General features: G+C 61.8%; 44 protein-coding genes and 5 tRNA genes (1 of these 49 running past the window's edge). 25 read left to right on the top strand and 24 right to left on the bottom strand.

What is annotated here, in order from left to right; translation table 11 throughout:
- The 3 genes from L6D75_RS15645 to L6D75_RS15635 all read right to left on the bottom strand — a co-directional run.
- Window positions 1-1,598: the 5' portion of a TonB-dependent siderophore receptor gene (locus L6D75_RS15645; RefSeq protein ID WP_176512041.1), read on the bottom strand. 541 nt of this gene lie to the left of the window's left edge; the window shows 1,598 of its 2,139 coding nt (coding positions 1-1,598); its start codon is at window positions 1,596-1,598; its stop codon lies off the left edge, out of view.
- An 87-nt stretch (window positions 1,599-1,685) separates the two neighbouring features.
- Entirely contained in the window at window positions 1,686-2,066 is a 381-nt protein-coding gene (locus L6D75_RS15640; RefSeq protein WP_176512042.1) for a hypothetical protein, read from the bottom strand.
- Between the two features lie 96 nt (window positions 2,067-2,162).
- Window positions 2,163-3,356, bottom strand: a complete 1,194-nt coding sequence (locus L6D75_RS15635; protein WP_176512043.1) for an MFS transporter — start codon at window positions 3,354-3,356, stop codon at window positions 2,163-2,165.
- A gap of 107 nt (window positions 3,357-3,463) precedes the next feature.
- Between L6D75_RS15635 and L6D75_RS15630 the strand changes: the two genes are divergently transcribed.
- Window positions 3,464-4,342, top strand: a complete 879-nt coding sequence (locus L6D75_RS15630) for a LysR family transcriptional regulator (protein WP_176512044.1) — start codon at window positions 3,464-3,466, stop codon at window positions 4,340-4,342.
- 40 nt (window positions 4,343-4,382) lie between these two features.
- On the opposite strand, the gene L6D75_RS15625 is transcribed toward L6D75_RS15630, so the two are convergent.
- Window positions 4,383-5,132 (bottom strand): 3-oxoacyl-ACP reductase family protein, encoded by a 750-nt coding sequence (locus tag L6D75_RS15625; protein WP_176512045.1) that lies wholly within the window; start codon window positions 5,130-5,132, stop codon window positions 4,383-4,385.
- 117 nt (window positions 5,133-5,249) lie between these two features.
- Here L6D75_RS15625 and L6D75_RS15620 point away from each other — a divergent pair, with 117 nt between their 5' ends.
- Window positions 5,250-6,188, top strand: coding sequence for a LysR family transcriptional regulator (locus L6D75_RS15620; RefSeq protein ID WP_176512046.1), 939 nt, complete (start codon window positions 5,250-5,252; stop codon window positions 6,186-6,188).
- 107 nt (window positions 6,189-6,295) lie between these two features.
- Here L6D75_RS15620 and L6D75_RS15615 read toward each other — a convergent pair whose 3' ends face one another.
- A complete protein-coding gene (locus L6D75_RS15615) occupies window positions 6,296-6,766 on the bottom strand; it encodes a GreA/GreB family elongation factor (protein WP_176512047.1) in 471 nt (156 codons plus the stop codon).
- Between the two features lie 2 nt (window positions 6,767-6,768).
- Window positions 6,769-7,161: a hypothetical protein gene (locus L6D75_RS15610; RefSeq protein ID WP_176512048.1), complete on the bottom strand. Its 393-nt coding sequence runs from the start codon at window positions 7,159-7,161 to the stop codon at window positions 6,769-6,771.
- Window positions 7,162-7,294: 133 nt separating this feature from the next.
- Between L6D75_RS15610 and earP the strand changes: the two genes are divergently transcribed.
- Window positions 7,295-8,428 (top strand): elongation factor P maturation arginine rhamnosyltransferase EarP, encoded by a 1,134-nt coding sequence (gene earP, locus L6D75_RS15605; protein ID WP_176512049.1) that lies wholly within the window; start codon window positions 7,295-7,297, stop codon window positions 8,426-8,428.
- Between the two features lie 48 nt (window positions 8,429-8,476).
- The gene (gene efp, locus L6D75_RS15600; protein WP_011532839.1) at window positions 8,477-9,046 is read left to right on the top strand and encodes an elongation factor P; all 570 of its coding nucleotides are present in this window, start codon (window positions 8,477-8,479) and stop codon (window positions 9,044-9,046) included.
- Between the two features lie 59 nt (window positions 9,047-9,105).
- Here the strand turns inward: efp and L6D75_RS15595 are convergent, their stop codons facing one another.
- The 3 genes from L6D75_RS15595 to L6D75_RS15585 all read right to left on the bottom strand — a co-directional run bounded on the left by L6D75_RS15595 (window position 9,106) and on the right by L6D75_RS15585 (window position 11,143).
- Complete coding sequence (locus tag L6D75_RS15595; RefSeq protein ID WP_176512050.1) at window positions 9,106-9,534, bottom strand: organic hydroperoxide resistance protein; 429 nt, start codon at window positions 9,532-9,534, stop codon at window positions 9,106-9,108.
- Between the two features lie 141 nt (window positions 9,535-9,675).
- A complete protein-coding gene (locus L6D75_RS15590; protein ID WP_176512051.1) occupies window positions 9,676-10,131 on the bottom strand; it encodes a MarR family winged helix-turn-helix transcriptional regulator in 456 nt (151 codons plus the stop codon).
- A gap of 55 nt (window positions 10,132-10,186) precedes the next feature.
- Window positions 10,187-11,143 (bottom strand): LysR family transcriptional regulator, encoded by a 957-nt coding sequence (locus tag L6D75_RS15585; protein ID WP_176512052.1) that lies wholly within the window; start codon window positions 11,141-11,143, stop codon window positions 10,187-10,189.
- Between the two features lie 114 nt (window positions 11,144-11,257).
- Between L6D75_RS15585 and L6D75_RS15580 the strand changes: the two genes are divergently transcribed.
- A complete protein-coding gene (locus L6D75_RS15580; RefSeq protein WP_176512053.1) occupies window positions 11,258-12,007 on the top strand; it encodes a sulfite exporter TauE/SafE family protein in 750 nt (249 codons plus the stop codon).
- A 43-nt stretch (window positions 12,008-12,050) separates the two neighbouring features.
- On the opposite strand, the gene L6D75_RS15575 is transcribed toward L6D75_RS15580, so the two are convergent.
- Window positions 12,051-12,902: a LysR substrate-binding domain-containing protein gene (locus tag L6D75_RS15575; protein ID WP_176512054.1), complete on the bottom strand. Its 852-nt coding sequence runs from the start codon at window positions 12,900-12,902 to the stop codon at window positions 12,051-12,053.
- 96 nt (window positions 12,903-12,998) lie between these two features.
- Between L6D75_RS15575 and L6D75_RS15570 the strand changes: the two genes are divergently transcribed.
- Entirely contained in the window at window positions 12,999-13,217 is a 219-nt protein-coding gene (locus tag L6D75_RS15570) for a DUF1127 domain-containing protein (RefSeq protein WP_176512055.1), read from the top strand.
- Between the two features lie 145 nt (window positions 13,218-13,362).
- The gene (locus tag L6D75_RS15565; protein WP_176512056.1) at window positions 13,363-14,583 is read left to right on the top strand and encodes a winged helix-turn-helix domain-containing protein; all 1,221 of its coding nucleotides are present in this window, start codon (window positions 13,363-13,365) and stop codon (window positions 14,581-14,583) included.
- Here L6D75_RS15565 and L6D75_RS15560 read toward each other — a convergent pair.
- On the bottom strand, window positions 14,564-15,910 hold the full coding sequence (locus L6D75_RS15560; RefSeq protein ID WP_176512057.1) for a class II 3-deoxy-7-phosphoheptulonate synthase: 1,347 nt from the start codon (window positions 15,908-15,910) through the stop codon (window positions 14,564-14,566). The two genes, L6D75_RS15565 and L6D75_RS15560, sit on opposite strands and share 20 nt — an antisense overlap.
- Before the next feature lie 117 nt (window positions 15,911-16,027).
- Here L6D75_RS15560 and L6D75_RS15555 point away from each other — a divergent pair, with 117 nt between their 5' ends.
- Together L6D75_RS15555 and L6D75_RS15550 are read left to right on the top strand one after the other, a co-directional pair.
- Window positions 16,028-16,783 carry a spermidine synthase gene (locus L6D75_RS15555; RefSeq protein ID WP_176512058.1) on the top strand — a complete coding sequence of 252 codons (756 nt, stop codon included), beginning with the start codon at window positions 16,028-16,030 and terminating at the stop codon, window positions 16,781-16,783.
- A 460-nt stretch (window positions 16,784-17,243) separates the two neighbouring features.
- Entirely contained in the window at window positions 17,244-18,932 is a 1,689-nt protein-coding gene (locus L6D75_RS15550; protein WP_176512059.1) for a DEAD/DEAH box helicase, read from the top strand.
- Window positions 18,933-19,036: 104 nt separating this feature from the next.
- Here the strand turns inward: L6D75_RS15550 and L6D75_RS15545 are convergent, their stop codons facing one another.
- Window positions 19,037-19,804: a DODA-type extradiol aromatic ring-opening family dioxygenase gene (locus L6D75_RS15545; RefSeq protein WP_176512060.1), complete on the bottom strand. Its 768-nt coding sequence runs from the start codon at window positions 19,802-19,804 to the stop codon at window positions 19,037-19,039.
- 101 nt (window positions 19,805-19,905) lie between these two features.
- Between L6D75_RS15545 and L6D75_RS15540 the strand changes: the two genes are divergently transcribed.
- Window positions 19,906-20,553 carry a thiopurine S-methyltransferase gene (locus tag L6D75_RS15540; protein WP_176512061.1) on the top strand — a complete coding sequence of 216 codons (648 nt, stop codon included), beginning with the start codon at window positions 19,906-19,908 and terminating at the stop codon, window positions 20,551-20,553.
- Between the two features lie 142 nt (window positions 20,554-20,695).
- Here the strand turns inward: L6D75_RS15540 and htpX are convergent, their stop codons facing one another.
- Window positions 20,696-21,583 (bottom strand): protease HtpX, encoded by an 888-nt coding sequence (gene htpX, locus L6D75_RS15535; protein ID WP_176512062.1) that lies wholly within the window; start codon window positions 21,581-21,583, stop codon window positions 20,696-20,698.
- A gap of 274 nt (window positions 21,584-21,857) precedes the next feature.
- Entirely contained in the window at window positions 21,858-23,069 is a 1,212-nt protein-coding gene (locus L6D75_RS15530; protein ID WP_039603103.1) for a pyridoxal phosphate-dependent aminotransferase, read from the bottom strand.
- 168 nt (window positions 23,070-23,237) lie between these two features.
- Between L6D75_RS15530 and msrB the strand changes: the two genes are divergently transcribed.
- The gene (msrB, locus tag L6D75_RS15525) at window positions 23,238-23,639 is read left to right on the top strand and encodes a peptide-methionine (R)-S-oxide reductase MsrB (protein ID WP_176512063.1); all 402 of its coding nucleotides are present in this window, start codon (window positions 23,238-23,240) and stop codon (window positions 23,637-23,639) included.
- A gap of 2 nt (window positions 23,640-23,641) precedes the next feature.
- Entirely contained in the window at window positions 23,642-24,130 is a 489-nt protein-coding gene (locus tag L6D75_RS15520) for a glutathione peroxidase (RefSeq protein WP_176512064.1), read from the top strand.
- On the opposite strand, the gene L6D75_RS15515 is transcribed toward L6D75_RS15520, so the two are convergent.
- Entirely contained in the window at window positions 24,120-26,477 is a 2,358-nt protein-coding gene (locus L6D75_RS15515) for a hybrid sensor histidine kinase/response regulator (RefSeq protein ID WP_176512065.1), read from the bottom strand. The genes L6D75_RS15520 and L6D75_RS15515 overlap by 11 nt on opposite strands.
- 175 nt (window positions 26,478-26,652) lie before the next feature.
- Between L6D75_RS15515 and L6D75_RS15510 the strand changes: the two genes are divergently transcribed.
- Together L6D75_RS15510 and L6D75_RS15505 are read left to right on the top strand one after the other, a co-directional pair.
- Entirely contained in the window at window positions 26,653-27,540 is an 888-nt protein-coding gene (locus L6D75_RS15510) for an ATP-binding protein (RefSeq protein ID WP_176512066.1), read from the top strand.
- The gene (locus L6D75_RS15505; RefSeq protein ID WP_176512067.1) at window positions 27,541-28,023 is read left to right on the top strand and encodes a GAF domain-containing protein; all 483 of its coding nucleotides are present in this window, start codon (window positions 27,541-27,543) and stop codon (window positions 28,021-28,023) included.
- Window positions 28,024-28,112: 89 nt separating this feature from the next.
- Here L6D75_RS15505 and L6D75_RS15500 read toward each other — a convergent pair whose 3' ends face one another.
- On the bottom strand, window positions 28,113-28,880 hold the full coding sequence (locus L6D75_RS15500; protein WP_176512068.1) for a hypothetical protein: 768 nt from the start codon (window positions 28,878-28,880) through the stop codon (window positions 28,113-28,115).
- 318 nt (window positions 28,881-29,198) lie between these two features.
- Here L6D75_RS15500 and L6D75_RS15495 point away from each other — a divergent pair.
- The 5 genes from L6D75_RS15495 to L6D75_RS15475 all read left to right on the top strand — a co-directional run bounded on the left by L6D75_RS15495 (window position 29,199) and on the right by L6D75_RS15475 (window position 29,755).
- Window positions 29,199-29,274 (top strand) — tRNA-Glu (locus L6D75_RS15495).
- 2 nt (window positions 29,275-29,276) lie between these two features.
- Window positions 29,277-29,352 (top strand) — tRNA-Gly (locus L6D75_RS15490).
- 89 nt (window positions 29,353-29,441) lie between these two features.
- Window positions 29,442-29,517 (top strand) — tRNA-Glu (locus L6D75_RS15485).
- A gap of 3 nt (window positions 29,518-29,520) precedes the next feature.
- A tRNA-Gly gene (locus L6D75_RS15480) sits at window positions 29,521-29,596 on the top strand.
- Between the two features lie 83 nt (window positions 29,597-29,679).
- Window positions 29,680-29,755 (top strand) — tRNA-Gly (locus tag L6D75_RS15475).
- A 127-nt stretch (window positions 29,756-29,882) separates the two neighbouring features.
- Here the strand turns inward: L6D75_RS15475 and L6D75_RS15470 are convergent.
- The 4 genes from L6D75_RS15470 to L6D75_RS15455 all read right to left on the bottom strand — a co-directional run bounded on the left by L6D75_RS15470 (window position 29,883) and on the right by L6D75_RS15455 (window position 39,451).
- Window positions 29,883-30,965 (bottom strand): fimbrial protein, encoded by a 1,083-nt coding sequence (locus L6D75_RS15470; RefSeq protein WP_176512069.1) that lies wholly within the window; start codon window positions 30,963-30,965, stop codon window positions 29,883-29,885.
- A gap of 41 nt (window positions 30,966-31,006) precedes the next feature.
- Window positions 31,007-33,523 (bottom strand): fimbria/pilus outer membrane usher protein, encoded by a 2,517-nt coding sequence (locus L6D75_RS15465; protein ID WP_176512070.1) that lies wholly within the window; start codon window positions 33,521-33,523, stop codon window positions 31,007-31,009.
- A gap of 212 nt (window positions 33,524-33,735) precedes the next feature.
- Complete coding sequence (locus L6D75_RS15460; protein WP_178128739.1) at window positions 33,736-38,844, bottom strand: RHS repeat domain-containing protein; 5,109 nt, start codon at window positions 38,842-38,844, stop codon at window positions 33,736-33,738.
- Between the two features lies 1 nt (window position 38,845).
- Window positions 38,846-39,451 carry a hypothetical protein gene (locus L6D75_RS15455; protein ID WP_176512071.1) on the bottom strand — a complete coding sequence of 202 codons (606 nt, stop codon included), beginning with the start codon at window positions 39,449-39,451 and terminating at the stop codon, window positions 38,846-38,848.
- A gap of 219 nt (window positions 39,452-39,670) precedes the next feature.
- Here L6D75_RS15455 and L6D75_RS15450 point away from each other — a divergent pair, with 219 nt between their 5' ends.
- The 5 genes from L6D75_RS15450 (at window position 39,671) to L6D75_RS15430 (ending at window position 53,270) form a co-directional block, all read left to right on the top strand.
- Complete coding sequence (locus L6D75_RS15450) at window positions 39,671-41,500, top strand: hypothetical protein (protein ID WP_176512072.1); 1,830 nt, start codon at window positions 39,671-39,673, stop codon at window positions 41,498-41,500.
- A 47-nt stretch (window positions 41,501-41,547) separates the two neighbouring features.
- The gene (locus tag L6D75_RS15445; RefSeq protein ID WP_236193677.1) at window positions 41,548-43,974 is read left to right on the top strand and encodes a hypothetical protein; all 2,427 of its coding nucleotides are present in this window, start codon (window positions 41,548-41,550) and stop codon (window positions 43,972-43,974) included.
- Between the two features lie 172 nt (window positions 43,975-44,146).
- On the top strand, window positions 44,147-46,579 hold the full coding sequence (locus tag L6D75_RS15440; protein ID WP_236193676.1) for a hypothetical protein: 2,433 nt from the start codon (window positions 44,147-44,149) through the stop codon (window positions 46,577-46,579).
- 1 nt (window position 46,580) lies between these two features.
- Complete coding sequence (locus L6D75_RS15435; RefSeq protein ID WP_176518155.1) at window positions 46,581-49,385, top strand: hypothetical protein; 2,805 nt, start codon at window positions 46,581-46,583, stop codon at window positions 49,383-49,385.
- A gap of 57 nt (window positions 49,386-49,442) precedes the next feature.
- Complete coding sequence (locus L6D75_RS15430; RefSeq protein WP_176518161.1) at window positions 49,443-53,270, top strand: RHS repeat domain-containing protein; 3,828 nt, start codon at window positions 49,443-49,445, stop codon at window positions 53,268-53,270.
- Between the two features lie 224 nt (window positions 53,271-53,494).
- Here L6D75_RS15430 and L6D75_RS15425 read toward each other — a convergent pair whose 3' ends face one another.
- The 3 genes from L6D75_RS15425 to L6D75_RS15415 all read right to left on the bottom strand — a co-directional run bounded on the left by L6D75_RS15425 (window position 53,495) and on the right by L6D75_RS15415 (window position 55,447).
- Complete coding sequence (locus L6D75_RS15425; protein WP_176518156.1) at window positions 53,495-54,034, bottom strand: fimbrial protein; 540 nt, start codon at window positions 54,032-54,034, stop codon at window positions 53,495-53,497.
- A 74-nt stretch (window positions 54,035-54,108) separates the two neighbouring features.
- A complete protein-coding gene (locus tag L6D75_RS15420; RefSeq protein ID WP_176518157.1) occupies window positions 54,109-54,834 on the bottom strand; it encodes a fimbrial biogenesis chaperone in 726 nt (241 codons plus the stop codon).
- Between the two features lie 64 nt (window positions 54,835-54,898).
- Entirely contained in the window at window positions 54,899-55,447 is a 549-nt protein-coding gene (locus L6D75_RS15415) for a fimbrial protein (RefSeq protein WP_176518158.1), read from the bottom strand.
- Window positions 55,448-55,694: 247 nt separating this feature from the next.
- On the opposite strand from L6D75_RS15415, the gene L6D75_RS15410 reads away from it, so the two are divergent.
- Window positions 55,695-57,206, top strand: coding sequence for a hypothetical protein (locus L6D75_RS15410; protein WP_176518159.1), 1,512 nt, complete (start codon window positions 55,695-55,697; stop codon window positions 57,204-57,206).
- Between the two features lie 44 nt (window positions 57,207-57,250).
- On the opposite strand, the gene L6D75_RS15405 is transcribed toward L6D75_RS15410, so the two are convergent.
- Window positions 57,251-57,649 (bottom strand): PA2817 family protein, encoded by a 399-nt coding sequence (locus L6D75_RS15405; RefSeq protein WP_176518160.1) that lies wholly within the window; start codon window positions 57,647-57,649, stop codon window positions 57,251-57,253.
- Between the last annotated feature and the right edge of the window lie 22 nt (window positions 57,650-57,671).

The raw sequence follows: 57,671 nt of genomic DNA, 5'->3' as shown, positions 1-57,671 counted from the left end.
CTCAAGCTCATGCCCTGCCAATCGCGCTTGATGCCGAGCTCCAGCTGATGGGAGAGGGTAGGGGCGAGAATTTCTGCGGCGTTGCTGGCAAACCAGGGCGCCGTGCCGCCGGCCGACAAACCCTTGGCGTAGCTGGCATACAGCGTGGTATCGGGGCGCGGCTTGTAGATCAGCGCGGCGTTGGGCAGCAGTTGGTATTGCTGGGTGTGGCGCCCGGCTGCGCCATTTTCGTCCCAGGTCTTTTCGTCCAGGCGCACTTCGCGGGCGCCGAGCACGGTCTGCCAGTGTTGGTCGAAGGTGATGCGGTCACTGATGAACACCCCGTACTGGCGGCTGTCCAGGCGCCGCTCGCTGGCGCCTGTCGGTCTGTCCGACGGCGGCACCGCAGGCGCGCCGGTATAGATGTTGCCGCTGCCGACCAAGTCGTTGTAGTAGGGGCGCTGGTCGAGGGTGCGGCGTTGCGCGCTGCTGCCCAGGGTCAGCTCGTGGCCGACACCCAATGCATCGAAGCGGCCGTTTAGCAGGGCCTGGGCTTCATCGATGCGGCGGGTGTCGTCGGGGCTGCGAAAGTCATAGATGTCGTAGTCACCCTCGGGGCTGAAGTGCGACTGCATGCCGCCGCCGCTGCCCCAGGCAAAGGCGCTGTAGTCATCGATCACCACCTTGCTGCGCGAGGCGCTCAAGGTGCCGCTCCAGGCCTCGTTGAAACGGTATTCGAAGCGCCCGCCCAGGTTCAGCGCATCGTTTTGCACGGGTTTGGCCCAGTGCTGGTAGGCCAGGCGGTCATCCGGGTCGACGCCGTGGGGCAGGGCGCTGCCGCCGAGCAGTTGGTAGCCGGGCACCGAGCGCTGCTCGCGGTGCTGGAACTCGGCATCGAGTTGCAGCGTGGCATCCGGGTTGATCTGCCAGTCGAAGGCCAGCGAGGCGAAGTCGCGCTTGCCGTCGGCATGGTCGACGTAGGAGCGGATGTCCTCGTGGGCAAGGTTGGCGCGCAGGCCGAACTGGCGCTCGCTGCCGAACCAGCCGCCAAGGTCGGTGGCCAGGTAGCGCTCGGCCTGCTCGTTGGTCGAGACCGTCACGCTGCGCACGTCCGCGGCGCGCTTGGTCACGTAGTTGATCAGCCCGCCGGGCTCCGACACGCCGCTTTGCAACCCCGACAAGCCCTTGAGCAATTCGACCTGCTGCTTGTTTTCCAGCGCCACGTTCTGCTCGCCGGCAATGGTCTGGCCATTGATGCGGTAGCTGCTGGCCGCGTTGAGCTCGAAGCCGCGCACGTTGAAGTTTTCGTAATAGCCGATGGGCGCGTAGCTTTCGCCGACCGAGGCATCGCTCTGCAGCACCTGGCTGAGCAGGCGCACCTGGCGGTCTTCGATCAGTTGCTGGTTGAACACGCTGACCGCCGCCGGCGTGTCGAGCAACGGCGCGGCCTGGAACCCGCCCACCGAGGCTTCCCGCGCCTGGTAGCCGTCGTCGCCGTAGGTGTCGGAAACCTGCACCGGGGCCAGTACGACGCTGTCTTCGGCCGTGGCATGCGGGCAGTGCAAGGCCAGGCCCAGGCTGAGCAGGCTCAGGGGCAGGCGGGGGTGAGGCAGAGGCATTACCGGAGTCCTTAGCTGGCGTAGACCGCACGGCGCCCGGGTGCAGGCGCGGTGCGGTCAAAAAGCCGCCATGTTACCCGAAGACCCTCAGTCTGCGTTGGCGGGCCGCCGGTGCTGGCGCCAGCTGTCGTCGATCTTCGACCAGGTCTTGCCGTCGGTGACCGCCATCAGCTTGCGGCCATCCTTGAAGGTGGCCAGGAAGGTGGCTTCCTGCTCCTTGCCGCCGAGCCAGAGCCCGGCCAGCAAGCCCACCGGGCCTGCCACCAGGGCGCCGGCCACGCCCCAGCCGATGGCGGTACCGAGGCTGCGGTTGGATTCAAGGCTGGCAAGGCGCAGGTCGCTGATGCGTGCCAGGGAAATCCGCTCGCCAGGCGAAGGGCTGCGCGGGGTCTTGAGAGTGAGCGATCCATTGCGAAACTCGCCTTCACCTTGCAAGAAATCGCCGGATTGCACCGTGAGTCTTGTCATTGTGTCGTCCTGTCAGTGGAAGGGCTTTTGACCTGGGCTTTAATGAGCGCCGCGGCGCCAGGCAAGTCAACGATCAGGCGACAGAGGGTAGCGGCGCTATGTCGCGGGAGCCTGCATGGCCCGCTGGCGCTTGCGTTCGGCGCCAACCCAGACCAGCAATGCCAACGTCCCGATGGCCAACCCGGCGACCACGATGCCCATCCAGCCCTGATGCTGGAACAATTGCGTGCCCAGCAACGAGCCTAGCGCGCCGCCGATGAAATAACAGGTGATGTAGCCGGCATTGAGGCGCGTGCGTGCCTCAGGCCGCAGGGCGATCACCGCATTCTGGTTGCTCACGTGCACCAGCTGCACGGCCAGGTCCAGCACCAGCACGCCTACTAGCAACGCGGGCAGCGAGTGCTGGGCGAAGCCCAGCGGCACCCATGCCAGCAGCAAAGCGACCAGGCCGACAGTGGTGCCCAGCGAGCCCTTGCCGCGGTCTGCCAGGCGCCCGGCCCAGTTGGCCGACAGCGCACCCGCCGCACCGGCCAGGCCGAACAGGCCGATCACCGCGTCGGAATAATGGTAGGGCTCGTTGGCCAGCAGAAACGCCAGGGGCGTCCAGAACAAAGCGAACAGGCTGAACGCCAGCAGGCCCAGCAGCGAACGCAGGCGCAGCACCGGCTCCTCGACGAACAGGCGGAACACCGAGCCGATCAAGGCCGGGTATTTCAGCCCCGCATGGCTGTCGTGTTGCGGCAGGCTGCGGTACAGGGCGACGGCGGTGATGGCCATGAGCACGGCGGCCAGCACATAGATGCTGCGCCAGCCCCCCAGTTCGGCCATGAAGCCTGCCGCCGTGCGCGCCAGCAGGATGCCCAGCAGCAGGCCGCTCATCAACGTGCCCACCACCCGGCCGCGCTGCTCGGGTGCGCTCAAGGTTGCGCCCAGTGGCACGAGAATTTGCGCCACCACCGAGAACAGGCCCGTGAGCACGGTACCCAGCAGCAACCAGGGCAGGCTCGGGGCGCAGGCGCTGATGACCAGGCCCAGGGTGGCGATCGCGGTCATCACCACGATCAGCCGGCGCTGCTCGAACAGGTCACCCAGCGGCGCCAGCAGCAACAGCCCGGCGCCATAGCTGAGCTGGGCGGCGATGACGATGCTGCCGGCGCTGGCGGTGCTCAGGCCGAACTGCTCGGCGATGCTGTGCAACAGCGGTTGGGCGTAGTAGTTGCTGGCCACGGCCAGGCCGGTGGCGGTGGCCATCAGCAGGATCAGGGCACGGCTCAAGGTGGGGGCGTTCATGGCAATCTCGGTGCGGGCAGGGGTGAGTGGCAATTAGTATCTGGAGTTGTCTGGCATGACGCCAATGTATAGTTATCAGCTTATCCATCTCGAAAGCAGATAGATCGATGAACCTCAAGCAGCTTGAATATGCCTTGGCCGTGGCCGACACCGGCAGCTTCACCCGCGCCGCCGAGCGCTGCCATGTGGTGCAGTCGGCGCTCAGCCATCAGGTGGCGCGCCTGGAGGCGCAACTGGGCGTCAGCCTGTTCGAGCGTAGTTCGCGGCGGGTGCGCCTGACGCCTGCGGGCGAAGCCTTCGTGCTCAGCGCCCGCCCGGCCGTGGAGGCCGCCGGGCGGATCGCCGATGACGTGGCCGCAGCCTGTGGCCAGGTGCGTGGGCGGCTGTCGATTGGCGAGATCAGTTCGCTGACCGCGCTGGACCTGGTTGAACTGCTGGCGCAATTTCATGGCCGCTACCCGGATGTGGACGTGCGCTGGCTCACGGCCAAGAGCGAGTGGCTGATAGCGGACGTGTGCGAGCGGCGCCTGGATGTGGGGTTCATCGGCCTGTGGCAGGGCGAAGTGGTGCAGGGTGTCCAGCATCGTCTGCTGGCGCGTGAGGAACTGGTGGCCTTGTTGCCACCGGGCCATCGCCTGGCGGGCCGCCCCCAACTGACGCTCGCCGACCTGGCTGGCGAGGTGCTGGTGGATTTCCCTGAAGGTACCGGCGCGCGGCGCCAGACCGATGAAGCCTTCCAGGCGGCGGGGCTGGTGCGGCGGGTGCAGTTCGAGATCGGCCATATTCGTCTGGTGGAGAAATTCGTGCAGCGGGGCATGGCGGTCGGGCTGGTGCCCGAGCGCAGTGCCCAAGGTATCCCGGGCGTGGCGGTCGCGCGGCTGGCCGATGCGCCCGTGCGGCATTTGTATGCGGTGTGGTCGAACAGCCCCACGCCTGCAGCGCGGGCATTTCTGGGCCTGCTCGAACAGCATCTGATGCCGGGCTGAAAGCGGTTGCCGGTGCGCACGGGCACCGGCAAGCGTTCGATCAGGCTGCGAAGCCGCCGTCGGCGGTCAGGCTGGCCCCGGTGATGTAGCCGGCCTCCGGCCCCGCCAGGTAGGCGACGAAGCTGGCGATCTCGTCGGCCTGGCCGTAACGCCCGATCGCCATCAGCGGGATCAGGCTCTCGGCGAACTCGCCGCTGGCCGGGTTCATGTCGGTGTCCACCGGCCCCGGTTGCACGTTGTTCACGGTGATGCCCTGCGGCCCCAGGTCACGCGCCATGCCTTTGGTCAGGCCCACCAGCGCCGACTTGCTCATGGCATACGCTGCCCCGCCGGCGAACGGCATGCGCTCGGCGTTGGTGCTGCCGATGTTGATGATGCGCCCGCCCTGGCCCATGTAGCGGGCGGCGGCTTGGCTTGCGACGAACACGCTGCGCACGTTGACGGCCAGGGTACGGTCGAAGTCCGCCAGGTCGAAGTCGGCCAGTGGCGCAACCGCCAGCACGCCGGCGTTGTTGACCAGGATGTCGAGGCGGCCGAAGGCTTTCACGGTGTCGTCCACCGCCAGTTGCACGGCCGCGGCGTCGGCGCTGTCGGCGCGCAGGGCCAAGGCCTGGCCGCCGGCGGCCTGCACTTCTTCTACCAGGGCCTGGGCCGGGCCTTCGGAGCTGACATAGGTGAAGGCCACCTGGGCACCTTCGCGGGCCAGGCGGCGCACGATGGCGGCGCCAATGCCGCGCGAACCGCCCTGGACCAGGGCCACTTTGCCTTCGAGGTTAAATTGCTTGGACATGCTGATCTCCTGCTGGAAGCAAGGCCGAATGCCTTGGATGGGCGCAGTATCGACCGTGGATTACCTACTGATAAGATGGCAATCACTATCAGCAGAGTGAACCTTTGGTTGGCAATCATGGCCACGGAATCCTTTAGCGCCCTCGAATGTTTCATCCGCAGCGCCGAGGTCGGCAGTTTCGCCGAGGCAGCCAGGCGCCTGAGCCTGACCCCGGCGGCAGTGGGCAAGCACGTCGCCCAGCTGGAAGCGCGCCTTGGCGTGCGGCTGTTCCAGCGTAGTACGCGCAAGCTGACCCTGACCGAAGCGGGGCAGCGATTTCTCGGTGAGGTGAGCGACAGCTTTCGTACCATCCAGTACGCCGTGGCCAATCTGGCAAGCGCCGAAGGCCAGCCGGCGGGGCTGTTGCGGGTGAGCATGGGCACGGTGTTCGGCCGGCTCTATGTGTTGCCGCTGCTGGGCGAATTCTTGCGGCGCTACCCGGCGATCACCCCGGACTGGCATTTCGACAACCGCCAGGTCGACCTGATCGGCCAGGGCTTCGATGCTGCCATTGGCGGTGGCTTCGAGCTGCCGCCCGGGGTGGTGGCGCGCAAGCTGACGGTGGCGCATCGGGTGTTGGTGGCGTCACCCGGCTACCTGCAACAGCATGGGCCGATCGAACACCCCGAAGTGCTGCAGCGGCATGCTGGGATATTGATCCGCTCACCGCAAACCGGGCGTGTGCGCAGTTGGCCGCTGACCAGCCGCGCGCAGGAGCAGCAGCCTTTGCTGCTGCGCCAGGCGATGACCATGAGTGATTCCGATGCCGCTTGCGCGGTGGCCGTGCAGGGGTTGGGGATAGCCTTGGTGAGCCTGCCGTTTGCCGTGCCTTACCTGGACGCCGGGGCGCTGCAGCGGGTGTTGCCGGATTGGTATGTGGACGATGGGCATATCAGCCTGTACTACGCCGGGCACAAGCTGTTGCCGGGCAAGACCCGGGCGTTCATCGATTTTGTGGTGGAGCAGTTTGCCGAGCGGGGGTTGGCGGGGCGGTTCGATGCGTTGGCTCAAGGGTAAGACGGTGTTGGCCCTATCGCCGGCAAGCCGGCTCCCACAAGATCTTGCGCTGAACCTGAGAGCAGTGGAGCACCTGTGGGAGCCGGCTTGCCGGCGATAGAGCCCGCTCAGGCAACCGCGATAACGAAGAACACCTGCGCCCCCAGGCTCACCTCATCGTCGATCTTCCTGCCAACCAGCAACTGCCCCAGGGGCGAGCGCGGGGTAATCACGGTCACCAACCCATCCCCCTCGCCAATCTTCAGCCCCGCTGCCTCTGGCCCCAGAAACAGCAACCGCTGCCCGCCATCCTCATCCTCCAGCGTCACCAGGTTGCTCACCTGCACGCCCCGCGCCGGGTCGTAGTCACGCAGCAACAACTGCTGGTAGGTCAGCAACGCCTGGCGAATTTCGGCCGTGCGCCGGGCCTGGCCGGTGGCCAGATACGAAGCCTCCAGGCCCAGGGTGTCATACTTGTTCTCGGCGATGTTCTCTTCGGCGGTGGCGGTTTCGTAGGCGGTCTGCGCCGCGCGGCGCAGCACCTCCATGTCCGCTTCCAGGGCGGCGATGATGCCGCTGAGCAGGGTGGCCTTGTCCATGATCAGTAACAGAACTCCAGCACGTTGGCCTGGCTCTTGTCGGTTGGCGCAGTGCGGTTCTGCGACAGCCAGAACTGGCACTTGGGGCTGTTGAGGTTGCGCGGGTTGCCCTGGGCGGCCTCGGCGGCCTGCTGCAGCTCCTGCTTGTGCAGGATGGCCTTGTAGCGCTCGAACATCTCGCCTTGCGCGTCGGCAGGCGCTGCGGGCGCTGGCGCTTTGCGGGCAACGGCCGGGGCGAGCACCTGGGCCACCGGCTGCACCTGCTCTGGCCACAGCCGCAGGGCCAGCCACAGGCTCAGGGCGATGGCCACGGCGCCGAGCCACAGGCCAAAGGCCACGCAAACGATGAGCTGCAGGGGCTTGAGGGTGATCTTCAGTTCACGGGGGCGGGGCATGGCGGCCTCCTGGCAGGGCGAGTCGAGGCGCCATTGTCGCATGGCCTTGGGCGAAATTTCAGCGCCGGCGCTTTTGTCGGCGACAATTTAGCCGCAGAATTCTCGGTTTTTGCGCAGGGCGAGCGGAGGGCACATGAAGGTCACCTGGGACATTTTCTGCACCGTCGTCGACAACTATGGCGACATCGGCGTGACCTGGCGCCTGGCCCGGCAGCTGGTGGCCGAGCACGGCCTGGCGGTGCGCTTGTGGGTGGACGACCTGAACGCCTTCGTGCCCATGTGCCCGGGCGCTGATGCCAGTGCCGCGCAGCAATGGCAGCAGGGCGTGGAGGTGCGTGCCTGGCCCGCCCAGTGGCAGCCGGTGGAGCCGGCGGACGTGGTAATCGGTGCCTTTGCCTGCCAGCTGCCGGCGCCGTACATCGAGGCGATGCGAGCCCGCGCCACGCCGCCATTGTGGCTGAACCTCGACTACCTCAGCGCCGAAGACTGGGTCGAGGGTTGCCACGGCCTGCCGTCGCCGCAAGCCAATGGCCTGCGCAAGGTGTTCTTCTTCCCGGGGTTCACCGACAAGACCGGTGGGTTGCTGCGCGAGGCGCCATTGCTGGCGCAGCGTGATGCCTTGCAGCAGTCGCCCGAGGCGCGCACGGCGTTCTTGCAGGGGCTGGGTGTTCAGCTGGAGAAGGGTGCACAGCTGATTTCGCTGTTCGCCTACGAAAACCCACAACTGGGCGCCTGGCTCGATGCGCTGGCCGCAGACAGCTGCGCCACTCACCTGGTAGTGCCCAGTGGGCGCATTCTGGGGGACCTGGGCAACTGGCTGGGCGAACCCGCGCTTGCAGTGGGCGACCTGCACCAGCGCGGCGCGCTGACCGTGCAGGTGTTGCCGTTCGTCAGCCAGGACGACTACGACCGCCTGCTCTGGTGCTGCGACTTCAATGCCGTGCGCGGCGAGGATTCGTTCGTGCGCGCACAGTGGGCCGGGCGCCCCATGCTCTGGCACATCTACGTGCAGGAAGAAAACGCCCATTGGGAAAAGCTCGAAGCGTTCCTTGGGCATTATCGGCAAGGCTTGTCGGACGATGCCGCACAGGCGCTGATGGCATTATGGCGTGCCTGGAACATGGACCACGACATGCGCCAGGCCTGGCAAGCGGCCCGCAAACATTGGCCGCAACTGCAGCAGCATGCCCGCGATTGGGCGGCCCGGCAGGCCGCTCGGCCGGACCTTGCCAAGGCGCTAGTACAGTTTTACCGAAATTCGCTATGATACGCGGCCTCGATTTTTATAAATCCATCCAGATTCGGATACTTCGTAATGAAAACTGGTAAAGAACTGAAACCCGGTACCGTACTGCGGATCGACAACGACCCGTGGCTGGTACAGAAAGCCGAATTCACCAAGTCGGGTCGCAACAGCGCGATCATGAAGACCAAGCTGAAGAACCTGCTGACCGGCTACAAGACCGAAACCGTCTACGGTGCCGACGACAAGCTGGACGACGTGATCCTGGATCGCAAAGAAGCGACCCTGTCGTTCATCAGCGGTGACTCGTACACCTTCATGGACACCACCGACTACACCATGTACGAACTGAACGCCGAAGACATCGACGCCGTTCTGCCGTACATCGAAGAAGGCATGGAAGACATCTGCGAAGCCGTGTTCTTCGAAGGCCGTCTGGTATCGGTTGAACTGCCGACCACCATCAGCCGTCAGGTTACCTACACCGAGAACGCCGCCCGTGGCGACACCTCCGGCAAGGTCATGAAGCCTGCCAAGCTGAAGAACGGTACCGAGATTCAGGTTGCCGACTTCATCCAGATCGACGAGTGGATCGACATCGACACTCGCGACAACAGCTTCAAGGGCCGTTCCAAGAAGTAATTCTTCTTGTGATGAGCACGAAAAACCCGGCCTTGGCCGGGTTTTTTTGTGCCTGCGATTTACACCGTCACATGCAACCGCACATCGACATTGCCGCGGGTGGCGTTGGAGTACGGGCAGACCTTGTGCGCCTTTTCCACCAGCCCTTCAGCGTCGGCCTGGGCCAGGCCCGGCAGGTTGACATGCAGGTCGATATCCAGGCCGAAACCGCCTGGGATCTGGCCGATGCCGACCTTGGCAGTGATCGAGGCGTCGGCGGGCAGTTGTTTCTTCTCCTGGCCGGCGACGAACTTCAGCGCGCCAATGAAGCAGGCCGAGTAGCCGGCGGCGAACATCTGCTCGGGGTTGGTGCCGTCACCGCCCGCACCGCCCAGTTCCTTGGGGGTGCTCAGCTTGACTTGCAGCTTGCCGTCGCTGGAGCGGGATTGGCCGTCGCGACCGCCGGTGGAAGTGGCTTCTGCGATGTACAGGGGAGTGACCTTTTGCATGATGAGCCTCGCGAATGTGCTGTGCGCCCTGGTCAAGGCAGGTGCGCCGGGTGGGTACGGGATTTAAATTAGCGCGCAATTAGTTTGCGCGCAAGATAAATACTCACCGTCCATCGGAACGGGCATCACACAGCTTAGCCCTCAGAGGTGCTCTTGCAGGTTGTTGCGCAGGTCGAGCAAGTCCGCTTGCAGTTGCTTGAGGCGTTCCAGGCTGCGGCCGCTGGCCTTGAGGATACATGGCGGCACCGCCTTGGCTTGCTCTTGCAGGGCTCGCCCTTTGTCGGTCAGGTGCACCAGCACCACCCGTTCATCCTCGCGGCTGCGGTTGCGTTCGAGCAGGCCTTCGCTTTCCAGGCGCTTGAGCAGGGGCGTGAGCGAGCCGGGGTCGGTCAACAGGTGCTGGCTGATTTCGCCCACCGTGCGCCCGTCCTGCTCCCACAGCACGAGCATGGCCAGGTACTGCGGGTAGGTCAGGCCCAGTGCCTGGAGCAGAGGCTTGTAGACCTTGGTCATCAGCAACGAGGTGGAGTGCAGGGCGAAACAGACCTGGTTGTCCAGCAGCAGCTCGTCACAGGAGGCGTGGGTGTCGGCGTTCATGCAGGTCCTTGAATGTCATCGATAGAGAAATCTAGCACGCTGATGATTAGTGCGCTCATTGCCAGCGCAATTCGCTGCGCAGCGCCAGGTCCCACGGCGGGATCGGGCTGAAGCGGCTCTTGAGGAATTCGAGCAGCAAGCGACTGCGAGAGTTCGTTTCATGTTCCAGGCGCAACGCATAAATGCCGCTGGACTCCGCCGCCGGCAGGCCGCTGTGGCAGAACAGCGGCACCAGTTCGCCGCGCAGCAGGTAGTCGCTGATCAGCCAGGTCGGCAAATGGGCGATGCCAAGGCCGGCCAGGGCGCCGAACAGCAGGGTTTCGGCGTTGTTGGCGGTCATGCGCATGCGCGAGGGGCGGAACTGGCGCGCCTGGCCTTGCACCGTGAAGCGCCAGGCGAAGGGCGGTGCCAGGCTGTCCCAGTCCAGGCCGTCATGTTCGGGCAGCTGGCTGGGGCAATCGGGCAGGCCGCGGCTGGCAAGGTAGGCGGGGCTGGCGCAGGCGATGCGCACCATGTACGCCAGCGGCGTGGCCACCAGGCGCGTGTCGGCCAAGGGGCCTGCGCGCAGCACCAGGTCGACTTCGCCCAGGTGGCTGCCGTGCAGGTCGACGAAGCTGTCGATCAGCCGCAATTGCACGTCCAGGCCCGGGTATGCCACCAGGAAGTCGGCAATGGCCGGGGCCAGGTGGCGGCGGCCGAAGGCGGCGGGGGCATCGATGCGGATCAGGCCTTCCGGGGCATTGCTCAGCGACACCGCTTCGGCGCGGGCCAGGCGCAGTTCCTCGATGATGCGCCGGGCGCGTTCGGCAAAGGCCTTGCCGGCCGGGGTGGCGCGCACGGCGTGGGTGCTGCGGGTGAACAGGCGGCTGCCCACCGCGCTTTCCAGGTTGTCGATGCGCCGGGCCACGGCAGACGGGGTCAGCGGGTGGCGGCGCGCGGCGGCGGAAAAGCTCCCGGCCTCCAGCACATCGAGGAACAGGCTCAGTTGGTCGGTCAGGGTATCTGGGCTCATGGGCCACCTTGCTTATGCATGAAACGCACAGCCATTGTGCGTTGCTGTGCGTTTCCGTGCCAGAGCGCACTGGTTAGCATGCGGGTATAACTTACGCAGGCGGACGAGGCCCTGATGATCGAGTGGTTGTTGTATATCGCCCTGGGCGCGGCCCTGGGCACCATGGGCGGCTTGTTCGGCATTGGTGGAGGGCTGATTGCCATCCCGGCGCTTGGGGTGTTGTTCGGCCTGGACCAGCAGTTGGCGCAGGGCACGGCGCTGGTGATGGTGGTGCCCAACGTACTGCTGGCGCTGTGGCGTTACCACCAGCGCAACCGCATCGAGCTGCGCCATGCGCTGCCACTGTCGCTGTGCAGTTTCCTGTTTGCCTGGCTGGGCTCGATCTGGGCGGTGGGCATCGATGCGCATTCCATGCGCCTGGGGTTCGTCGGGTTTCTGGTGGCGCTGGCGGTGTGGAACGTGGCGCGGATGTTCCTCAAGGTGGCACCGGCCAGCAACGAGCTGCGTTATCCCTGGCCGTGGCTGGGCGTGCTGGGCAGTTTTGCCGGCACCATGGGCGGTTTGTTCGGGGTCGGCGGCGCGGTGGTGGCCACGCCCATTCTGACCAGCGTGTTCGGCACCACCCAGGTGGTGGCGCAGGGGCTTTCGCTGGCGCTGGCGGCGCCGAGTACCACGGTGACCTTGCTGACCTATGGCGTGCACCAGAGTGTCGACTGGAGCGTGGGCATTCCTTTGGCGGTGGGCGGGCTGCTGAGTATCAGCTGGGGCGTGCGCCTGGCCCATGCGCTGCCGGAGAAGGTGTTGCGCGGGATGTTCTGCGTGTTTCTGGTGGTGTGTGCGGTGATGCTCGGGTTCGAGCTTTAGGGGCTGCTACGCAGCCCAATCGCCGGCATGCACCTCCTGCCGTTCACTGGAACCCTTCGACGATGTAGTCGGCCATGCAATCGGTAATCGGTGACTGGGTCTGGGTATTGCGCAGCAGCATCACATTCGCCACCGGCAACTGCGGCAGCCCATCCTGCTCCCCGAGAATGCGGATGTTGCCGGCAATCAGGCTCTGCAGCTGCGCCGTCACCGCCAGCCCTGCGGTGACGATGGCAAAGATCGCCGCCAGGCTGGGGCTGGTGTAGGCGATGCGGTAGTCGATGCCCTGGGCCTCCAGGGCATTGCAGGTCCAGCCGCGGCAGAAGCAGTCGGTATTGAACAGGGCCAGTGGAATCGGCCGTTGCTCCTGTGGGCAAAAGCCTTCGGCAGCGGCCCACACCAGGCGTTCCTGGCGCAGCAGCTGGCCCACTTCATTGCCTGGCTCGCGGGTGACGATGGTCAGGTCCAGGTCCTGGCGCAGCATCAGTTGCTTGGACGAGTCGCAATGCACCTCCACCTGCACCAAGGGGTAGGCCTGGGCAAAGCTGGAAAGGATCGTCGGCAGAAAGCGCATGGCGTAATCATCCGGGGTGCCAATGCGCACCAGCCCGACCATGTGCGGCATGCGCAGGGTATTGAACACTTCGCCATGCAACTTGAGGATGCGCCGGGCATAGCCCAGCAGCACCTGGCCCTCGGCGGTCAGGCGTACCTGGCGGCCGTCGCGTTCGAAAAGCTGGCGCTGCAGGATGTCTTCCTCCAGGCGTTTCATCTGCATGCTCACGGCCGACTGGGTGCGGTTGACCACTTCCCCGGCGCGGGTGAAGCCGCCTTGCTCGGCGATGGCGACGAAGGTGCGCAGCACGTCGGCATCGAGGCTCTGGTACTGGGACATTGCATCAATCTCCGAGATGCATGGCATCAGAAACATTCGTTGGATTGATCTTATGCCTGGCCTGAGACTGGAGCCATCAACACGGAGGGCTTCACGATGAAAGGTCATGTCAGCACCATCCAGCAACCTGCCTTCTCCCTGAACCACCTGTGGCACGCGGCTGCCGACCGCCCGCTGCGCTGGTACGAGCTGTATTGCCAGCGCCGCGAGCTGGCCCGCCTCAGCGATGCCACCTTGCACGACCTGGGGTTGAGTAGGGCGGATATTCAGCAAGAGGCCGAGCGGCACTTTTGGGATGACCCGCTGCGCAAGTAGGCTAAGTTTGTCGGTGTATTTGCCGGCCTCTTCGCGGGGCAAGCCCGCTGCCACGGGTGCTTCACTGTTCTCAAGGCAGTGGGGTATCTGTGGCAGCGGGCTTGCCCCGCGAAGCAGTCGAGCAGTCACCCACAGGAGGCCTGAAGTGTTGCTCAAGCTGTCAATCAATCAGGCCCGGCGCCTGGCCTTGTCTGCCCAGGGCTTCGCCAAGCCGCCTCAAGCCTGCCCGACGCTGCCTGCGATCAAGCGCATGCTGCAGCGCCTGGGCGTCGTGCAGATCGATTCGGTCAATGCCCTGGTCCGCTCCCATTACCTGCCGTTGTTCTCCCGCCTGGGCGACTACGCCCCCGCGATGCTCGACCAGCTCGCCTGGGGCCGTGGCCGGCAGCGCCAGCTGTTCGAGTACTGGGGCCACGAGGCCTCGTTGCTGCCCTTGAGCCTTTACCCAATGCTGCGCTGGCGCATGGCCCATGCCGCTGACGGTCGCGGCATCTATCGCCAGCTGGCGCAGTTTGGCCGCGAGCGCCAGGACGTGATCGCCCGGGTGCTGCGAACCGTGCGCGAACAAGGCGCGCTGGGCGCCGGCAGCCTGTCCACGCGCCAGGAGCGCGCCGGCCCCTGGTGGGACTGGAGTGAAGAAAAGCACGCCCTGGAGTGGCTGTTCGCCGCCGGCGAGGTGACCGTGGCAGGAAGGCGCGGCTTCGAACGGCTCTACGATGTGCCGGACAAGGTACTGCCACGAGCGATCCTCGACCTGCCCCAGCCGCGCGAGGCTGAAGCCCACCAGGGCCTGATGCTGCACGCCGCGCAAGCCTTGGGCGTGGCGACCGAGCGTGACCTGCGCGACTACTTCCGCCTGGAGCCTGGGCAGGCAAAGGCGGCGCTGGCCGAACTGCTCGCCGATGGCCGCTTGCAAGCGGTGCAGGTGCAAGGCTGGAAGCAGCCTGCCTACTGCGCCGGTACGCCGCGCATTCCCCGGCAAGTCGCAACCAGCGCCTTGCTCTCGCCATTCGATTCACTGGTCTGGGAGCGCGAGCGTACCGAGCGGCTGTTCGATTTCCGTTACCGCCTGGAGATCTACACCCCGGCCCACAAGCGGGTCTACGGCTATTACGTGCTGCCCTTCCTGTTCGATGGACGCATCGCCGCGCGCGTGGACCTGCGCGCCGAGCGGGCGCAGGGGCAACTGGCGGTGCACGCCGTGCATGCCGAGGCAGCGGGCTTGGGCGAGGCGGGTTATCAGGCGCTGGCCGCGCAGCTGCTGCACCTGGCCCGGTGGCTGGGCCTTGAGCGGGTGCGACTGAACTGCCCGCGCGAGGAGGGCAGCCAGTTGCGTCGGGCGCTGCTCAGCGGCGCACTTGCTTGAGGGTTTCGGCGATCAGGAAGGCCAGCTCCAGCGACTGGTCGGCGTTCATGCGCGGGTCGCAGTGGGTGTGGTAGCGGTCTGACAGCGCATCTTCGGTGATCGGGCGTGCGCCGCCGATGCATTCGGTGACGTTCTGCCCGGTCATCTCGATATGGATGCCGCCGGCGTGGCTGCCCTCGGCCTGGTGCACCTGGAAGAACTGCTTCACTTCATCGAGGATCTGCGCGAAGTCGCGGGTCTTGTAGCCGCTGCTCGCCTTGATGGTGTTGCCGTGCATCGGGTCGGAGCTCCACAGCACCTTGCGCCCCTCGCGCTCGACGGTGCGGATCAGCCCAGGCAGGTGCTCGCCGACCTTGCCGGCCCCCAGGCGCACGATCAGGTTGAGCCGGCCCGGGTCGTTGCTCGGGTTGAGCGTGTCGATCAGGCGGATCAGTTCTTCAGGGTTCATGCTCGGGCCGACCTTGACCCCGATCGGGTTGTGCACCCCGCGCAAAAACTCCACATGCGCGCCATCGAGCTGGCGGGTGCGGTCGCCGATCCACAGCATGTGCGCCGAGCAGTCGTAGTAGTCGCCGGTCAGGCTGTCCTGGCGCACGAAGGCTTCTTCGTAGTTCAGCAGCAGCGCCTCGTGGGCGGTGAAGAAGCTGGTTTCACGCAGTTGCGGGGCGTTGTCCAGGCCGCAGGCGCGCATGAAGGCGAGGGTTTCGTCGATGCGGCTGGCCAACTGGTGGTACTTGTCGGCCAGCGCCGAGTTGGCGATGAAATCCAGGTTCCACTTGTGCACCTGGTGCAGGTCGGCGAAGCCGCCCTGGGCGAAGGCGCGCAGCAGGTTGAGGCTGGCAGTGGCCTGGTGGTAGGCCTGCAGCAGGCGGTCCGGGTCCGGCACGCGGCTTTTTTCGTCGAAGCCGATGCCGTTGACGATGTCGCCACGGTAGGCCGGCAGGGTGACGTTGCCAATGGTTTCGTCGCCCGAGGAGCGCGGCTTGGCGAACTGGCCGGCCATGCGCCCGACCTTGACCACCGGGCAGCCGGCGGCAAAGGTCATGACGATGGCCATTTGCAGCAGCACCTTGAAGGTGTCGCGGATTTTCGCCGCCGAGAACTCGGCGAAGCTCTCTGCGCAGTCGCCGCCCTGCAGCAGGAAGGCGCGCCCCTCGGTGACCTCGGCGAACTGCCGGCGCAGCTCGCGCGCTTCGCCGGCGAACACCAGCGGCGGGTAGCTGGCCAGGGTCTGCTCGACCTTGAGCAGGTGCGCGGCATCGGGGTAGGTCGGTTGCTGCTGGATCGGCAGGGCACGCCAGCTGTCAGGGCTCCACGGTCGGTTCATCACAGGCTCGGTCTGGTCGGTTTGGGCATGCCTGCCATGGTAACAGTTGCCGCCGCGCTTGTTGCATCGGGGGCGTTGGCGGACAATGCGCGTTTTGCGCGGGCAGGTGGCAGGTAGATGGCAACGGAGCGGGAAGAGCGGCTGTTGGCCCGGGTCGAGGATGCCTTTGGCGTGATCAGCGTGTACGAGGTGGACGACTACCGCTTCCTCGAGTTCGGCGATGCCATCGAGCAGAGCTGCGTGTTCACCGCCGACCCCAGCTGGCTGGAGTATGACTACACCCGCGCCATGCTGGTCGGTGCGCTGTGCCATCAGCAGCCGGAAAGCGCGCTGTTCCTCGGCCTTGGCGCCGGCACCCTGACCCAGGCGTGCATGAAGTTCTTGCCGCTGGAGGATATCGAAGCCATCGAACTGCGCGCCGATGTGCCGCGCCTGGCCATGGAATACATGGGCCTGGACGACGACCCGCGGCTGTACGTGCGCATTGGCGACGCCCTGGAGCTGCTGCCCACGGCGGAGAAGACCGACTTGTTGTTCGTCGACCTGTACACCGACCATGGGCCGGGTGTCGGGCACCTGGCCTGGAACTTCCTTGGAAACTGCCAGAAGCAGCTCAACCCGGGCGGCTGGCTGGTGATCAACCAGTGGGCCAGCGACGACGGCAGGCCGCTGGGCGCGGCGCTGCTGCGCGGGCTGTACCACCGGCATTACTGGGAGCTGCCGGTGAAGGAGGGCAACGTGATCCTGCTGGTGCCGGCCGACCTTGACCAGCAACTGGACCTGGACGGTGTGCGGGCGCGGGCCGAGGCGCTGGCGCCGCGGCTGGGGTATGGCCTTGAAGGATTGATCCGAGAGATTCGGCCGGCCAGCTGAAGATCTGCTGGGTGGCTTGTGGCCCTATCGCCGGCGAGCCGGCTCCCACGCCGATCAGCGCTGTTCTTGTGGGAGCTGGCTACCCATGCCGATCGGCGCTGTTCTTGTGGGAGCCGGCTTGCCGGCGATGGGGCCAGTAATTTCAACCAGGAAGTAACGTTTCAGCCAGCCATCGCTGATGGCCCCCTACTGGCCTCAAACCCCGAAAATTTTCCTCACTGCCTTCTGTTAATTCGGGTATAGTACGCGCCGGTCTTTTAGCGGACCTCAAAATCAGGTGGTGCAAATCCTCCGAGTCCAGCTTCGGCTGCACGTCCGCTAGGCGGACCTTCCCAAGTTTTCTTTTTCAATCGTTTTCGCAAATCCCCGCCGCCAAAGCTGCCTGGGTGACCTTTTGGTCTTTCAAGGCATGTGCAGCTTTGGAGCATGGGTCTTTGCGGATGCACCTAGAGGCAGACCCATGACCCAGGAAACCGGCGGCTTCGCCGCTCTCGATCTCAATCCGAATATTGTTGCTGCCGTTCTGGCGACCGGCTACGAAGAGCCGTCCGCCATTCAGCAACAATCGATCCCGATCATCCTCGCCGGTCACGACATGATCGGCCAGGCGCAGACTGGCACCGGCAAGACCGCTGCCTTCGCCCTGCCGATCCTCAACAAGATCGATGTGAGCAAGCGCGAACCGCAAGCCCTGATCCTGGCGCCAACCCGTGAGTTGGCGCTGCAAGTAGCTACCGCTTTCGAAACCTACGCCAAGCAGATGCCGGGCGTGAATGTCGTGGCCGTGTACGGTGGTGCCCCGATGGGCCCACAGCTGCGTGCCATTCGCAACGGCGCGCAAATCGTCGTCGCTACCCCGGGCCGTCTGTGCGACCACCTGCGTCGTGACGAGAAAGTCCTGTCCACCGTGCAGTACCTGGTACTGGACGAAGCCGACGAAATGCTCAAGCTGGGCTTCATGGACGACCTCGAAGTGATCTTCGATGCCATCCCAGCCTCGCGCCAGACCGTGCTGTTCTCCGCAACCCTGCCGTCGTCGATCCGCTCGATCGCCGAGCGCCACCTGCGCGAGCCCAAGCACGTCAAGATCCAGAGCAAGACCCAGACCGTTACCGCGATCGACCAGGCTCACCTGATGGTGCATGCCGACCAGAAGATCCCGGCTGTGCTGCGTCTGCTGGAAGTCGAAGAGTTCGACGCGCTGATCGCCTTCGTGCGTACCAAGCAAGCCACCCTGGACCTGGCCGCCGCGCTGGAAGCCAAGGGCTACAAGGCTGCCGCGCTGAACGGCGACATCGCCCAGAACCAGCGTGAGCGCGTGATCGACTCGCTCAAGGATGGCCGCCTGGACATCGTCGTCGCCACCGACGTCGCCGCCCGTGGCCTGGACGTACCGCGCATCACCCACGTGTTCAACGTGGACATGCCATACGACCCGGAATCCTACGTGCACCGTATCGGCCGTACCGGCCGTGCGGGTCGCGAAGGCCGTGCACTGCTGCTGGTCACCCCGCGTGAGCGCCGCATGCTGCAGGTGATCGAGCGCGTGACCGGGCAGAAGGTTGCCGAAGCACGCCTGCCGAACGCCCAGGCGGTACTGGATGCGCGCATCAAGAAGCTGACCTCGAGCCTGGCGCCGCTGGTGGCCGAAGCCGAAGCCACCCACGGCGAGCTGTTCGACCGCCTGACCACTGACCTGGGCTGCAGCGCCCGCGCCCTGGCCTCGGCCCTGCTACGCAAGGCCACCAATGGCCAAGCGCTGGACCTGGCCGCAGTAGAGCGCGAGCAGCCGCTGGTGCCGAGCTTCGCCCCGCGTGGTGAGCGCACCGAGCGTGCTGACCGTGGTGAGCGCAGTGAGCGCCGCGAAGGTGGCGACCGCGAGCGTCGCGCGCCGATGCCACTGGCCGAAGGCCGCGTGCGTTGCCGCACCGCCCTGGGTGCCCGTGACGGTATCGCTGCCAAGAACCTGCTGGGTGCAATCCTCAACGAGGGTGGCCTGGCACGTGACGCCATCGGCCGTATCCAGGTGCGTGACAGCTTCAGCCTGATCGAGCTGCCGGAAGATGGCCTGGAGCGTCTGCTGACCAAGCTCAAGGACACCCGTGTAGCCGGTAAGCAGCTGAAGCTGCGCCGCTACCGCGAGGATTGATCCTGGCGCAATGAAAAAATCCCCGGCCTAGGTCGGGGATTTTTTTTGCCTGTGCCGGCCCTTATCGCCGGCATGTGGGAGCCGGCTTGCCGGCGATAGGGCCTTCAGCCGAACCGATAAATATCCATCCCCAGCGCCCCCAGGGTAAACCCTTGGTGCACGATGGCAAATTTGCTCCCCGCCCCCAGGGCAAAGAACAACGGCAGGAAATGCTCATCACTGGGATGGTTGCGCAGCGCAAACGGCGCCTGTTGCTTGAAGCCTAGCAGCGCAGCCTGGTCATCCTCGCCGAGCTTTTCCACCACCCAGTCCCTGAACGCCAGTGCCCAGGGTTCGATCACCTCCGGCCCGGCATGCCAGTCAAGCTCGCCCAGGTTATGGGTGATGCTCCCCGACCCCACCAGCAGCACGCCCTCGTCGCGCAAGCCGGCCAATGCCTGGCCGACCTTGAGCTGCAGCGCCGGCCCCAGGTGGCTGGGTAGCGACACTTGGACCATGGGAATGCTCGCATCGGGATACATCAACGACATCGGCACCCAGGCGCCATGGTCGAACGGCCGCTGGGCATCCAGGCGCGCCGGCAGGCCAGCGGCGTTCAGCCGTGCGCTGATGTCGGCGGCCAGTTGCGGCTGGCCAGGCGCGGGGTACTGAACGGCGTACAGCGCCGCTGGGAAGCCATGAAAGTCATGCCAGGTCTCGGGCGCGGGGTTGCCGGTCACCAGCAGCTCGCGGCTCTCCCAGTGCGCCGACACCACCACGATTGCCTTCGGCCGCGGCAGGGCATTGGCCAGCCTGGCCAGCGCCGGCCCACTGGCACCGGGTTGCAGGGCAAGCATGGGGGAACCGTGGGAAATGTACAGGCTGGGCAGCATGGTGAGGTCCTGAAGGTTAAGATGCCTCCATCTTCGATCAGTTATCGATCGACATCCAATATAAGATTTTTGCCCAAACCATCGAAAAACCAGGAGGAAACATGGAGCCGGCGTTCTGGCATCGAAAGTGGGCCGACAACCAGATCGGCTTTCATCAGGCCCAGGCCAACCCCTATCTGCAACGCTACTGGCCGGGGCTCGGCCTGCCTGCCGGCAGCCGGGTGCTGGTGCCATTGTGCGGCAAGAGCCTGGACCTGGCCTGGCTGGCGGGGCAGGGCTACCGCGTGCGTGGCATCGAGCTGTCGCGCCGGGCCGTGGAGGACTTTTTCCAGGAGCAGGGGCTTGAGGCGCAGGTGACGCAACAAGGGCCGTTCGAGGTCTGGCGCAGTGGTGAGGTTGAGCTGTGGTGCGGGGACTTCTTTGCCTTGCAGGCCGAGGATGTGGCGGATTGCGTGGGGTTGTATGACCGTGCGGCGCTGATTGCACTGCCGGCGCCGATGCGTGCGCGTTACATGGCTTTGCTCTCGCGGCTGCTGCCTGGGGGGAGTGGGCTGCTGGTGACCTTGGACTATCAGCAGGAACTGTTGGCCGGGCCACCGTTTGCGGTGGCGGACGAGGAAGTGCGGACCGGGTTTGCCGGGTGGCATGTGCAAGAGATGGAGGCACGGGACGTGATCGGGGAAAGCCCGAAGTTCATGCAGGCAGGGGTGCAGCGCTTGGTCGAGCGGGTCTACCGCGTGAGGTTCTGATGCCTGGCCTGGCCCTATCGCCGGCAAGCCGGCTCCCACACTGATCATCGCTGGCCCTGTGGGAGCCGGCTTGCCGGCGATAGGGCCGGTACAGGCAAATGAAAAAGGGCGACCGAAGTCGCCCTTTGTTTTGCCTGGTGAATCAACCGCGGCGGCGCAGTGCCTCGATGCGCTCTTCCAGCGGCGGGTGGCTCATCAGCAGGCCGGCCAGGCCGTGCTTGAGGCCGCCGTTGATGCCGAACGCCTTCAGGGTGTCAGGCATGTGCACCGGCAGGCCCTGTTCCACACGCAGGCGCTGCAGGGCACCGATCATCGCGCCAGTACCGGCCAGGCGGGCACCGGCTTCGTCGGCGCGGTACTCGCGGCGGCGCGAGAACCACATGACGATCATGCTGGCGAGAATGCCCAGCACCAGCTCGGCGACGATGGTCGCCACGTAGTAGGCGATACCCTGGCCTTCTTCGTTCTTGAAGATCACCTTGTCGACGAAGTTGCCGATGATGCGGGCGAAGAACATCACGAAGGTGTTCACCACGCCTTGCACCAGCGCCAGGGTGACCATGTCACCGTTGGCCACGTGGCCGATCTCGTGGGCCAGCACGGCACGCACTTCATCGGGCGAGAAGCGCTCCAGCAGGCCCTGGGAAACGGCCACCAGGGCGTCGTTGCGGTTCCAGCCGGTGGCGAAGGCGTTGGCCTCGTAAGCCGGGAAGATACCTACTTCGGGCATCTTGATGCCGGCCTCGCGCGACAGCTCTTCGACCGTCTGCAACAGCCACTGCTCGTGGCGGGTGCGCGGCTGGCTGATGATCTGGGTGCCGGTGGTCATCTTCGCCATCCACTTGGAGATGAACAGCGAGACCAGGGAGCCGGCGAAGCCGAACACGGCGCAGAACACCAGCAAGCTGCTGAGGTTGAGGTCAACCCCGTTGGCGGCCATGAACCCGTTGAAGCCGAACAGGCTCAGGGTAATGCTTGCAACCAGCACCACCGCGAGGTTGGTGGCTACAAACAACAGAATGCGCATCATGGTTGTTACGTTCTCCTGACGGAAGGGTTGTTGCGTATGCGGGGTATATAAGGGGCCGATCGCACGGATTCAATCGGGCGACTATTTCAAACTGTGTACGGCGGAGTATGGCAGAGGATCTGGCGGGGGCTGTGAGCTAGAGCGTTGCAGGATGTAAGAAACGGTCGTTGGCGTTTGTAGGGGGCTGCTTTGCCGCCCATCGCCGGCAAGCCGGCTCCCACAGAAGGCTGCACAGGCCTCGAGCCTTGTGCTGCTTCTGTGGGGGAGGCATGCCTTACTGCGAATAGGTGCGCAGGAAGTTGCCGATCCGGCCAATGGCCGCTTCCAGGTCATCCACCCGCGGCAAGGTCACCACGCGGAAGTGGTCTGGCCACGGCCAGTTGAAGGCGGTGCCCTGCACGATCAGCAGCTTCTCGGACAGCAGCAGGTCCAGGGCGAACTTCTCGTCGTTGAGAATCGGGCAGACCTTCGGGTCGATCCGCGGGAACGCATACAGCGCGCCCATCGGCTTCACGCAGCTCACGCCGGGGATGTCGTTGAGCAGCTCGTAGGTGCGGTTGCGCTGCTCCAGCAGGCGGCCCGGCGGCAGCACCAGGTCGTTGATGCTCTGGTAGCCGCCCAGGGCGGTCTGGATGGCATGCTGGGCCGGCACGTTGGCGCACAGGCGCATGTTGGCCAGCATGTCGATGCCTTCGATGTAGCTCTGGGCGTGGTGCTTGGGCCCGGAGATGATCAGCCAGCCGGAGCGGAAACCGGCGACCCGGTACGACTTGGACAGGCCGTTGAAGGTCAGGCACAGCAGGTCCGGGGCCAGCGAGGCGGTGCTGATGTGCACGGCTTCGTCGTAGAGGATCTTGTCGTAGATCTCGTCGGAGAACACCACCAGGTTGTGCTGGCGGGCCAGCTCCAGCATGCCCAGCAGCAGCTCGCGGGAGTACACGGCGCCGGTCGGGTTGTTCGGGTTGATGATCACCAGTGCCTTGGTGTTCGGGGTGATCTTGGCCTTGATGTCTTCAAGGTCCGGGAACCAGTCGGCCTGCTCGTCGCACAGGTAGTGCACCGGCTTGCCACCGGCCAGGCTCACGGCGGCGGTCCACAGCGGGTAGTCCGGGGCCGGGATCAGCACTTCGTCGCCGTTGTTGAGCAGCGCCTGCATCGACATCACGATCAGCTCGGACACACCGTTGCCCAGGTAGATGTCCTCGATGGTGACGCCTTCGATTTCCTTCTGCTGGCAGTACTGCATCACCGCCTTGCGCGCGCTGAACAGGCCCTTGGAGTCGCTGTAGCCCTGGGCGGTGGGCAGGTTGCGGATCACATCCTGGAGAATTTCGTCCGGCGCCTCGAAGCCAAACGGCGCCGGGTTGCCGATGTTCAGCTTGAGGATGCGATGGCCTTCCTCTTCCAGGCGTTTGGCGTGCTTGAGCACTGGGCCGCGAATGTCGTAGCAGACATTGGCGAGCTTGTTCGATTTGCTGAACTGCATGATGTGGTCCCGATTGAGAATACGCGGTGCGCCGCCGTCGAAAGGTTTGAAAGGGCAGGGCGCGGGTGCCAGACTTGAAGCCTTGCACACGAAGCCAACTAATATACGTGCCACCCGCGCCCTGGAAAAGACGGCGCGAGGTGAAATTCAGCCTGCCGAGGTCCCCCCATGCAAAAGATCGACAAAACCCTGGAACAATGGCGTGCGATGCTCGACCCGGAGCAGTACCAGGTGTGCCGCCTGAAGGGCACCGAGCGGCCGTTCAGTGGCAAGTACAACAGCGAGCGCCGCGCAGGCGTGTACCACTGCATCTGCTGCGACCTGGCGCTGTTCGATTCGCAGGCCAAGTTCGATTCCGGCTGCGGCTGGCCAAGCTTCTACGCGCCGATCGAACAGAGCGCGATGGTCGAGATCCGCGACACCTCCCACGGCATGATCCGCACCGAAGTCACCTGCGCCCAGTGCGATGCCCACCTGGGCCACGTCTTCCCCGACGGCCCGCCACCGACAGGCCTGCGCTACTGCATCAACTCGGTGTGCCTGGACTTCAAACCCCGCGACGGAGCCTGACCATGGCCGCATCGATGCTGGACATCCCCTGCGTCACCCTCGGTGGCGAGCACAAGGTGCTGGGCGACTTCCCGGGCAAGGCGCTGCTGGTGGTCAACACCGCCAGTCAGTGCGGCTTCACCCCGCAGTACAAGGGCCTGGAGCAGCTCTGGCAGGCCTACCGCGAGCGCGGCCTGGTGGTGCTGGGGTTCCCCTGCAACCAGTTCGGCAAGCAGGAGCCGGGGGATGCGCGGGAGATCGCGCAATTTTGCGAGGTCAACTTCGGCGTGAGCTTCCCGCTGTTTCGCAAGGTCGAGGTCAACGGCCCGGGTACCCACCCGCTGTTCGTCGAGCTCAAGCAGCGGGCGCCGGGCCTTTTGGGGTCGCAGAAGATCAAGTGGAACTTCACCAAGTTCCTGGTCGACCCGGCCAGCGGCAAGGTCACCCGTTTTGCCCCCACCACCAAGCCCCAGGCCCTGGAAGCCGTCATCGAGCGCCTGCTCAGCCGCTGAGCGGCACCCAGTGCTCGATCAGCGCCAGTAGCTCTTCGCGGCGAAACGGCTTGGCCAGGTAGTCGTTCATGCCTGCCGCACGGCAGCGCTCGCGTTCCTCGGGCATGGCGTTGGCGGTGAGGGCGACGATCGGCAGGTCGGGCCAGCGGCCGCTCTGGCGGATGCGCCGGCTGGCCTCGTAGCCGTCCATCACCGGCATGTTGCAGTCCATCAGCACCAGGTCGAAATCTTCCTGCGCCAGCAGCTCCAGGGCCTCGGCGCCCTGGGTGGCCAGGGTGACCTGGCAGCCGAGCTTGGCCAGCATGCCCTTGGCCACCAACTGGTTCACGGGGTTGTCTTCGACCAAGAGAATGCGTGCACGGCCGGCCGTGGCGTTCAGCGCCGGAGTAGCCAGCGGGTGTTCCGGGGCATGGCCCTGGAGGATGCGCCGCAGCGTCTGGTACAGGGCATTGCGTGCCAGCGGCCGGGCCAGCTGGTGCAGCGGCGCCAGTTGCGCCGATTGCTCGGCGGGCAGGAAGTTGCCGTAGGCGGTCACCAGCAGGATCGGCGCCTTCAGGGTTGGGCGCAGTTGCAGCAGGTGGTCGAGGTCATCGGTGATCAGCAGGTCGACGCGCTCGGCGGGCAGGCTGGCGACGCTGTCGTGGCGCTGGTAGCTCAGCCCCCAGCTTGGCAGCAGGCCCTGCAACAACTCGCTGAGGCCGCTGGCGGCGGCGCTCAAGGCCAGCACCTGGCCGTGCAGGGGCGCGGCGGCGATGGCCTCGGTGTGGATGGGCAGCGGCAGTTCGGCGCTGAAGCGGCTGCCGAAGCCGGGCTCGGAGTGGATGTACAGGCGCCCGTGCATGGCCTTGCACAGGTTGTGGGTCAGGGTCAGCCCCAGGCCGGTGCCGCCATATTGGCGGGTAATGCCGGCGCCGGCCTGGGTGAACGGCTGGAAGATCCGCGCCTGGGCCTCCTCGGGGATGCCGATGCCGGTGTCGCTGACCTCCAGGCGCACGCCGCCGACGATGCGCACCAGGCGGATGTCGACGCGGCCAAAACGCGTGAACTTGAGCGCGTTGGACAGCAGGTTGCTGACCACCTGGCGCACGCGCGTGGGGTCACCCAGCACCGAGCTTGGGAAGTCGTTGGCGATCAGGCAGGTCAGTTCGACGCTTTGCGCAGCGTTCTGCGACAGCAGGTTGGCGGTGTCCTCGACCATCGCCCCCATGTCGAACGGGATGCGTTCGAGCTCCAGTTGGCCGGCGTCGAACTTGGACAGGTCGAGGATATCGTTGAGCAGCTCCACCAGCACCTTGCCCGAGTCGTGGGCGATTGCCAGCTGCTGGCGCGGTTCGCTGGCCAGCGGGCTGTCCAGGGCCAGGGCGATCATGCCGAGCATGCCGTTGAGCGGGGTACGGATCTCGTGGCTCATGTTGGCCAGGAACGCCGCGCGCGCCTGGGCCATGTCCAGGGCCCGCTGGCGGGCTTCCTCCAGCTCCTGGTTGGACTGGCTCAGGCGGCTGTTGATGGCCTTGAGCTCGTCGGTGCGAGCAGAGACGATGTTCTCCAGCTCGTTGAGGTAGTCGGTCAGGCGGTTTTCGGCACTGCGCCGCTGCTGGATTTCGGTGGCCATGCTGACGAACTGCTGGTTGGCGACCTTGACCAGCACGCCGATTTCGTCGAATTCGTGGCCGGGCGGGCAGTCCACCCGGGTTTGCCGCGGCTTTCGCGGGTCGCCGCCGCTGAGGGCGCCGATCACCGTCACCAGGGGCTTGGTCAGCATGAAGTAGAACAGCCCCAGGAGGATGCCGGTCAGCACCAGGCTGCGGGCAAAGCCGCTGAGCAAGGTGACCTCGGCGCGGTCGAGAAAGCGGCTGCCGAAGGCGAAGGTGTCGACTTCCAGGTACAAGGTGCCGAGGTACTCCTCGGGCATGTGGGTCAGGTACAGCCTGTCCTGGAACTGGCGCTGCTCGCCAAACAGGAAATCGCTCAAGGGCCGGTAGCTGTCCTGCAGGCGCGCGCGCTCGACGTCGGCCAGCACGGTTTCGTTGTTGTCGATCAGCCGGGCGCGGATCACCGCCGGCGATTGCAGCAGGCCGCGGGTCAGCTCCAGGGCCAGTTCCGAATCGATGTTGTAGGCGATGCGCGAGGCCGGGTTGTGGCTGATTTGCAGCAGCGCCTGCACTTCGCGGTTGATGGATGCGTCTTCGCTGGCATAATCGATGCCGATCTGGATGAGACTGAGCAATGTTCCCAGGATGAAGCCGACCAGGACTGTCAACCGGGCTTGCTTGTATGACAGGCGATTGGTGAACTTGATATCCATGAGTCCCGAGCCGGTTTCACGTCCCTTGCGCTGCGCAAGCATAGCCTGTAGGGGCGGCCTTGTGTCGCGAAAGGGCTGCACAGCAGCCCCGGCTATTTCAGCTTCGCAGCTTGCCTTTGAGGGGGCCGCTTCGCGACCCTTTCGCGACGCAAGGCCGCTCCTACAGAAGATGGGCTGCGAAATGGCCCCAAAGAACAGAAGTCCGAAGGAGTCCTCAATGGACGCTCGCTTGAATGCTTTCCTGGAACGCGCGGAATCGGTGCTGGCGCGTCTCGAACCCCTGTTGCCGGCGCCACGCCCGACCATCGACTGGTCCACCACCCTGGCCGCGCGCTGGCAGCGCGATGGGCGCACTGGCTACCTGATGCCGCTTGAAGTGAGCCTGGACATCCGCCTGAGCGACCTGATCGGGGTCGACAAGCAACGTGACCAGCTTGGCCGCAACACCCACCAGTTCATCCACGGCCTGCCGGCCAACCACGCCTTGCTGTGGGGCTCGCGCGGCACCGGCAAATCGTCGCTGGTGCGCGCCTTGCTGGCCGAGCATGCCGGTGCCGGGCTGCGCCTGATCGAGATCGAGCGTGACCACCTGGCCGACCTGTCGCGGGTGGTCGAGCAACTGCACAAGCTGCCACAGCGCTTCATCCTGTTCTGCGACGACCTGTCGTTCGAAGCCGGGGAGGGCGACTACCGGGTGCTCAAGAGCGTGCTCGACGGCTCGCTGGAACAGGCGCCGGACAACGTGCTGCTGTACGCCACCTCCAACCGCCGCCACCTGGTGCCGGAGAAAGAGAGCGACAACGAGAACTGGAAGCGCGTCGACGGCGAGCTGCACCCCAGCGAAGCGGTGGAAGACAAGATCGCCCTGTCCGACCGTTTTGGCCTATGGCTGTCGTTCTACCCCTTCACCCAGGAACACTTCCTCGATGTGGTCGAGCACTGGATCGGCCAGCTGGCACAGGCTGCCGGGCTTGCCTGGCAGCGCAGCGAAGAACTCGACATCCTTGCCGTGCGCTGGGCCACCGGCCGCGGTAACCGTAATGGCCGTTGTGCCTATCAGTTCGCCCGCTACTGGGTAGGGCTGCAATTGTTGGAGCAGAAATAAATGATCGACCTCAATGCCAGTGGCGCCGGCCTCGACGGCTACAACCTGCTGGCAGCGCAAGTGCAGGCGCTGTTTGCCGACGAGCGCGACTTCATCGCCAATGCCGCGCAGTTCTCGGCGTTTCTCTACCACCAGGTGGACGACCTGAATTGGGCGGGGTTCTACCTCAACCGCAACGAAGAGCTGGTGCTCGGCCCGTTCCAGGGGCAGGTGGCTTGCGTGCGCATTGCGTTCAGCAAAGGCGTGTGCGGCGCGGCGGCGGCCACCCGGCAGACCCAGCGGGTGGACGATGTGCATGCCTTCCCCGGGCACATTGCCTGCGACAGTGCGTCCAACAGCGAGCTGGTGATTCCGCTGGTGAAGGAGGGCAGGTTGATTGGCGTGCTGGACCTGGACAGCCCGAAGCTTGGGCGCTTCAGCGAGGCGGACCAGGTGGGGTTGGAGCGTTTGGTGGCGGTATTTCTGGAATTGACTGACTGCTGATTGGCGCTGACTGTACTGGCCCTATCGCCGGCAAGCCGGCTCCCACCTGTCCGTGTGGGAGCCGGCTTGCCGGCGATAGGGCGCACCGATCAGTCGTAGATCACCCGCTTCTTCCAGGTCTCGTCCTCGTCGGTCTTCAAGCCCTGGGTCAACGCGTTCTCGTCATTCTCGGCCGGCTCCATCTGGTCCAGCACCTGGGCATTGGCCCGCGCCAGCAGTTTCTCCAGATAGGTCAACTGCTCTTCATACACTTTCGGCTCGGGCTGCTTGCGCAGGTACTGCACGCCACGCTCGAACGCCAGGCGCGCCTGGCCTGGCTGCTCTTGCTGCAGGGCCTGCTGGCCGAGGTTGTTGAAGAACTCGATGTGCAGCAGCACCAGCAGGTGGCGGATTTCCTTGACCCAATGCTTGCCCTCGGCGGTCTGCAGCACATTTTCCTGGGTCGCCTTGACGATCTGGGTGTGCAGGGCCTCGAGCAGGAAGCGCACATCCTTGGCCTTGACCTCGGTCTGGATCGGGCTCGGCGGGTTGTTCACCGGGATTCGCTCGCCCTGGCCGATCAAGCCTTCGAGTTCGGCAATCCGCGCCTTGAGCTCGGCATTGTGCTTGTCCAGCGCCAGTTGGCGCTGGTTGAGGCTCAGTTCCAGGCGAGCCAGCAGCAGCTTCAGCGCCGGGGTCATGAACTGGCCCGGGAAGCTCTCGGTGATTTCGCCACAGCGGCGCACGCGGTCGGCCAGTTCGATCTTCAGCCGCGCGCGTTCCAGTTTGCTGTTCTCGACCACGTTGTTGAGGTAGCCGATCACGATCAGCAACGCGATACCCGCAACGATGAGCAGTGTGATCAGAAGTGGTGTCACCGTTAACGCCTCATCAGGAAGTTTTACATTGAGAGTGTAGCGAACAGGCCAGCCCGCTCGCCACGTGACTCTGTGTCGGCTCGTCGCCGCGTTTCTCCAGTGATGGCACTTTGCGTTCAGGCCGTCAGAAAATCAACGCCAATCCTTGGGCACCCCCGGCCAGGTGCCTATATAGAGAGCGAAGTCATTGATTTAAATAAATTTATAGAAAAGGGTTGACGACCTTTCACGGCATCCATAGAATGCGCGCCACTTGCAGCGTAAAGCACACAGCGAAACGCGGCAGGGAGTGAAAGCAAGCAGCAATGCTTGTAGCGTGTCCCCTTCGTCTAGTGGCCTAGGACACCGCCCTTTCACGGCGGTAACAGGGGTTCGAGTCCCCTAGGGGACGCCAATGCGGGAATAGCTCAGTTGGTAGAGCACGACCTTGCCAAGGTCGGGGTCGCGAGTTCGAGTCTCGTTTCCCGCTCCAATTTCCACGGCAACGCTTTCGGGCGGTGCTGGAAAAAGAAATCCAGGGTACTTCGAAAGGAAACCTTGGTGCGCTGAAAAGCGTTGTGTGTCCCCTTCGTCTAGTGGCCTAGGACACCGCCCTTTCACGGCGGTAACAGGGGTTCGAGTCCCCTAGGGGACGCCATTTGCGGGAATAGCTCAGTTGGTAGAGCACGACCTTGCCAAGGTCGGGGTCGCGAGTTCGAGTCTCGTTTCCCGCTCCAGTTTTAATACTGTGGCGTCTATGCGGTGCAGTGGTGGTGAAGGTCTTGATGGCGCTTCACGCCGAAAGCGGTAAAAGTTTCACGCGGGAATAGCTCAGTTGGTAGAGCACGACCTTGCCAAGGTCGGGGTCGCGAGTTCGAGTCTCGTTTCCCGCTCCATTCATAGGTTCACAGTTTGCTGTGAACTGACAAAAAAAGACGCTTAGGCGTCTTTTTTTGTGTCTGCTGAAAAGTGCACCGCAGCTTGGCCTTCAAACCATACCCCAGCCAGGCTGGGGCAGCAGGGTCAGCGGTATTCAATGGTGAAATTCAGTGCGCCCTTAGCCACCCCGGGGGTGACATTGGCTTCGGTCTGGCGATACTGCGCGCGCAGGTCCAAGCGCATGTTTCCCGGGCTCACGGCCGCCATGTCGACGTACTCCTCAAGTTGGAGCGGGGTGTTGTCGCTGCGCAGCACCTGGATGCCAATGCCCTTGGCGTCGGAGTCGGTGGTAAGGCTGAACAAGCCCAGGTCGCGATCTATCGGCGTGGACCCGTCGACGCCGTCCAGGCGCATGAACGCCCTGGCGACACTGCCATTGGGGTCGTCGTCGCAATCACTGAGGGTGATGAAGAAATCGGTTGCAGCGGTGGTGGTGCCTACACCTTTGAAATCGGCAAGGTCGTGACTGCCAAGCTGTACCGGATTGGCGCTGACCGCGTCGGCCTTGAGCGTGCATTGAGCCTGCATGACCTGGGCACTGAGGGTCAGCCTCAGGGCGTCGCCCACATCGCTGATGTTAGCCCTGGCCACTTCCTGGCTGAACGATTGAGGCCCAGGGGGGATGTTGCCGGTCTTGATCAAGGCAATGTACGTCAGGCGCTGAATGTTGCTTCTCAGGGCGATGGGGGTCATTCGTTGGGCATGTTCGGCCAGGAAGGGCAAGGCGCCGACGCCGTCCAAGGCTCTGAAATGGTTGTTGGCCGTGCCGTTCAAAAAACTGCCAAACACCACATACAGGCCCACACCGGGGATGCTGGTCTGCAGCACCTTGCCATTCACGTCCCTGCCATCTATCGGAGGGAATGAACCGGGTGCCAGGGGTAATGAGGTAGTGACATCCGCGGTCAGGGTCCTAATGCCGTCGCTGTCACACACCAGCCGCGCGCCATCCGTACCGGTCATCAGTTGCAGGCCCCAGGAGGCGATCTTGCTACCCACCGGGGCGTCCCTGGCTACCCATACTGCTGGGCCGAGATTGTGGTTGAAGAGCATCGGCCCAGGCGTTGTTTCCCAGAAACATTCGTCATCGGCTTGTACTGTGCCGGCCATTGACAGTATGCCCAACAGGGCGGCGATGCTCAGGTTGAAGGTTGGTTTACGAGGCATTCTGGATTTCCTGTGGGTGACGGCGCGCGCGCCTGGGCAGCTCATGGCGCAGCGCAGCGCAAGGTTTGCATGCGATAGCCCTGGTCTTCCTGCATGCTTGAAGGGTCGATCGGCAGCTGGCACTGTTGCCCCGCCTGTTGGCCCCAGCTCGCGAGCAGCGTCTGCGGCTGCGAATCGGTAGCGACCAGCGCCTGACCGGCCTGGCCGACAATCGCCAGGTGCTCACCTTGTTCGGTGCTGACTCGGGTGCCGAAAGGCAGGGGGCTGCCGTCGGCCTGCTGCAGGGTGAGGATCAGGCGGCTGACCCGGCGCGCCTTGAACTCGGCCAACACGATCGCGCCCCGGCGCGGCACCACCTGGGTGGCTCCGTTTTCGATTTCCACATCCGGCCCTACCTCATCGGTCTGCAGCGCAACCTGGTTGATCCGATAGGGGCGCATGTGGGGGGCCAACATATAGCCGCTGCTATTGGTTTTCGCCCCGGGCGCGTTGTCCACGGCTACCCCGGCTACGTCAGGCACGTGGACCAGCGCAGTGGTGTCGCCCAGGTAGGAGCCAAGAACGATGCCGCCGGCATGGGCCACGACAGCGCCACTGGCGTTGATCGACACGCTGCGGTAGTTGCTGCCTTCGGTGTAGCCGCCGCCGAGGTTGACCATCGGGGTCTGGTAGCCTGCCGAAATGGCCGCCGAAGTCCGCTGTTGTTCGTCGTTGGCCAGCGACGCCTGGTAACTGAGCCGATTGTCCGAGGAGCCACCGTTGACACTGGCGCGTTCGCTGAAGCGGCCATTGCTTTCCTGCACATCGAAGCTGGCGCTGCTCGATGAACCCATATCCAGCGGAATGGTCACGCCCAGGCCGACGATGCGATCGTTGCGCCCGTCGTTGTCCAGCGACTGTGAGGCATAAAGGTTGAGACTGACGCGACGAAACCGCGTATTGAATTGAAACTGGTACTGGCGCCGCTGCAGGTTGCTGTTCCAGTAATCATCCTGGGACAAGGTCAGGCTCAGCGAGCTGTTGCTGAAGTTCTGATAGACAGAACTCTCCAGGCGGCTGCGGCGATTGCCCTGGTAGCGGCTGGAGGCATTGCGCTGTTGAATGGCCTCTTCGAATTCGCGGTAGCCTTCGGTGGAGTAGCGGTAGCCGGCAAAACGCAGGCTGGTGCCGGTCTGGAACGATTTGCCATACCGCGCGGAATAACTTTGCCCTTGCACCTGGCCCTGTTCGCCCAGGTCTGTGCGTGCCTGGGTGACATCGAGCGACACCGCGCCGAGTTCAGCGAGGTCCTTCGCGGCGCCCAGAGTGGCGGCATTGTAATACTCGCTACCCAGCAAGCCCCCGTACAGGGTGGTGCTCCAGGCGCCGCCGCGGGCCAAGGTGGCTTGCCACAGGGTAGGGTCGTCGAGGTTGTCGGCACTGTCGTAGCGGCCGGCCGCAATGTTGTAGCGCCAGACTCCCTCACGCAACAAGTTGCTCAGCGTCGAATAAGGCTGGATGAACCGGCGCACCTGGCCGTCCGCCTCGGTCAGGACGATTTCCAGGTCGCCGCTGCTGCCGCCGATGCCCAGGTCGTTGATTTCATAGGGGCCTGGCGCCACGTAGGTCGAGTAGATCGGATAGCCGTTTTGCAGCACCTCGAGCTTGGCGCGGGTTTGCGCCACGCCACGGATCACCGGGGCATAGCTCTGCATCACATCGGGGAGCATGTCCATGTCGGTTGCCAGCTGCACGCCCTTGAAGGGTACGCTGCGAAACACATCGCCATTGGTGAAGGTTTCGCCCACGGTTGCAGTGCCCCATTTGCCTGGCAGGTCATGCTGGGCGTAGGTATTGATGTGGGTCCAGCTTCGTTGTTGTTGCCCGTCATCGCGCCAGCTCTGGCTGCTGCGCAGGCGCCAGCCGCCCACATTCAGCCCGCCGTTCAGGTACAGGTCCTGGCTACTGCGCGAAGGGCCAGCGGTGCCGCTGTAGTTTTGCGCCGAGGCCTGGTAGTTGACGAAGGCTGCGGTGATGCCCGAATCCCAGCGCTCTGGCGCGACACTGCCGGCAACGTCGCGGCGCAGGGCGAGCTGTGGAATCGACAGCGCCAGTTGCAGCTTGCCTGCGTCCAGTTCGAAGGCGGCATGGGGGATCAGTTCGGGCAGGTTGACGCATTGGTCGTCGCTGGGCAGTGGCGTGTCCAGGGCCTCTTCGCGCAGGCCAAGTTCGCGCAGCAGTGCAGCGCTCAGGCAGGGTTCCAACCCCTTGCCGTCGGCGCGTTCGCGAAAATCGATTGGGTGGCGCCCGGCCGTTGCCAGGTTGACCAGCACTTCGACCTGGTAACGCCCTGGGGCCAAGGTCGTTTGCGCAGCCAGCGAGCGCAACGCCGAGGCGCTTGCATCACTTGACTGCCCGGGCGCAACGCGCATGAAGTTGGGGTTGAATTGCAGCAATTGCTCTTCGGCGAACGCGGCGGGCGCGGCAATCAACAGCAATAGGCCGCAACGAGTTGCGCGCCACTCAAGGGATGAACGGATATTCGCCAATAACTGCCAGCGCAGGGAAGCATTTTGCATGGATGGGCACCTTTTACGCGCCGCTTGTAAACAAGAACATGGGGCTACGGCCCATCCCTGGAAGTATCAGTTTGTCAGCGGCAAATTTGACGCGACAATAAGATGGTCGTGAGAGCTTATATGTAGGAAAATTCGCATTCGAAGGCGGAAATCCCTACAAATATGATTCATGGCATGTAGGTGGGGACGGCCCGTCATGGGCCGTCTCGGGTTTATTTATAAAGTAGGCTAGGATTTTGTGGCGCGTAACTTGGTTTGCTGGGGTTTGGGACCCATTTTTCGCCTATCAGTTCGTATCCAAGTATACTTCCCCCTGACTTCTTAGGAACGAGGGGCTGCCCTATTGTTACGGGCGGCGCGGGCTGAACGAAAGGTGTCGGAGAAGTTTCGAAAAGTTGGCTGATATCATAAATTTCTGGCTCAGTCGTGGCTTTGGTTATGGGTTTAGCATTGGGTTTGAATTTCTGTTTACGGTTTTCGAGGGCAAATATATCAGAATATCTTGCATCACCGCTGCCAACGATGATCTTGCCAATGTACTCATTTTTGACTTGAGGCGCTGGCAAACCTGAAGTTGAGGTGGCAGTGGCAATTGAACGCGGTTGTGTAGTATTAACACCCTTCGAAGCAGAACTTATTAAATCATCGGTGCTCGTCGCCGCATCCGCACTGCGAGTTCCGAGTTCATTTGCCACGTTTTTTACCGACATGAAGCGGCTCATGGCGATGACTCCCAAGGTACTCACTGCGCTGGCGATGCCCAGCCAGAATGACCAGTTATTGGCTGTCTCATCACCGTTGGCAGCAGCAACGGCTGACGCGGCCGTGGACGCGACGTCCAGGCCAAGGCTGGTGGCACCGGCGGCGAATGCAAGGGTAAAGCCTACCGGTGGCAAAAATATCAAGCTGACCACTGCGAATATTGCGCCCAGCGCTACGCCCAGCCAGGATCGCCAATCACTCTTCGGCTTGGGCGCCGGTGTAGGCGGGATGAAAGGCAGTTCGACACTGTACCGTTCACCCACGTGCCCGCTTGGGTCACGCCAGTTCACGGGGTTGCCGCCGCAATAGCTGTAAGGGTTGATGCCTGCATCTTCCGGATACAGTTCGTCGGGGCTATGAAAGCGCATCAGTACCGGGTTGTAAGCGCGGTAGCCACGCCCCAGCAGGTACCAGCCAAGGGCGCGCTCGCGGGCTTCGCCATTGAACCCGAGCAGGCCTTGCAGGTTGCTGTCGGCGAGGGTTTCGCCGTAAGCGTTGTAATGCGCCTGCTCGAGCGTGCTGCCATCGCTTTCGCCAATCACGCTGCCGTTGGCGTCGGTCAGCAGCAGCCGCGTGCTGTTGCCGCTACCCGATTGCTGCAGCCCCGCAGGCTGGTCCGCAGCGTACAGGTACTGGGTGAGCAACCCGTTTTCCAGCGTGCTGCTCAGGCGATAGCCCTGATAGCGGCGCTGCACTTCGCTGGCGTTGCCTTGGGTCGAGCCGACCAGATCGCCATGGCCGTCGTAACGGTAGCTGTGCAATAGCTGCAAGCCGTCGGCACTGCGTACCTCCATCAAACGCCCGGTCGGGTCGTAGAGCAAGCGATTGCCCTGTTCGTCGTTCAGCAGGTTGCCGTCGTCGTCGTGGCTGAAGGCTTGCCTGGCGGGGTAATCCGGTTGCAACGTATGCGTGGCCTCGCGCAACAGGAAGCCGTCGTAGACGTAGGTGGCCACATCCATGCTGCCGTCGGCGAAGTCGGTGTAACACTCGGTCAGGTTGTTCAACGCGTCGTAGATGAAGAACTGACTGACGATCTGCCGGCCGCTGCCATTGCTCGGCAGCTCGGAACCCTCGAAGCGGTGATGCTCCAGGCGGTCCAGCACGTCGTAGTCGAAGCGCTCATGCAAGATTTCGCTGCCGTCGCGGCTCAGGGTGCGGCTGTACAGTTGGTCGTCGGAACGCCACGACAGCTCCAGGGCATGGATGAGCGTGGAGCCATCGGTACGTGTCAGGGCCTGGGTGCGCGATGTTTCCCTGCCCAGGTCATCGTAGAACTGCTTGCTCAATAGCCGCTGGCGGTTTGCCGCATCTTCGGTCTCGGTGCTGTGCAGGCGTCCTGCCGAGTCATAGCCGAAGGTCGCCAGCAAGCTGCCTTGGCGTGTTGTCTGCAGCCTGCCCAATGCGTCATAGGTATGGGTGATGCTGTCGCCGTCGCTGGTGGTGACGCGCAATGGCAGGCCTTGCAGGGAGTGGCTGTAGTCGCAGCTGTAATGCTCGCCGGTGATGCTGTCGTCCCAGAGCGCCTGCTCCAGATAACCCTGGTCGGTGTAGCGGTAGCTGCGGGTACCTTGCGCATTGCTGGCATCGTTGATTGCCGCCGTCAGCGGGTGGTAATCAAAGGTGGCTTGGTTGGGGGCATCGGCAGCCTCTGCCGTGGTGATGCTGATGCTCTTGGGCTGTGCCGACAGGCTTGGCTGGTAGGCAAAGGTAAAGGTGCGACTGCTGGCTGTGGTACGGCTGAGGGGCAGCACGGTGTTCTCGACGTAGGTGTACGCTTCACGCCTGGCGCCCATGTGCAATGACTTCAGGCGGGCGACACCGTCGAAATCGCGCTCGCATACCAGCTGACCGTTGCTGCTGTTGCGTGGCCGCACCTGCAGTCGCTCGGTCAGCTCGGCACTGCTGTGCAGCGCAAAATCACGCAGCACTGCCGATTTGTCCGGCTGCTCGGTCTGGGTGATGCGCCCCTGTGGGTCAAATCGATAGCGTGAGGCGCGCCTGGAGGTGCTGGACGTGCCGGTGGGCTTGTCGAAGTAGCGCGCTTCGTCCGTGCAGTGGCCAAGGCCATCATAAGCAAGGACCCGGCGTCCCATTATCTTGCCGTCCGATGCGATCCTGAAGTGCTGGGCCGGCTTGCCGAGACTGTTGGTTTCGGTGACGGTGTGCTGCTGGCGTTCGCCCGGCCGATCCGGGGTTTCCATCCACTCGGTGATCTGGTCACCGTCCATCCCGAAGGGGGTTCGCTCGCGGTGCACGGTGACGCCATCGGCCTGGGTGGTTTTGCACAGCTCACCCCAGGCGTCGTAATCGAAGCTCGAGGTGAGTGCGATGACCTGTTCGGCAGCCTGGGCACTGGTCTGGTAGTAATCGTAGACGGTCAGGCCGCGAAGTTGCCCCAACCCATCGTAGCGGCTTTCGCTGACCAGCTTTTTCGACCGTGCAGCCCCGGCAGCTGCCGCTGTTTCCCGCTCTTCCTGCACCGGCCGATTGCAGCCGTCCAGCGTCATGATCGACATCACGCCGGTACTTTCGATGACCCACTGCGTAGCCGTTTCACCGCTATTGGTGACCTGGTTGTAGCCATGCACGGTGCGGCTTTCGTCAGGTGTACCCGGTGCAACCGTTTCTTCGGTTACCCGCCCAAGGACGTCGTAGGTGATACGCACGGCGTTGCCAGCGCCGTCCTCGCCATAGGTCTGCTGCCCGCTAAGGGCCGACGCGGCTTCGCTGGTGCTCATCTGCTCCAGGTCGAAGCCTGACACGCTGGTGTCACGCCAGTGCTCCAGGCCCCATTTGTCATCGCGCACCTTCCGGTAGCGCCAGCGGGTACGGGTGGTGCGGCTGTCGATGGCTTTGCGCAGAGGGTTTACAAGGTCATTGCCATAGCGCGTGACGGCCTGATGATCGGGCCGGCCGTGAAGGTAGGCGTCGCCTGGGGTTTCCAGGTACTCGCGCTCGACCAGCTGCAGCAACTGTTCCGACTCATCGGCCTGATCGGCATTGAAGATCTGCAACTGCCGCTCTTCGCTCACGCCCAGCCACGGGTTGCTGATGCCGGCCAGCGGCAAATAGGCTTTGTAGCTCAGGCGCGTGCGCATGACTGGCGCATCGCCTTGCTGGTCGAGTGGGTAAACGGTCGTGCTTTTCAGGTTGCGCCTGAAGTTTTCCGGGTCTGGCGGGCAAGTGCCGTCCTCTCCCGACTCGCCTTGTTCGTGATAGTACGCATAGCGGGTACGTATGCCGGTAGGTTGCACTTCCTCGATCAGATTGCCTGCATCGTCGTACAGGGTGGTGACGTGTTCGACGCGGACTTTGAAGGGGTCGTCGCGCAGCGTCCAGCGCTTGGTGATGACATGCGGCAGCTGGAAGTACGGCGGTTGGTCATCAAAGGGGGTATCAGGCTGTTCGTGGTACTGGGTGAGGGTTTCCTCGACATGGCCCTCTTGCTCAATTGCCTGGCGCACCAGCAGGTGATGACGATTGTAGGTCTGGGTGCGTGTGCGGATCTCGGTTGCGCCATCCCAGAAATGCGCGGTCACGCTGTATTGATAGCTGGGCTGGGCACGGTAGAGGTTGTCCTCGCCGTTGTCCTGCCAGGTAATGCCGCTGTTGTAACCGACAAAATTGCGGTCCAGCCATTGCTGGCTATCGGGGTCGTAGTGCTTGTAGGTATAGGTCGTCTTCAACGGAGGCTGGCCGGCCCCTGGGTAGAGGGTGTGCGTGGTGACCCGAGGCAAGGCTGCACGCTGGCCATTGGTAGGCAGAATGTGGCCTTCATCCTCGTAGGCCACCTGTTCTTCCGCGCCGGCGGGCGTCCACACCTTTCTTACGCAAAGCAGGTCGCGCACCGTGCCGTATTCGATACGCCAGTTCGCGCCTTCTGCACTGGGCAGGATGATCTTTTGCAGTTCGCGGTTGAACATCTGCAGCGTGTACCGTGCATGGTACAGCTTGCCTGGAGCGGCATTGGGATGCAGGTCGATGGTCACGCCGCCGGTGGAGTAGGTGAGTTTCAGCAACTGCTGAACCTGGTCGTCAGCATCGCGATAACTCAGGGTTTCCAGGCGCACCGGGTTGCTGGAATAACTCAGTGAAACCGTATGCCCCGCCGCCGAACGGACTTCGGTGGGCAGGTACACCGGTGTACTGCCAGCCTGGCGGGTCAGTACTTCCACCAGGCCGGACTTGTGCACGACCCGGTAACGGTCTGCACCCTGCGCGGTGTCATCGTGGAAGTGAAAGGTATCCAGTTTCTTTTCCCGAATCCCCGGCTGCTCGCCGCTGCCGGTCACCTTGAAGGTTTCCCCGCTGTGCAGTGTCAGTATCTGCGTGCCAGGTACATACTCGGTGAGGGACAGCGCCCAACCCTTGCCGAAGCCGGAATCCTCATCGTTCAAGGGGTTGAAGGCCAGGCGCAACGGCAGTTGCGGCCCGATGAGATCATTGCCGGCCAATACCGGCAATGCAATTGCCAATGTGTATTGCCCCGTTCGCGGGTCAACGCCGTTCTGCAGGAAACTTTGAAAGTTTGCAGCATTGGAATGGATGACACTGGACATATCATTTGCCCCCGCGAGTGGCGCCGGCAGATGTTTTGATCTCTACGCAGCTGAGCGTGCCTTGACTAATAACACCTTTGTAATCGACCACTTTGAAACCAATGCTGCGGGCATTCGAGTCGCTGCCGACGTTGGTTATATAACCGCGATAATCGGTTATTTTATCCAGGCCGAGTTTTTCCAATGACGAGAGTGGCCGAGTGGTTTCCAGTTCAATCCAGTTACTGTCGCTTTCTTTGCTGCAGTGCTCTTGAGCCGTCATTTTATCGGACAGGATGAACGTGGCCGCCGCCGGAGCAGAACGGATGCGGATCGAGTGAGGTTTGAAAATCTTGTCTTCATCTTCCTCTGCGTCTTCATCGCCTTGGCAGACGTCGGCCTTCCTGGGGTAGAACCTGACCGTGGTGTTGGAACCTGTCCCCGGTACATCGGCCGAGCAACTCAGTTCTGTATTGTTGTCAACGGTTTGATAAAGCGTGAGGACGCTGGGTGGCTCTTGGGCCGCCTGTGCGCCCAACGGTAGAAGGCAGCCCACCAGGACGCCAAGTGCAACATAACGGCCGCAATGGGCGGTGCGGAAGTGTGGCATGGAGTTCGCGATTTTCATGTGCTGGCCTCTGAAGTCTGTGATAACGCAGGGCGTAATATGCCTGCCGCGAAACAGCTTAAGTGCAAAATCAATAGGTATGCACCTGGCAGTTTTATCAGGTCGTCGGCGCTTGCCGGGTTGCCGGGAAGTGCCGCTGACCTGTCATTTCTACCAGTAGGCAGTTGCTGACAATCACAGTAGAAATATCGCCATCAACGCCCGACCAGGAGCAGGCGAATGGCCCCTCGAAGCAGACATAGCGGTGCACCGGTATCAGATCAGTTGAATCATGATCCCTTTCCCGAGATTCCACTTAGAAACCAATACGGAGAAATCGACGTTGACGCCCTGCAAGGCCAAGACTTGCAAGTGCTGGTAAAAAACCCCGCCCTTCAATATGGGGAGGAGGTTTATTTGGTCTGGCGAGCGGTGGGCGCAGATGGTACGCCTTTCGATGAGCTGGGCGCAGCGGCTGAGGTCCCGGCAGATTATGACCCTGATATCGGGCTTGAACTGATCGTTCGAAACGCGGCGGTCGAGCCGTTCAAGGGGGGGTGGGCCTTTTGCTCCTACAAGCTCAATAGCCAAGATGATTCGACCCCTGATTCCCTGCGTCTGATGTGTTTCCTGGGCTTGGGTGATCGCTCAGGGCGGGCGGAAACGCTGGCGGTGGCTCAGGGTCGCGAATCCCACGATCGGGAGATCAACTGGAGCGAGCTTGAAACCGAAGGTGTGTTGATGCAGGCCCCGCCTTACCAAGCCATGCAGGTAGGCGACCGGGTCGAACTGGTGATCCGCCGTTTCAACAGAGATGGCGCGGAGCAAACGCCGGTGAGCGAGTTCCATGACGTAACCGAGCAAAACTTTGGCTTGCCGTTGCTATGGCCTGTGAGTAGATCCACCTTCACGCCGATTCGCGAAGGCTGGGCCGAGATGCATTACCAGATCGAGCTTGACGGCAGCCCCTTCGACTCACCCGTACAAGTGTTCCGCATCACCACAGCCCCCAGCCCCACTGACTTGCTGCCCTTGGCGAGCGTGGATGGCTACACAGGCGACCCGCTGGACCCGGGCAAGTACCCCACCGGTGTCACGGTCCGCGTGCCTGCCTATGCCGATATGCAAGCCGGTGATTACGTGATGGTGCATTGGCAGGAGGCAGGTACCCCAGACACCTTGCTTAACACCGCGCGGATGGACGCCAGCAGCCTGGATGCCTCGGAAATGGTGTTCAGGATTGGCCCGCAGGTGCTACGGACCGGGGACAACAAGCTGTTCTATCAATACGCCCGCGCCGGCCAGGCATTGACGTCCGAAACCTTGACCGTGGCGGTGGCGGCGCCGCGCAACCTCGTTGCCCCCGTCGTGGACAGGGCTACGGAGGATGGCCCGAGCAAAATGGTGCTCAACGCGCTCAACGCCACTCAGGGCGCGTATGTGAACGTGCCGGACTTTGACCTGCGCCCGGGTGAGCGTATCGAAGTCCATTGGGCGGGTTACCCCAAAGGTGGCCAGCAGGTGATCAGCGAGCCAGAGCCTGGTACGGGGCGGCGCTACAAAGTCGATCCTGGAGTTGTAGCGGCCAACATGCATCAAGCAGGAGACGTCGAAGGCAGGCGCTTCCCGGTGTTCTACAAGATTGTCGACGACCAGGGCATCCCGGTCGCCGAGTCGGCAGCTGTCAACCTGCGGGTCCTTCCCCTGGCACCGAACCCTACGCTCGCTTGCGTACAAGCGGAACCCAATGGCGACTTGAGGAACAGCAAGCTGGTCGCCAATGGTGCACAGCTGAGGATCACGGGGACGAGCCTGTGGTCGTTCGCAGCGCCTGGGCAGTTGTTCACCATTCGTATTGATGACCTGGCGAGCGGCGTGCTTCGAAACAAGCTGCCTATCACTGCCACGGAGTTCGCGAACGCAAGGGTCGAGCAATGGTTGTCCAGGACGGTGTACGGGCAGATGACCGACAACAAGCAGTACACGGTAATCGGCGAAGTCAGTTACGACCTCGGGGACAGCTGGCACCGGCTTCCAACGTTGAATTTGACGCCGCGTAAAACTCTATAACGCCGACATGAACAAGCGAATTGAATTCTGTCTCAAGGACCACGGATATGAACAACGCGATCTTTCCTCAAGCCTTGTCGCTTGAAGAGTATCTCAGAAGAATGGGTGAAAAACCCTGGACGTTTGGCTGGGATGCGCTGGTGGTTTTTGACCGCTACAAAACTAATGTCCTGCTGATGCAGGAGTACATCGACCGGCTCGGCACCGACAAAAGCTTCCCGGTTTTCGAGGATTCCGAAATCGATGTGGCGGAAGGTATCAAGCATGCCTTGCTTGGCTTGACCTTGGATAAACCACGGCTGTCCTTTGAAGCAGCCTCCATCGCGTTGTCCAAGGCCAGCGTGACCATGCGCATGGTCGGCGGCAAGCAACTGCAATTGAACGAGTCCTATCATGACGGCCAGCCGGTCAAGGTGGTTACCCGGTTGTCCACCCTCAATGCGGTGGTCGGGCCTTCGTTGATCTTTGATTCGAAGCTGGCGACGGCAGCGGGCAGTGTCGGTGAAGACGGCGCGGTGGTGCTGGAGCTGTTCATGGACGAAGACGGTGATGGCAAGCCTGACATCGTGTATCGGTTTACCGGCGTGGAGACCGAGTTCGAACGCCTCAAACTCGGCGCTCACCTGGGCGAGCTGATGGGCAAATGGGGGCCTGAGCTTACGCGGCTGCAGCTCAGTGAACTCAGGGACAGCGAAGATTCGGTATTGCATCCAGAGCGTTTTGGTATTCGTACTCACGCGGCACCGGGTGCCAACGTGCGGGGTACACAAGCCTACGGCGATGGCGCCGTGGTGCTGTTCGTCGCCATGAAAGATAGCCCGAACGGTACCTACCCGGCTGACGATGCAGACATGTTGTACATGTTGCCTGCGTCCACTGAAAACTTCTCCAGCAACTTGATTCTGGCGCAAGACCTTATTTGGAATAAGGTGCTTGTGCCTGCCATCAAGGATGTGGAATGGGTGAAGGATGCGCGGTTCGAAGACCGCGAAATTCCAGGGTCACGTCATCGGCAGCTGGTGGCAACAGCGGGTACGCTCGGGGCGAATATCTTCATCGAATTTCCAATGCGTAAGTATGAACTTCCGGCGTTTAGCTTCCGGTTTGACGGCGACAAGCCGATGCGCTTTTATGTTGCCGGCGATGGGGTGAGATTCGAATTCAAGCCGGACCCACTCTACATCGATTCCACGCTCTCACTGAAAGATGATAGTTCGGACGATCCGTGGTACCACCGGTACGCTGTCATCAAGATAGATATACGTATCGAGCTGGCTTTTCGTTTTGTCGTTGAAGCGCAGGGCGATAATCCGGTCATCAAGTTGGTATTTGATGAGGACGTGGCCTATAGCAACTGGGAAATTCATGAAACCGATGCAGATGCGAATGGGCAGGAGTGGATTCGGACTCACCTGAACGTTTATAAAGCGTGGTTGCAAGAGCCGCTGGAAAAAATTGTGACGCCACTTAGAACGATTGGCGCTACGTTGGATGCGTTCCGCCTGAATAACCTGTTGTTCAGGGGCGATCATGTTGTCACACCCGATATTCTCAATCTGCCAGGTGACCTGACGGTGCTAGGCCACTTGTCACCGGAGCGTACCGATCTGGTCATCGAACCGGTCGAAGTTGTCGTTGCCGGCGGCGGTCGCCTGCAGTTCACGCCTTCGTTGCTGGGGGATACCAACTGGTCGGTCGCCAATGTTGATGACGATGGGGGCTCACCGGGCAGCATCGATACCTTCACCGGCTTGTACACGGCACCTAGCGCCGAGTCGTTGCGCGCTGCGGGTTTCCGCCGTGTCGTCGTCACTGCCCAGCGTGGCGACAAGGTCAGCAAAGCCATGGTCAGCCTGGTTGAAAGCAGTGTTTCAGTCTACCCCTCGGTGGTGGTGGTTGAGCTGGGCAGCCAACACTCCCTGGTGGCAGGCGAAGTGGAGGGTGCCGCACTGAGCTGGGCCCTCAAGGACGCGAACCTGGGTGCAATTGCGCCGGACCCGGACAAAGACCCGACCATGCAGGATGGTTACAAGTTTACCGCCGCCACGACCTTGCCCGAGCCTGCTTCAGGTGACCCATTGAACTACTACGGGTCTCGGCTCACTGAAGTTCAAGTTTCAACCGCAGCAGGCGGCACACGCACGATCGATGTGCTGGTCATCAATAACCGAAGTGGCAGTTATTGGCTGGAGGCGAGTGCGCAGGGCGAGGGTGTGAAACTTACCTTCTACAGAACGACCCGATCGAATCCCAAGGAAGAAGTGCCTGCTGCAGACACGCATTGGCACAAATACAAAGGCGATGGCACCTTCGTCAACGGTGTGTACACCCCTCACGCAGGCAGTGTCGAGCAGTATGCGGTTGTTTCTGCATTCTATGACGACGGCGAAAGTACAGACCGTTTCGCGTACATGATCATCCCGATTCCCTTCGTTTCCAGCCAGCACTTTGTGGCGTTGCTTGGCGCTCAATAAGCGTTTCCAGCAATCGAGGTATTGAAGCCGGGCGCAGATTTTTCATGGAGGGCGGTGTGCTCGCAATCCAGCGGGCAGCGCTGAGCGCTGTCCCATTAATTTTTGATGTTGCGTAACACTCAAGAGTGCAGAAGTGAACAAGCGGGTTAACTCTGTATCAAGGAGCAGGTATATGAATAACGCGATCTTTCCTCAAGCCTTGTCGCTTGAAGAGTATCTCAGAAGAATGGGTGAAAAACCCTGGACGTTTGGCTGGGATGCGCTGGTGGTTTTTGACCGCTACAAAACTAATGTCCTGCTGATGCAGGAGTACATCGACCGGCTCGGCACCGACAAAAGCTTCCCGGTTTTCGAGGATTCCGAAATCGATGTGGCGGAAGGTATCAAGCATGCCTTGCTTGGCTTGACCTTGGATAAACCACGGCTGTCCTTTGAAGCAGCCTCCATCGCGTTGTCCAAGGCCAGCGTGACCATGCGCATGGTCGGCGGCAAGCAACTGCAATTGAACGAGTCCTATCATGACGGCCAGTCGGTCAAGGTGGTTACCCGGTTGTCCACCCTCAATGCGGTGGTCGGGCCTTCGTTGATCTTTGATTCGAAGCTGGCGACGGCAGCGGGCAGTGTCGGTGAAGACGGCGCGGTGGTGCTGGAGCTGTTCATGGACGAAGACGGTGATGGCAAGCCTGACATCGTGTATCGGTTTACCGGCGTGGAGACCGAGTTCGAACGCCTCAAACTCGGCGCTCACCTGGGCGAGCTGATGGGCAAATGGGGGCCTGAGCTTACGCGGCTGCAGCTCAGTGAGCTCAGGGACAGCGAAGATTCGGTATTGCATCCAGAGCGTTTTGGTATTCGTACTCACGCGGCGCCCGATGCCAACGTGCGGGGTACACAAGCCTACGGCGATGGCGCCGTGGTGCTGTTCGTCGCCATGAAAGATAGCCCGAACGGTACCTACCCGGCTGACGATGCAGACATGTTGTACATGTTGCCTGCGTCCAGTGAAAACTTCTCCAGCAACTTGATTCTGGCGCAAGACCTTATTTGGAATAAGGTGCTTGTGCCTGCCGTCAAGGATGTGGAATGGGTGAAGAATGCGCGGTTCGAAGACCGCGAAGTTCCAGGGTCACGTCACCGGCAACTGATAGCCACGGCGGGCGAGTTTGCGCATGAGATTAATGTAGAAAATACATTGTCTTTTACTCGGCTGCCGCGATGGAGTATGCAGTTTGCGGGCAACAAGCCCATGCGCTTCCATGTATCTGGTAATAATCTGGTATTTGAGTTCAAGCCAGACGTGCAATACAACAATAGCGAACAAGGGATGCGAGAACACCCCGGCGATGGTTGGTACCTTAGCAGCGGCAGGATCCAATGGAGTTTGACGATTGAGGTCTTTTTCAAATTTGTCGTTACCAATGAACAGGATAAGCCTGTCATTGATTTGGTTTATGAGCGTGAGAATGTACAGGGTGGAATGGAGATTGTTGAATTCAACGGAACGAGCACTCAAAGGAAGCTTCTTGAAGAGCGCTTGGATTTCGAGCGTGAAAAACTGCAGCGTTTCGCACAAGAGCTAGTCACCCCACTGCGCTCAGTCGGTGCAACGCTCGATGCATTTCGCCTGAACAACCTGTTGTTCCGAGGCGACAATGTCGTCACCCCCGAGAGTCTTAATCTGCCGGCCGATCTGACCGTCCTCGGCCACTTGTCACCGGAGCGTACCGATCTGGTCATCGAACCGGTCGAAGTTGTCGTTGCCGGCGGCGGTCGCCTGCAGTTCACGCCTTCGTTGCTGGGGGATACCAACTGGTCGGTCGCCAATGTTGATGACGATGGGGGCTCACCGGGCAGCATCGATACCTTCACCGGCTTGTACACGGCACCTAGCGCCGAGTCGTTGCGCGCTGCGGGTTTCCGCCGTGTCGTCGTCACTGCCCAGCGTGGCGACAAGGTCAGCAAAGCCATGGTCAGCCTGGTTGAAAGCAGTGTTTCGGTTTACCCCTCGGTGGTAGTGGTTCCGTTGGGCAGCCAACACTCCCTGGTGGCAGGCGAAGTGGAAGGTGCAGCGCTGAGCTGGGCCCTCAAGGACGCGAACCTGGGTGCAATTGCGCCGGACCCGGACAAAGACCCGACCATGCAGGATGGTTACAAGTTTACCGCCGCCACGACCTTGCCCGAGCCTGCTTCAGGTGACCCATTGAACTACTACGGGTCTCGGCTCACTGAAGTTCAAGTTTCAACCGCAGCAGGCGGCACGCGCACGATCGATGTGCTGGTGACCAATAACCAAAGTGGCAGTTATTGGCTGGAGGCGAGTGCGCAGGGCGAGGGGGTGAAACTTACCTTCTACAGAACGACCCGGTCGAATTCCAAGGAAGAAGTGCCTGCTGCAGACACGCATTGGCACAAATACAAAGGCGATGGCACCTTCGTCAACGGTGTGTACACCCCTCAAGCAGGCAGTGTCGAGCAGTACGCGGTTGTTTCTGCATTCTATGACGACGGCGAAAGTTCAGACCGTTTCGCGTTCATGATCATCCCGATTCCCTTCGTTTCCAACCAGCGCTTTGTGGCGTTGCTTGGCGCTCAACAGGAGCAATGACATGGCCAGCCATTCCAAACTAGCACTGCTCGAGTTACTGAAAAAGGGCACGGTCCGCCACGGCTGGGGAGGCGTGCTCGCACTTGAGCGAGCGCTTTTGAACATCGAACTTCGCGAGCAGTTTCTCGAAGCGCTGGGTGAGCGGACTTTCGTCGAGCCGATCATGCTCGAAGCCGAGTTGGACGAAAGTGCACAAGTTTCGGTTTCGCTTCAAGGGGTGATATTTGGCGAGCCGCAAATCAGCTTCGTCAAAACTCGACTGTCGTCGGTAGATGTGACGGTGCGCCTGAATGTAATCGCAGGCGACTTCATGCGTTCGGTCAAGCAAGTCGCTCGCCCTGCGCGGGTTGTCGAGAGTTTTTCCATCAGTGAGGGAATGGGCTATTGGGTGCAGGCGCAAGCAAGCCTGCGCCTGGAGCAAGGCTCGACCCATCGCTTTGCCTCCGTGGTGCTGGATTTGGGCACCATGGAAGAGGTGACGACCAACCTGGGGTCGACCGAGTACGCCAACCGCGCGCTTGGCCGCGTGCTGCAGGAGACGTTTGGCTACGTGCCTGAATACCGGCGTAGCTACAGGCTCGTGCGCTTCGACATGCGCGACTACGCGCCCTTGAGCCCTGAACGCATGCTGCTGCGCACCCAGGCGGCACCTTGGGCTGGCGACCCCGGTAAGGGCCGCGAGGGCGACGGTGCACTCCTGGTGTTCATGAAGTTGGGCGTCGATTTGAGTGTGGGTGGGCAACCCGACCCAGCATTCGATTTCCCGTATCCCATTCCTGAAGAAGCCACCGGCATGCCGGGAGCCTTGATTCTCGATCCGACCATCGAGCCCCTTCGCGCTGGTGGGCCGACCGATGTCCTGCGCGCTATCCGGCTGGGCAGTGGTCATGTGTTCTCGGCCAACGATGCGCAAAAGCCCCTGGACTGGATTATTTTCGGCGCCTGGCAGCCCGGGGAGAAAAGCGTTGCGGTCGAACCTGCAATTTCCAGAGTCATGGCGGCGCAGCAGCAGGACTTCAAGCTCAAGGGTGCATCTGGCCCGGTAAGCTGGCAAGCGCGCAATCTGTTGCGTCCAGCGGCGTCGGGGGCATTCCAGGGCAGCACCTACACGGCTCGGGGCGCTGGCGGTTTTGCCCAGGATCAGCAATTGGTAGTGGTCAGTGCAGAGGCTGGGGAGGGTGTGCGGCACGCTTTGCTGGTGGAGGAGGCGCGCCCGGTGAGTGTTGCCCCGCGCGTGGCAAGTTGGGTCGAGGGCCAGAGCGCCATTGAACTGCGTGCCCAAAGTGTCGAGGGTGGCGTGCTGGAATGGCAGCTAGTCGACGAGGCCCTGGGTATCCTGACTGATCAGGGCGGTGGTAGAGCGACGTTCATGCCTGCCCGGCCTGACAGTCCTTTGCCTTCCATTCGCGTTCAACACATTCGGGTAACCGACAGGAGCAGTGGCGCGAGCACCCTGTGTTCTGTGGTGGTCATCGCTTGGGCGGCCGACCTGGTCATCGAGCCTGGCCATGTCGGGCAGCTGTATTCAGGGAGCCCGGTCGGGTTCAGTGTCAGCAATTCCACCCGTCCGATCAGCTGGGAGATTTTCGGTGAGGGCGAAATCGACCCACAAACCGGTGTCTACACCCCCCCTGAAGCTTCGACGCTGCCTGTTTGCGTGATCATGGCCGATGACGGCGATGACCGCACCGGCTATGCCATGGTGGAATTCGTCCAGCAGAGCGAATCGTTGGCGAGCAAAGTCAGCTGGACCAATCTGGCCACTTTCGAGCTGCGCGTGATTGGGGGTAGCGCCTGTTACGCCAACGGCTGGCAGCAGGTCGAGATCGAAGTGAGGGTGGAGGCGAGCGATGTTGGCGGGCAGCCCGTTGAAATTTCGGACGCTGAATTGGCCACGTTACAGTTCAGGGTGGAAGGGGCAGACAATGAGTTTCCATTCCTGAGTGCTGACGAGGAAGGTATCAGCGTCGAGTCCGGGTTTAGCTGGGCTGTCAGCCGCGCCCGGAACAAGGTTGATCCTCCCTTGCCAACTCAAACCGTTGCCGCACCGGCGATGACAATGAATGAACGGCGTATCCGCTTCTTTGTTCATACTCGGGAAGCGACGACACTTGAAATTTATGCAGGTATCCAGAGTGCCGAGACCGGTACCTGGCATTACTCAAATGGTTCGTCCGACGGCAAGGTAGAGGTGACGGGCAGAACGGTGCCGAATTATGTCCGGGAACAGTATGGATTCAGCCGTACACGTATCGCCGCGGCGTCAGACAGGTCACCGGTAGAAGGTGATGAGTTTATTTACGTCGACAATACGATGGACTATTGGCGGCTCACGCATGCCCTCAACAATGGCCAGCCGCTCAAGTTTATCAGCATGATCATGGCGCCGGGGGCCAATAGAAGCATGCTGCGTTGGGCGTCCGAGCAGCTGAATGATCATTATTGCAGTTACACGGGCCTGCAGTTCATGCCGTTGAATGAGCCAGAGGCTGACCACCTTAGGTTGTACATGGATGGCCTGCTGTATCGGATGGCCTATGAGCGCGAGCACGAACTGCCGTTGATCGACCCTGCTTATGGGGCCAGAGCGGGTGAGTTGATGATCAGCTTGCGCCGTACCGACGCCATGCAGTTCTGGGATGATTATTCGACCCGGCTGCCTTACCAAGCTCACCTGCGAAGCGCCATCCACGTCGAGCTGATTGATCAGCAAGGCAATCAACATAAGTTGGTATTCGACTTTGGCGTGCCAGAGGGTGAGGACAGAGAGGCGCAAACGCGCGACTGCTTGATACTTACAGTCTGATCGTGTTCTCCCTCCTTCACGGGGGGGACTTAATAATTAGTCCTTTTGGAGGCCATCATGGCAAGCCATAACGTCGTGCATTCCAATGCTTTCAACTTTCAGAGTTTCTTTCAGAACAGTGTGGACCCGCGCACGGGGCAATATACACTGGGCATCGAGTTGCCCGCGCTCATTGGTAACGAACTGGCCGGCCCGCAGTTACCCCTGCGCCTGTTCTTCAGCCCGCTGAATGATGAAGACAGCGGTTTTGGCAAAGGCTGGAGCTTGGCCCTTTCCCAATATGTGCCTGGCACGCAAATGTTGACGCTGTCTAGCGGAGAATCTTTCAAAGTGACTGGCAGCGGTGCGCAGCCAGGCATCCGCGAGAAAAAACTCGACACCTTCCACTTCCACGATGACACCGTGGAGGGCAAGGACCGGTACCGCGTCGTGCACAAGTCCGGCTTGGTGGAAGTGCTGACCAAACAGGCTGGTACTTATCCTGTGTACCTGCCAACCGAAGTCTATTCGCCCTCCGGGCACAAGGTGACGCTTGCTTACAGCCCGAGCACAGCGTACCTGGAATCCGTCAGTTATCGCGACAGTGATGAGCAAACCCAGCACCTGCTCAAGTTGGCTTACACGACGGCCGGGGTGACCATCGACGTGCACCCCAATGCAGACCCGAGCAAGCTGCCGCGGGCTCGCTATGCGCTGGAGATGTTCAACCGCGAATTGACCAAGATCACCCTGCCGACCTCAGACCTCGCCAGCTGGCGGATCGAATATGGCACGGTGCGTGAACTGACCTGTGTGACAAAGTTGCATACGCCCTCTGGGGCGGTGGAGCACATCAGCTACGGCGATAACGGTGATCCGGGGCATGTATTGCCCACGAACGGCGAGCGCGTGGCCCTGCCCCGTGTCACCACCCATGTGCTGAATCCAGGTGCCGCTCAGCAACCCGTGAAAACGACTTACACCTATCTTTATAAAGACCCGCAAAGTGGCCAGACCTTTGACCACAATTTCGTCGGATACAACAGCGGCATCACCTGGAGCAACGACGGCCAGGACAACGTTTTCAGAGCTCAACCCAGCTACCGATATGGCTCGACGGCGCACTTCTGGGGGCTTGATGATGACGGTGAAGAGGTTGAATTGCGCACGGTAGAGCGGGTGTACAACCGCTTCCACCTGATGGAAGCCGAAATCACGCAACAGGCCGGGCACGTCCAAAGCACACGGGTCGAATACCACGGCAACGTGGCAGAACCGATCGACAACCAGTTGGGCAACTTCCAGATGCCCAAGCGCTCCACCCAGTCGTGGGCACTGACCGCCGAGCCGGGCAGATCTCGTTATGAAGTCACCGAAACGGCCTACAACACCTTGGGTAACCTGATCAAGCAGGTCATGCCGAACGGCCAGCAAGTGGTGAGTGAGTTCTACCCCGCACAAGGCGAGGACGGCTGTCCGCCCGACCCGGAACTGTTCGAGCGCTCGCTCAAGCACTCAACCGTGATCCCAGCTCCGCGAGGCGATGAGCCAGCACCGACATTACGTACTGGCTACCGTTACCAAGCGTTGGGCACGGTGGGTGGCGATGCTGATACCTGGTTGCTGGAGGAGCGCATCACACTGTGTGAAGTGGTCGGTGACGTCGAGCAGCCGCCACTGCAAGTCACCAGCATCGAGCCCGTGGACGACGTGACTGACCTGCTGCGCCATGGCCGCCCACTGACGCAGACATTGGACATGAACGGTAACCTGACCACGCAAAGCTTCGACTACCAGAAAGAGCTGGTCGACGGTGAACCTGCGCTGGTAACCGAGCAGACGATCACAGGTTTTGACCATGGCCTGGAAGATGACGACACCCAGTTGCCTCGAAATACGGTCAAGGTCATTACGCTCAAGGATTCGATCCTGATCGGCGAGCCCTTGCTCAACCGCGACGACGCTGATATCGAGATCGCCTATACCTATGACGCCCTGAACCGCACGACCAGCGAGACGGTGTCACCCAACGATCCTGCGTACACGGCTTCGCGCCACTACCAGTACTACCTGGTAGGCAGTGATGGCCAGCAGGCTTGGCAGACCTCCATCGACGTCAAAGGTGTCGGCACGCGTTCGTTGATCGATGGGCTCAACCGCCTCGTGCTCGAGCAGCGTCACGATGCCGACGCCGAAGACAGCCTGCAGCAGGAAACATTCCGAGTGCGCTACGAGGCGCGCTACGATGCGCTTGGCCAGTTGCTTGAAGAAACCGAGCATGACTGGTTCGGGGGCGAGCAGGTACCGCTTCGGTCCCGCTACCTCTACGACAACTGGGGCCAGCGTTGCACTGAAATCGGCCCGGACGACGTACAGCATCACACGCACACCGATCCGATCGGTACGGCCGAGTCGGGCAATTTGCCGATTCAGACCAGCTGGAGCGAGTCGAAGGACGGCACGCTCACCCAAGGCAAGACGGTGACCTACCTGAACCTGTTCGAGCAACCGGACGTTGTGCAGCGTTTTGACCGGCAGAACAAGGTGCTCAGCAAACATCAGTACTTTTATGATGGGCTGGGCCGCACTGTTCGGGAAATCGATGGCCGTAACGCGGTTACCCGCAACGCCTACGATGCCTTCGATCGCCTGGTCGACCAGACCTTGGCCGACAGAAGCGTGGTGCACCGTGACTACGCGCCACACAGTAGCGAAGACCTGCCTGTGAAGATTGCGGTCAATGGCGCTGTTCTGGGCGAACAAGCGTTCGATGGGCTGGACCGCATGAGCCTGTCCATCACAGGCGGTCGCAAGCGTGTGATGTTCTACGAAGTCGGGCAGAACAAACCTTGGAAGGTGCGCACGCCAGCCAACCGAGAGATCGAGTACGACTACACGCTGCAACTGACCGATCAACCTGAAGTTCGCCGCGTGCTGCCTCTGCCAGGGCAGGCCCAGAGTGCTGCGGTCGAGGCCAAGTATACCTATGACCGTGAGAACGCGCGCCTTACCTACTGTGGTGAGCCGGGCCAGGAACTGACCCGTGATTATTTCAGCACGGGTGAGCTCAAGCTAGAAACCCGTACAGTCGGCAGCGAATCCTGGAGCATGACCTACGGTGCCAGCTTGCAAGGGCGTGCACTGGCGTATCAAGACGTGCTCGGGCAGACGCAGCACTACCGGTACGATGCGGCGGGGCGCCTGGAAAAAACCTGGTTGGGCGGATTGTCGACCACGTTCAGCTACGACGCGCTGGGTAACCTCAAGAGCTACAAGACCTGCGACGGCGTCGAGGGCGAGGATGATGCCGCGTGCGAGCGCTGGCTGCTCACCGAGCTTGAATATGACGACCTGGGAAGGGAAAAGCTTCGCCGTTTCACTTTCCCGGACAGTGTCCAGGAACTCACCCAGCAATACAGTGCGCTGGACCAGCTCACACTGCGTGTACTGAGCCAGGACGGTGAGATTCTGCGCGAGGAAAAATACGATTATGACTTGCGCGGCCGGCTGGAGGGCTACACCTGCAAAGGGCCTCTGGCGCCGCAGGATCCTTGCGGCAAAACCATCCGCGAGCAGCAGTTCGAGTTCGACAGGATCGACAACATCACCTGGGTGTTCACGGCGTTCGACGGCGCCGAGGGCAAGCAGGAGTTTAACGAAGCCACTTACCTGTTCGAGAACCCAGCTGATCCTGCGCAGTTGACCGGTATAGAAAATACCCATGCAGACTATCCGGCACCGGTGACGCTGCAGTATGACCCGGACGGGAACATGATCAGCGACGAGCAGGGCAGGGGCTTGAGCTACGATCCACTGGGCCGGCTTGCCAGTGTCGAACTGCTGGACGGCACCGTGGCAGGCTATGGGTACGATGCGTTGGACCGCTTGGCCAGCCAGGATAGCTGAAGGGCTATGTGGGGTGAGGGAGGGCGCTTGCGCTCTCCTGCAAAACTGTCGTAAAGGGCCGCTATGCGGCCCTTTTGCTTTGAATGATCAGGGGTAACCGGCCTATCCGAGCATGCATTCAAGCTCGCCTGCGACCGCGCCTGAATGCAAGCCATGAAAAAATGCTCCCCATCTTGCGATGCGGAGCATTGTCTCAACGCGTGGCCGGGCTACGGCACTTGTGCTTATGGAATGTCTACGGAGAAGCCGATGTCGGTATTGGCAAAGCCGGCGGTTACGTCGCCGGCAGTGGCCTTGTAGGCGGCGGAGAACAGCATGGTGCTAGGTTTGCTGTCATCCAGAGGGTATTGCCGGGAAGGTACCGTCGGGCTTATCGGGGTGCCAAGGTCATCTTTGATGATCAATGCCAGGCCTTGAGCGCCGCCGGGCTCCAGGGCGTAGAGCGTACCGGCATTGCCTGCGCCGCCGTACTTGCCGGTAAAGGTCACGGTGGTGTAGGCCCCCGGTACGAGTATGCAGTTGGCACCTGGCGTGAGGCGTAAACCAAATGCCCGCGAAGCCGCTTCGTCATCGGCTTGCTTGAACTGCGCGGCATTGACATTGCCCATGTAGATTCGACTGACGGGCAGGCCGGTTGAAGGGTCGACAATCTCGATCGAGCAGGTCCCGGAATGGACATTGCCGTAGAAATTGACCGACCCCGTGTTGGCAAGGGCTTGGCTGCTGACCAAGCCTAACCCAATAGCGAGCAGGGTGTATTTCATGGTGTGTTCCTGGCAGGTGACAGCGCATCGAAGCATTCTGCGTGGATCGCAAGTGCTGATGGCTCGCTGTGTATTCAGGGCAGTGCAGGCAACGGCTTTTGTACAGCAGGGGTGTGCACGCCGTAGTCATTGATGGTGGTGAACGTGATCGTCAGCCCGCTGAAGGTCTTGGTAGTGGCCAGGTCGTAGGCCTGCTGACCGAATGGCGGTGCCATGGCCATTGCCTGTATGGCCTCGGTCTTGCCAGCGCCACTGACTTCCAGGCGCCCGAAAGTATAGTGGTAGGGCGTGGGGTTGTTTACCACCAGTTGCACCTTCCCACTCACCGAACGCAGCGACCATTTGAGTTCTCCAACCTGCTCGGCCGGCTTGGTTTTCAGCGAGCTGGGGCGGTAGAAAAGCTTGAGACGAGTGCGCAATGCGACATTCAGTACATTCTCATCCTCGGGATTGATTTCGGGGATTTCCTGCACATTCATGTAGAACAGTGTTTCGCGATCCGTGGGCAACTGATTAGGCAGGCGGCTGATTTGCACCATCTGCTCTTTACCCGGGTCTAGCCTGAACAAGCCAGGTGAGATCGCCAATGGCACGGCTGTATCCGTGTCGTCCTTGGCGGTATTGACCCAACTTTGAACCGCATAGGGGCGCGGACTGGGGTTGGCGATCACGACTGAAGTGCTGCGCTTATCGCTATCGAAAACGATGCGGGTCATGTTGACGGTCAACGCTGCCTGCGCGGGTGACAGGGTGGTTGCCAGGCCGGCAGCCAGCACAAGGTTGCGCAAATGAGTTTTCATTCGGCGATACCTTCAGAAAAAGGGAAAGGCTCCCCAAGTGCTGCATGCGCACTTGGGGAACATGTCATGGAATATCGACAAGGAATTGCACGTCGGTGTTGGCGGTGCCGGCAGTCACCCCTGCAGCAGTAGACTTGTAGGCGGCAGAGAAGATCATGGTGGTGGGGTTGGTATCGCTCAGTGGGTAGTCTTTGGATTTTGCGCCATTGACGACCGCCGTGCCAGTATTATCCTTGATGGTCAAGGCCAGGTTCTGTGCGCCGCCGGGCTCTAGTGCATACAACGCACCGTTGTTACCTGCGCCGCCATAGGCAGCAGTGAAAGTCACATTCGCGGCTGGTGTGGCGGGTGGCGGAGGTATGGTGCAGCCTCCCCCTGGAGTAATGCGCATGCCGAAGGTGCGGGAGGCTGCTTCGTCGCCCACAGCGTCGAATTGAGCAACATTGACGTTACCCATGTTGATTCGCGCCATCGGCAATCCGGTTGACGGGTCGATGATTTCGATTGGGCAAGTGCCAGCGTGAACTTGGCCGTAGAAGTTGATCGAACCGGTATTGGCGAAGGCGCTAGTGCTGGCAATGCCCAGCGCTAAAACGAGAAGGGTTTTTTTCATGAGTGTCTCCGTGCTGCGGACGTCTGAAAGTAAAGGTTGCTGATTTCTTAAACCTGCAATACGCGGTTCAAGCCTGCGATGACGGTGCGCATAGTAAAATGCGTGTTCACATTCAGATGTAGGAAAAGCCTGATTTGCACTATGGGTAAATCTGACTGCGGATGACAACTGGTAAAAATGCCAGTTTACCGTTGAAGCCAAGGGTGTTTTTCTGGCCGGAGCCATAACACACCGGGAGCGCGGCAAGATGGAAAAGAAAACGGACGGTAGCGAGGCAGATATCGAAGCCGCGTACACTTTCAAAATAGATGCGCCACCTCGCGTGGGGTTTCTTTGGCGGCGGTTTTTGCAGCAACGTGTTGGCGCGGACGAGGCCATGGTGGCGCCTGAAGAATTGGTTTCCGGCATATGGAGAACCGCGATCACCACGTATTCGCACCTCGATTTAACCTATTCAGGTATTTTCTTTCGTTTCTATGTGGCACTGGGTTCGCCCGCCGTCGCGGAGGCACGGACACGTAAGGAAAGTAGCGTAGGTGTGAAACAAATCATTCGCATCCAGACGCAAATGCCCATGAACGGTGAGTTGAGAATCAATATGCGCCAGGAAGATACTCACCTGTTTTATGATGGCGGTTACCCGCAGGACCGACGGGTAAGGCTACGGTGGCGATGGCTGGAGGAGATATCTTTTTACGATTACGAGACTGAAACCCATCGGCCCGCGCCTGCGGATATACAACGCTATTATGAGCAAGCAAAATCGATTGCGCTGTGGAACCTGCCCGCAGAGCAAAGGGTTTCCGAACCGAAACACTTGTACGGGTATTTCAGTAGCGGACTTATCTATGACACCGTAAAGTTTTATAAGCGTGCGCAGTCATTCATGCCAGCTGCGCAGGCGCAGTCAATACATGAATCACCCGTTGAAAACGCCACGACTCCGATGCTCGGCACGGCGCCGTTGTTGAGCGGGATAGGCGAGAGTCAGGCCAGGTGGATCGTCGATGTGGTCATGCCCCCTGGAACGTTCTCACTGAACGAGTGGAAGTTCAGCGATTTACAATATCAGGCACACTATGATTCCAATCCTCCCTCTTCAACCGACCGTGCAGCGCCGCCGACTGTCAAGGCAGCCGTAAAATCTGCGATTTTTCCACAGCTGGCAATTGTCAAAGTGGGCGCCGAAAAAGAGCCCCTGCAGCTTGTTGGCGAGTTGCAAAACCCTTCGACTTGGCAAATCGAGGGAGACGCGAAAGGGACAATTGATCGCAACGGGGGCGTTTTTTACGTCCCGCCTACAAGATTCGACCCCCAGGCCACGTTCAACGAAAACAGCGAGACTTTCATTCCCGCAGCCTATCGCACCGGTATCGATTTACCTGTACGCGTCGACCGGGTAACTGCCAGTGGTACTCAAGGCAGTGCGCAAGGGGTATTTCTGGTCACCCTCGTGCCGCCCACGCATTTCATCAGATTTCAAGAGAGCAATGGGCAGCTCTACCCGACTTGTTTCTTTATTCATCGTGATGGCCGCGAGCGGGTACTGCCACCCGAAGAGGTGAAATGGCACATCGTGACCGGCGATGGCTCGGTAACGGATGACGGTCATTTCATCCCGGGATCAGCCGGTATAGATGCGATGACCGTCGTCATGGCCGAAGACCTGCGTGACCAGACTGAATGGCGCTATGCATTGACGATTGTGCCAGTGCCATTCTTTTCCGCTTCGCTGGTGCAACGGTTGCAGCGCGAGTGAGCGAACCCAGCCGTCCTGCGTCATCACAGCGGTGAGCGGGTTACTCAGTGCTGGCGCGTGGCGAGTTGTTGTTTTTCTTCATGCCAATCGAAGGGTTCGCCGTTTTGCTCCGCGCTGTATCGGCGCTCTTCAAGCGTTTGATAGAGCTCCAGCTCCTCGTCGGGCATGAAGTGAAGGCAATCACCGCCGAAGAACCACAGCAGGTCGCGGGGCACCAGGTGGGCGATCTGAGGGTAGCGCTGGATGACCTGGCAGATTAGGTCCTGGCCAAGGTATTGGCTTTGCAGCGGGTCCTGCGGTAGCAGCGTCAGCAACTCATCGAAGCGTTCGAGGAACAGGGTGTGGCTTTCCTCCGGTACCTGATCCGCTTCACCCAAGGCCACCAGGATGGTGCGCAGGTGGTGAAGCAGTTGCAGGTGGTATTCCAGGTGGGGGTTGGCCATGGGGAGGGTCCTCGGGGTGGTT

Origin of the sequence: Pseudomonas faucium (genome assembly GCF_021602585.1) — a bacterium.
In the GTDB taxonomy this organism is placed as follows: domain Bacteria; phylum Pseudomonadota; class Gammaproteobacteria; order Pseudomonadales; family Pseudomonadaceae; genus Aquipseudomonas; species Aquipseudomonas faucium.
The sequence above is the reverse complement of the archived record's forward strand: the minus strand, read 5'-3'. Positions and strand labels throughout refer to the sequence as shown.

Coding starts and splice junctions, on each gene's coding strand:
- L6D75_RS15430 (WP_176518161.1), top strand. CDS start 49,443: ATGGCAAGCCATAACGTCGTGCATTCCAATGCTTTCAACTTTCAGAGT.
- L6D75_RS15625 (WP_176512045.1), bottom strand. CDS start 5,132: ATGTCCAAGCAATTTAACCTCGAAGGCAAAGTGGCCCTGGTCCAGGGC.
- L6D75_RS15450 (WP_176512072.1), top strand. CDS start 39,671: ATGGCCCCTCGAAGCAGACATAGCGGTGCACCGGTATCAGATCAGTTG.
- L6D75_RS15560 (WP_176512057.1), bottom strand. CDS start 15,910: ATGAACCGACCGTGGAGCCCTGACAGCTGGCGTGCCCTGCCGATCCAG.
- L6D75_RS15405 (WP_176518160.1), bottom strand. CDS start 57,649: ATGGCCAACCCCCACCTGGAATACCACCTGCAACTGCTTCACCACCTG.
- L6D75_RS15540 (WP_176512061.1), top strand. CDS start 19,906: ATGGAGCCGGCGTTCTGGCATCGAAAGTGGGCCGACAACCAGATCGGC.
- L6D75_RS15420 (WP_176518157.1), bottom strand. CDS start 54,834: ATGAAAACTCATTTGCGCAACCTTGTGCTGGCTGCCGGCCTGGCAACC.
- efp (WP_011532839.1), top strand. CDS start 8,477: ATGAAAACTGGTAAAGAACTGAAACCCGGTACCGTACTGCGGATCGAC.
- L6D75_RS15590 (WP_176512051.1), bottom strand. CDS start 10,131: ATGAACGCCGACACCCACGCCTCCTGTGACGAGCTGCTGCTGGACAAC.
- L6D75_RS15635 (WP_176512043.1), bottom strand. CDS start 3,356: ATGAACGCCCCCACCTTGAGCCGTGCCCTGATCCTGCTGATGGCCACC.
- L6D75_RS15445 (WP_236193677.1), top strand. CDS start 41,548: ATGAACAACGCGATCTTTCCTCAAGCCTTGTCGCTTGAAGAGTATCTC.
- L6D75_RS15630 (WP_176512044.1), top strand. CDS start 3,464: ATGAACCTCAAGCAGCTTGAATATGCCTTGGCCGTGGCCGACACCGGC.
- earP (WP_176512049.1), top strand. CDS start 7,295: ATGAAGGTCACCTGGGACATTTTCTGCACCGTCGTCGACAACTATGGC.
- L6D75_RS15470 (WP_176512069.1), bottom strand. CDS start 30,965: ATGCCTCGTAAACCAACCTTCAACCTGAGCATCGCCGCCCTGTTGGGC.
- L6D75_RS15510 (WP_176512066.1), top strand. CDS start 26,653: ATGGACGCTCGCTTGAATGCTTTCCTGGAACGCGCGGAATCGGTGCTG.
- htpX (WP_176512062.1), bottom strand. CDS start 21,583: ATGATGCGCATTCTGTTGTTTGTAGCCACCAACCTCGCGGTGGTGCTG.
- L6D75_RS15465 (WP_176512070.1), bottom strand. CDS start 33,523: ATGCAAAATGCTTCCCTGCGCTGGCAGTTATTGGCGAATATCCGTTCA.
- L6D75_RS15575 (WP_176512054.1), bottom strand. CDS start 12,902: ATGTCCCAGTACCAGAGCCTCGATGCCGACGTGCTGCGCACCTTCGTC.
- L6D75_RS15550 (WP_176512059.1), top strand. CDS start 17,244: ATGACCCAGGAAACCGGCGGCTTCGCCGCTCTCGATCTCAATCCGAAT.
- L6D75_RS15415 (WP_176518158.1), bottom strand. CDS start 55,447: ATGAAAAAAACCCTTCTCGTTTTAGCGCTGGGCATTGCCAGCACTAGC.
- L6D75_RS15615 (WP_176512047.1), bottom strand. CDS start 6,766: ATGGACAAGGCCACCCTGCTCAGCGGCATCATCGCCGCCCTGGAAGCG.
- L6D75_RS15620 (WP_176512046.1), top strand. CDS start 5,250: ATGGCCACGGAATCCTTTAGCGCCCTCGAATGTTTCATCCGCAGCGCC.
- L6D75_RS15460 (WP_178128739.1), bottom strand. CDS start 38,844: ATGTCCAGTGTCATCCATTCCAATGCTGCAAACTTTCAAAGTTTCCTG.
- L6D75_RS15640 (WP_176512042.1), bottom strand. CDS start 2,066: ATGACAAGACTCACGGTGCAATCCGGCGATTTCTTGCAAGGTGAAGGC.
- L6D75_RS15585 (WP_176512052.1), bottom strand. CDS start 11,143: ATGAGCCCAGATACCCTGACCGACCAACTGAGCCTGTTCCTCGATGTG.
- L6D75_RS15580 (WP_176512053.1), top strand. CDS start 11,258: ATGATCGAGTGGTTGTTGTATATCGCCCTGGGCGCGGCCCTGGGCACC.
- L6D75_RS15530 (WP_039603103.1), bottom strand. CDS start 23,069: ATGCAGTTCAGCAAATCGAACAAGCTCGCCAATGTCTGCTACGACATT.
- L6D75_RS15410 (WP_176518159.1), top strand. CDS start 55,695: ATGGAAAAGAAAACGGACGGTAGCGAGGCAGATATCGAAGCCGCGTAC.
- L6D75_RS15455 (WP_176512071.1), bottom strand. CDS start 39,451: ATGAAAATCGCGAACTCCATGCCACACTTCCGCACCGCCCATTGCGGC.
- L6D75_RS15555 (WP_176512058.1), top strand. CDS start 16,028: ATGGCAACGGAGCGGGAAGAGCGGCTGTTGGCCCGGGTCGAGGATGCC.
- L6D75_RS15520 (WP_176512064.1), top strand. CDS start 23,642: ATGGCCGCATCGATGCTGGACATCCCCTGCGTCACCCTCGGTGGCGAG.
- L6D75_RS15435 (WP_176518155.1), top strand. CDS start 46,581: ATGGCCAGCCATTCCAAACTAGCACTGCTCGAGTTACTGAAAAAGGGC.
- L6D75_RS15515 (WP_176512065.1), bottom strand. CDS start 26,477: ATGCTTGCGCAGCGCAAGGGACGTGAAACCGGCTCGGGACTCATGGAT.
- L6D75_RS15610 (WP_176512048.1), bottom strand. CDS start 7,161: ATGCCCCGCCCCCGTGAACTGAAGATCACCCTCAAGCCCCTGCAGCTC.
- L6D75_RS15425 (WP_176518156.1), bottom strand. CDS start 54,034: ATGAAATACACCCTGCTCGCTATTGGGTTAGGCTTGGTCAGCAGCCAA.
- msrB (WP_176512063.1), top strand. CDS start 23,238: ATGCAAAAGATCGACAAAACCCTGGAACAATGGCGTGCGATGCTCGAC.
- L6D75_RS15440 (WP_236193676.1), top strand. CDS start 44,147: ATGAATAACGCGATCTTTCCTCAAGCCTTGTCGCTTGAAGAGTATCTC.
- L6D75_RS15505 (WP_176512067.1), top strand. CDS start 27,541: ATGATCGACCTCAATGCCAGTGGCGCCGGCCTCGACGGCTACAACCTG.
- L6D75_RS15595 (WP_176512050.1), bottom strand. CDS start 9,534: ATGCAAAAGGTCACTCCCCTGTACATCGCAGAAGCCACTTCCACCGGC.
- L6D75_RS15570 (WP_176512055.1), top strand. CDS start 12,999: ATGAAAGGTCATGTCAGCACCATCCAGCAACCTGCCTTCTCCCTGAAC.
- L6D75_RS15545 (WP_176512060.1), bottom strand. CDS start 19,804: ATGCTGCCCAGCCTGTACATTTCCCACGGTTCCCCCATGCTTGCCCTG.